This window comes from Sphingomonas sp. Leaf30 (assembly GCF_001422525.1).
GTDB classification, from domain to species: domain Bacteria; phylum Pseudomonadota; class Alphaproteobacteria; order Sphingomonadales; family Sphingomonadaceae; genus Sphingomonas; species Sphingomonas aerolata.
This window is the reverse complement of sequence record NZ_LMKZ01000001.1, coordinates 1,362,590-1,416,047: the sequence shown is the minus strand read 5'-3', so window position 1 is coordinate 1,416,047 and position 53,458 is coordinate 1,362,590. Positions and strand designations below refer to the sequence as shown.

General features: G+C 67.1%; 46 protein-coding genes and 2 tRNA genes. 21 read left to right on the top strand and 27 right to left on the bottom strand.

The features are described from left to right. Window positions 1–156: 156 nt before the first annotated feature. Window positions 157–672 carry a hypothetical protein gene (locus ASE89_RS06630; RefSeq protein WP_056674959.1) on the top strand — a complete coding sequence of 172 codons (516 nt, stop codon included), beginning with the start codon at window positions 157–159 and terminating at the stop codon, window positions 670–672. A gap of 16 nt (window positions 673–688) precedes the next feature. On the opposite strand, the gene ASE89_RS06625 is transcribed toward ASE89_RS06630, so the two are convergent. Genes ASE89_RS06625 through hemB form a run of 3 tightly spaced genes read right to left on the bottom strand, consistent with a single transcriptional unit; the run spans window position 689 to window position 4,425 of the window. Then, window positions 689–2,902 (bottom strand): hypothetical protein, encoded by a 2,214-nt coding sequence (locus ASE89_RS06625; protein WP_056674957.1) that lies wholly within the window; start codon window positions 2,900–2,902, stop codon window positions 689–691. After that, window positions 2,895–3,440, bottom strand: a complete 546-nt coding sequence (locus ASE89_RS06620; protein ID WP_056674955.1) for a GNAT family N-acetyltransferase — start codon at window positions 3,438–3,440, stop codon at window positions 2,895–2,897. Before ASE89_RS06620 ends, ASE89_RS06625 begins: the two co-directional genes overlap by 8 nt. Further along, window positions 3,433–4,425 (bottom strand): porphobilinogen synthase, encoded by a 993-nt coding sequence (hemB, locus tag ASE89_RS06615; protein ID WP_056674953.1) that lies wholly within the window; start codon window positions 4,423–4,425, stop codon window positions 3,433–3,435. The genes ASE89_RS06620 and hemB overlap by 8 nt, the downstream gene beginning before the upstream one ends. Window positions 4,426–4,543: 118 nt before the next feature. On the opposite strand from hemB, the gene ASE89_RS06610 reads away from it, so the two are divergent. Continuing rightward, window positions 4,544–5,491, top strand: a complete 948-nt coding sequence (locus ASE89_RS06610) for a diacylglycerol/lipid kinase family protein (protein WP_082451254.1) — start codon at window positions 4,544–4,546, stop codon at window positions 5,489–5,491. Between the two features lie 8 nt (window positions 5,492–5,499). Here the strand turns inward: ASE89_RS06610 and ASE89_RS06605 are convergent, their stop codons facing one another. The 7 genes from ASE89_RS06605 to ASE89_RS06575 all read right to left on the bottom strand — a co-directional run bounded on the left by ASE89_RS06605 (window position 5,500) and on the right by ASE89_RS06575 (window position 15,923). Next, complete coding sequence (locus ASE89_RS06605) at window positions 5,500–6,969, bottom strand: MATE family efflux transporter (RefSeq protein ID WP_056674951.1); 1,470 nt, start codon at window positions 6,967–6,969, stop codon at window positions 5,500–5,502. Between the two features lie 114 nt (window positions 6,970–7,083). Continuing rightward, a complete protein-coding gene (locus ASE89_RS06600; RefSeq protein ID WP_056674950.1) occupies window positions 7,084–9,894 on the bottom strand; it encodes a valine--tRNA ligase in 2,811 nt (936 codons plus the stop codon). Between the two features lie 39 nt (window positions 9,895–9,933). Beyond that, window positions 9,934–11,535: a histidine kinase famiy protein gene (locus ASE89_RS06595; protein WP_056674948.1), complete on the bottom strand. Its 1,602-nt coding sequence runs from the start codon at window positions 11,533–11,535 to the stop codon at window positions 9,934–9,936. Between the two features lie 148 nt (window positions 11,536–11,683). Continuing rightward, window positions 11,684–12,295, bottom strand: a complete 612-nt coding sequence (locus ASE89_RS06590) for a DUF2497 domain-containing protein (protein ID WP_236559263.1) — start codon at window positions 12,293–12,295, stop codon at window positions 11,684–11,686. Between the two features lie 35 nt (window positions 12,296–12,330). Further along, entirely contained in the window at window positions 12,331–13,860 is a 1,530-nt protein-coding gene (locus ASE89_RS06585) for a TolC family outer membrane protein (RefSeq protein WP_056674946.1), read from the bottom strand. Window positions 13,861–13,868: 8 nt separating this feature from the next. Further along, window positions 13,869–14,498, bottom strand: coding sequence for a protein-L-isoaspartate O-methyltransferase family protein (locus tag ASE89_RS06580; protein WP_056675471.1), 630 nt, complete (start codon window positions 14,496–14,498; stop codon window positions 13,869–13,871). A 339-nt stretch (window positions 14,499–14,837) separates the two neighbouring features. Further along, a complete protein-coding gene (locus ASE89_RS06575; protein ID WP_056674944.1) occupies window positions 14,838–15,923 on the bottom strand; it encodes a helix-turn-helix domain-containing protein in 1,086 nt (361 codons plus the stop codon). Window positions 15,924–16,091: 168 nt separating this feature from the next. Between ASE89_RS06575 and ASE89_RS06570 the strand changes: the two genes are divergently transcribed. Both ASE89_RS06570 and ASE89_RS06565 read left to right on the top strand, forming a co-directional pair. Next, window positions 16,092–16,165 (top strand) — tRNA-Cys (locus ASE89_RS06570). A 439-nt stretch (window positions 16,166–16,604) separates the two neighbouring features. Then, window positions 16,605–17,501 (top strand): cellulase family glycosylhydrolase, encoded by an 897-nt coding sequence (locus tag ASE89_RS06565; RefSeq protein ID WP_056674943.1) that lies wholly within the window; start codon window positions 16,605–16,607, stop codon window positions 17,499–17,501. A 77-nt stretch (window positions 17,502–17,578) separates the two neighbouring features. Here the strand turns inward: ASE89_RS06565 and ASE89_RS06560 are convergent, their stop codons facing one another. Continuing rightward, window positions 17,579–17,899: a hypothetical protein gene (locus tag ASE89_RS06560; protein WP_056674941.1), complete on the bottom strand. Its 321-nt coding sequence runs from the start codon at window positions 17,897–17,899 to the stop codon at window positions 17,579–17,581. 203 nt (window positions 17,900–18,102) lie between these two features. Further along, window positions 18,103–18,192 (bottom strand) — tRNA-Ser (locus tag ASE89_RS06555). Window positions 18,193–18,337: 145 nt separating this feature from the next. Here ASE89_RS06555 and hspQ point away from each other — a divergent pair. The 4 genes from hspQ to ASE89_RS06535 all read left to right on the top strand — a co-directional run bounded on the left by hspQ (window position 18,338) and on the right by ASE89_RS06535 (window position 20,321). Next, complete coding sequence (gene hspQ, locus ASE89_RS06550) at window positions 18,338–18,772, top strand: heat shock protein HspQ (RefSeq protein ID WP_082451252.1); 435 nt, start codon at window positions 18,338–18,340, stop codon at window positions 18,770–18,772. A 173-nt stretch (window positions 18,773–18,945) separates the two neighbouring features. Then, window positions 18,946–19,290 (top strand): 50S ribosomal protein L21, encoded by a 345-nt coding sequence (rplU, locus tag ASE89_RS06545; RefSeq protein WP_031393729.1) that lies wholly within the window; start codon window positions 18,946–18,948, stop codon window positions 19,288–19,290. A 13-nt stretch (window positions 19,291–19,303) separates the two neighbouring features. Beyond that, a complete protein-coding gene (gene rpmA, locus ASE89_RS06540; protein WP_031393730.1) occupies window positions 19,304–19,594 on the top strand; it encodes a 50S ribosomal protein L27 in 291 nt (96 codons plus the stop codon). Window positions 19,595–19,769: 175 nt separating this feature from the next. Then, complete coding sequence (locus tag ASE89_RS06535) at window positions 19,770–20,321, top strand: GNAT family N-acetyltransferase (RefSeq protein ID WP_192002973.1); 552 nt, start codon at window positions 19,770–19,772, stop codon at window positions 20,319–20,321. A gap of 268 nt (window positions 20,322–20,589) precedes the next feature. Here ASE89_RS06535 and ASE89_RS06530 read toward each other — a convergent pair whose 3' ends face one another. Beyond that, window positions 20,590–21,486 carry a metal-dependent hydrolase gene (locus ASE89_RS06530; RefSeq protein ID WP_056674939.1) on the bottom strand — a complete coding sequence of 299 codons (897 nt, stop codon included), beginning with the start codon at window positions 21,484–21,486 and terminating at the stop codon, window positions 20,590–20,592. 33 nt (window positions 21,487–21,519) lie between these two features. Between ASE89_RS06530 and ASE89_RS06525 the strand changes: the two genes are divergently transcribed. The 10 genes from ASE89_RS06525 to ASE89_RS06480 all read left to right on the top strand — a co-directional run bounded on the left by ASE89_RS06525 (window position 21,520) and on the right by ASE89_RS06480 (window position 32,773). After that, the gene (locus ASE89_RS06525; protein ID WP_031441339.1) at window positions 21,520–22,119 is read left to right on the top strand and encodes a TetR/AcrR family transcriptional regulator; all 600 of its coding nucleotides are present in this window, start codon (window positions 21,520–21,522) and stop codon (window positions 22,117–22,119) included. 66 nt (window positions 22,120–22,185) lie between these two features. Beyond that, window positions 22,186–23,232 (top strand): GTPase ObgE, encoded by a 1,047-nt coding sequence (gene obgE / locus ASE89_RS06520; RefSeq protein ID WP_037529084.1) that lies wholly within the window; start codon window positions 22,186–22,188, stop codon window positions 23,230–23,232. A gap of 187 nt (window positions 23,233–23,419) precedes the next feature. Continuing rightward, window positions 23,420–24,520, top strand: coding sequence for a glutamate 5-kinase (gene proB, locus ASE89_RS06515; protein WP_056674938.1), 1,101 nt, complete (start codon window positions 23,420–23,422; stop codon window positions 24,518–24,520). A gap of 34 nt (window positions 24,521–24,554) precedes the next feature. After that, on the top strand, window positions 24,555–25,454 hold the full coding sequence (locus ASE89_RS06510; RefSeq protein WP_056406452.1) for an NAD-dependent epimerase/dehydratase family protein: 900 nt from the start codon (window positions 24,555–24,557) through the stop codon (window positions 25,452–25,454). A gap of 58 nt (window positions 25,455–25,512) precedes the next feature. Continuing rightward, entirely contained in the window at window positions 25,513–25,758 is a 246-nt protein-coding gene (locus tag ASE89_RS06505; protein ID WP_037527622.1) for an acyl carrier protein, read from the top strand. A 112-nt stretch (window positions 25,759–25,870) separates the two neighbouring features. After that, window positions 25,871–27,133, top strand: a complete 1,263-nt coding sequence (gene spt, locus ASE89_RS06500) for a serine palmitoyltransferase (RefSeq protein ID WP_056674936.1) — start codon at window positions 25,871–25,873, stop codon at window positions 27,131–27,133. Window positions 27,134–27,257: 124 nt separating this feature from the next. After that, window positions 27,258–29,147, top strand: a complete 1,890-nt coding sequence (locus ASE89_RS06495; RefSeq protein WP_082451304.1) for an ATP-binding protein — start codon at window positions 27,258–27,260, stop codon at window positions 29,145–29,147. A gap of 115 nt (window positions 29,148–29,262) precedes the next feature. Then, window positions 29,263–30,456: an LPS export ABC transporter permease LptF gene (lptF, locus tag ASE89_RS06490; RefSeq protein ID WP_192002974.1), complete on the top strand. Its 1,194-nt coding sequence runs from the start codon at window positions 29,263–29,265 to the stop codon at window positions 30,454–30,456. After that, window positions 30,453–31,550, top strand: a complete 1,098-nt coding sequence (gene lptG / locus ASE89_RS06485; RefSeq protein WP_056674932.1) for an LPS export ABC transporter permease LptG — start codon at window positions 30,453–30,455, stop codon at window positions 31,548–31,550. The genes lptF and lptG overlap by 4 nt, the downstream gene beginning before the upstream one ends. A gap of 68 nt (window positions 31,551–31,618) precedes the next feature. After that, on the top strand, window positions 31,619–32,773 hold the full coding sequence (locus ASE89_RS06480; RefSeq protein ID WP_056674931.1) for a GNAT family N-acetyltransferase: 1,155 nt from the start codon (window positions 31,619–31,621) through the stop codon (window positions 32,771–32,773). Between the two features lie 22 nt (window positions 32,774–32,795). Here the strand turns inward: ASE89_RS06480 and ASE89_RS06475 are convergent, their stop codons facing one another. The 9 genes from ASE89_RS06475 to ASE89_RS06435 all read right to left on the bottom strand — a co-directional run bounded on the left by ASE89_RS06475 (window position 32,796) and on the right by ASE89_RS06435 (window position 46,538). Further along, window positions 32,796–33,188 (bottom strand): response regulator, encoded by a 393-nt coding sequence (locus tag ASE89_RS06475; RefSeq protein WP_031394137.1) that lies wholly within the window; start codon window positions 33,186–33,188, stop codon window positions 32,796–32,798. A gap of 64 nt (window positions 33,189–33,252) precedes the next feature. After that, window positions 33,253–35,493, bottom strand: a complete 2,241-nt coding sequence (locus ASE89_RS06470) for an ATP-binding response regulator (protein ID WP_236701631.1) — start codon at window positions 35,491–35,493, stop codon at window positions 33,253–33,255. 234 nt (window positions 35,494–35,727) lie between these two features. Next, window positions 35,728–37,017, bottom strand: coding sequence for an EAL domain-containing protein (locus ASE89_RS06465; RefSeq protein ID WP_236701630.1), 1,290 nt, complete (start codon window positions 37,015–37,017; stop codon window positions 35,728–35,730). A gap of 726 nt (window positions 37,018–37,743) precedes the next feature. Next, complete coding sequence (locus ASE89_RS06460) at window positions 37,744–42,000, bottom strand: translocation/assembly module TamB domain-containing protein (RefSeq protein WP_056674929.1); 4,257 nt, start codon at window positions 41,998–42,000, stop codon at window positions 37,744–37,746. Then, window positions 42,000–44,117 carry a BamA/TamA family outer membrane protein gene (locus ASE89_RS06455; RefSeq protein WP_236701629.1) on the bottom strand — a complete coding sequence of 706 codons (2,118 nt, stop codon included), beginning with the start codon at window positions 44,115–44,117 and terminating at the stop codon, window positions 42,000–42,002. The genes ASE89_RS06460 and ASE89_RS06455 overlap by 1 nt, the downstream gene beginning before the upstream one ends. A gap of 154 nt (window positions 44,118–44,271) precedes the next feature. After that, window positions 44,272–44,715: a hypothetical protein gene (locus ASE89_RS06450; RefSeq protein ID WP_052380969.1), complete on the bottom strand. Its 444-nt coding sequence runs from the start codon at window positions 44,713–44,715 to the stop codon at window positions 44,272–44,274. Beyond that, the gene (locus ASE89_RS06445; RefSeq protein ID WP_236701628.1) at window positions 44,712–45,485 is read right to left on the bottom strand and encodes a prepilin peptidase; all 774 of its coding nucleotides are present in this window, start codon (window positions 45,483–45,485) and stop codon (window positions 44,712–44,714) included. Before ASE89_RS06445 ends, ASE89_RS06450 begins: the two co-directional genes overlap by 4 nt. Window positions 45,486–45,546: 61 nt before the next feature. Then, on the bottom strand, window positions 45,547–46,014 hold the full coding sequence (locus ASE89_RS06440) for a GNAT family N-acetyltransferase (protein WP_056674926.1): 468 nt from the start codon (window positions 46,012–46,014) through the stop codon (window positions 45,547–45,549). A gap of 32 nt (window positions 46,015–46,046) precedes the next feature. Next, window positions 46,047–46,538 carry an SH3 domain-containing protein gene (locus tag ASE89_RS06435; protein ID WP_056674924.1) on the bottom strand — a complete coding sequence of 164 codons (492 nt, stop codon included), beginning with the start codon at window positions 46,536–46,538 and terminating at the stop codon, window positions 46,047–46,049. A gap of 162 nt (window positions 46,539–46,700) precedes the next feature. On the opposite strand from ASE89_RS06435, the gene ASE89_RS06430 reads away from it, so the two are divergent. Then, window positions 46,701–47,723, top strand: coding sequence for a 2-hydroxyacid dehydrogenase (locus tag ASE89_RS06430; RefSeq protein ID WP_056674922.1), 1,023 nt, complete (start codon window positions 46,701–46,703; stop codon window positions 47,721–47,723). Window positions 47,724–47,814: 91 nt separating this feature from the next. Continuing rightward, window positions 47,815–48,006: a hypothetical protein gene (locus ASE89_RS06425; RefSeq protein WP_056674920.1), complete on the top strand. Its 192-nt coding sequence runs from the start codon at window positions 47,815–47,817 to the stop codon at window positions 48,004–48,006. Between the two features lie 47 nt (window positions 48,007–48,053). On the opposite strand, the gene ASE89_RS06420 is transcribed toward ASE89_RS06425, so the two are convergent. The 4 genes from ASE89_RS06420 to ASE89_RS06405 form a co-directional block, all read right to left on the bottom strand. Continuing rightward, window positions 48,054–48,302, bottom strand: coding sequence for a hypothetical protein (locus tag ASE89_RS06420; RefSeq protein ID WP_197979323.1), 249 nt, complete (start codon window positions 48,300–48,302; stop codon window positions 48,054–48,056). A gap of 122 nt (window positions 48,303–48,424) precedes the next feature. After that, window positions 48,425–49,051, bottom strand: a complete 627-nt coding sequence (locus ASE89_RS06415) for a LysE family translocator (protein WP_031441353.1) — start codon at window positions 49,049–49,051, stop codon at window positions 48,425–48,427. A 26-nt stretch (window positions 49,052–49,077) separates the two neighbouring features. Then, a complete protein-coding gene (locus ASE89_RS06410) occupies window positions 49,078–50,481 on the bottom strand; it encodes an NAD(P)H-dependent flavin oxidoreductase (protein WP_056674919.1) in 1,404 nt (467 codons plus the stop codon). Window positions 50,482–50,549: 68 nt separating this feature from the next. After that, a complete protein-coding gene (locus tag ASE89_RS06405) occupies window positions 50,550–51,686 on the bottom strand; it encodes a glycosyltransferase family 4 protein (protein WP_056674915.1) in 1,137 nt (378 codons plus the stop codon). Between ASE89_RS06405 and ASE89_RS06400 the strand changes: the two genes are divergently transcribed. Beyond that, the gene (locus ASE89_RS06400; RefSeq protein WP_082451301.1) at window positions 51,667–52,233 is read left to right on the top strand and encodes a lysozyme inhibitor LprI family protein; all 567 of its coding nucleotides are present in this window, start codon (window positions 51,667–51,669) and stop codon (window positions 52,231–52,233) included. The two genes, ASE89_RS06405 and ASE89_RS06400, sit on opposite strands and share 20 nt — an antisense overlap. 79 nt (window positions 52,234–52,312) lie before the next feature. Here the strand turns inward: ASE89_RS06400 and ASE89_RS06395 are convergent, their stop codons facing one another. Continuing rightward, window positions 52,313–53,428 carry a glycosidase gene (locus ASE89_RS06395; protein ID WP_056674911.1) on the bottom strand — a complete coding sequence of 372 codons (1,116 nt, stop codon included), beginning with the start codon at window positions 53,426–53,428 and terminating at the stop codon, window positions 52,313–52,315. Window positions 53,429–53,458: the final 30 nt, after the last annotated feature.

The following is a 53,458-nucleotide window of genomic DNA, read 5'->3' as shown; positions in this document are numbered from 1 at the left end:
GATTCGAACGCCCGACCCTCAGATTCGTAGTCTGATGCTCTATCCAGCTGAGCTATGGGTGCACTGGAGGGGCGCTGATAGCAGGCATTTTTCGCGGCGCAAGGGTGTTGCGCGATAAAGTTGTGTACGCCGCGCCGGCGGCATAGAGCGGCGGGCATGAAACAGCCTTCCCGCCCCGCGCTGATCGCCCTTCTTCTCGCACCCGCCCTGACGGTCGGCGCCTGCAGCAAGGATACCGCCAGCTATCCCTCGCTCGGGATCCGCCCGACCGAATCGATCGGCTTTGGCGAACCCGCGGGCAAGCCGGTGGTGGTCCAGCCCGACCCGACGCTCGACACCGACATTGCGGCGTTCCGGACGCAGCTCGACCGGATCAGGGCGGGCTTTGCGAAGGATGCGGCGAGCACCCAGACCGCCGCCCGCGCCGCACGCGGCGGTGCGGTCGGCAGCGAGCCGTGGCTGACGGCCCAGACCGCGCTGGCGGGTCTCGACGACTGGCGGGCGCAGACGTCGCTGCTGGTCACCGATATCGAGCGTCGCGCGACCGATCGCGCGGCGACGCTCGCGCCGGCCTATCCCCCGCTCGATGCGGTGCGCGACGCGGCGCAGGCCGAAGCCGAGAAGCAGGGAACAACCATCACGCAGATCCAGGCGAGCCTCCCGGCCGCCTGACGCCGCCCCCCGCAGCCTACCAGAGCCCCTTGAGCAGCGGCAGGATCGTCGAATAATCGTCCGTCCATGCGGCCATGCCGTCGCGTGCGACGATCGGCTCCCAGCCCGAATTGCGTTGCCGGAGCAGCGCGATCGCCCGCGGGTCCCGCGACAGCGCGATCCAGTCCGATGGCGAGGGATGATCGGCGTCGAGCGGCGAAGGACGGTAGAGCAGGTGGACGGCGTGCCACCCTGCCTCGCGCGCGGCGGCCGCGACCACGGGTTCGAGGTCGATATAGCGGTTCGAGATATGGACGAGCAGCAGCCCGTTGCGTGACACCACGCGGCCATAGGTCGCGAACGCCTCACGCGTCATCAGGTGCATCGGCACCGTATCCGACGAGAAAGCATCGAGCGCGAGCAGGTCGAGGCTTGCGGTCCGCTCGCCCGCCAGCGCGATCCGCGCGTCGCCGATCCGGATGACGGGATCGGGCAGGCAGCGCGACAGATAGCTGAACTGGCCGGTATCGCGTGCGATCCGGACGACCGCCGGGTCGATCTCGTAGAAACGCCACTGCTCGCCCGGGCGGGCGTAGCAAGACAAAGTACCCGTCCCCAGCCCGACGACACCGACGCGCGCTGCCGGGCCATAAAGCGGGCCGAGCGCCAGCATCGCCTGGCCCACGCCCGATCCGGCGACATAATAGGTGGTCGGCGTCCGCTCGCGCGCGGGCGAACCGCGCAGCTGGATGCCGTGGACGGTGGTGCCGTGATCGAGCTCGCGGACCCCCTCGCCGTCGCGGACGGTATAGACGCCGAAATAGCTGCGCTCGCGCGCACCCCGCTCCGCGCTGAGTTCCAGCGCGCGATAGCCCCCGAACATCACCAGCGTGCTGGCGAGCACGACGACATAGGGCAGCCGTGCGCCAAGCGTGGCGAGGCCGATCGCGGCGACGATCAGGAAGGCCGCGCCCTGATGCTGGTCGCCCAATATGCCGTCGGGATTGCTGATCCTGAGCCCGGCCGCCACCGCCATGACGAAAATGATGACCGCAAGCCCGAGATGGCGTCGTACCGCCGGTCCCGACCAGACCGCGCGAAACGTCGCCAGCAGGTACATCTGCGGCACGAGCACGCCCGCGGCCAGGATCAGCAGCGGATATTCATAGGTCCAGTCGAAGATCACGGGCGCGAGCAACGCCGCGAACACCCCGCCCAGCACGCCGCCGACCGACATTGCGAGATAGAAGCCCGTCAACCGGTCGGGGGCCGGACGGCGGCGATACATGGCGGTGTGTAGCGCGACCGAGACCATGAACAGCAAGGTCAGCGCGATCGTCGCGCTGAACACCGGCTTGTCGTTGAACCCGCCCATGATCACCCCGCCGAACAGCAGGATCGTCACCGGCGCGATCCGGGTCAGCAGGTCGGCGAGCGTGCGATCCTGCGCGAAGGCGATGGTGAAGCTGAGCAGATAGAGCCCGAGCGGCAGCACCCAGAGCAGCGGCATCGCGACGATATCGGTGGTGATATAGGTCGAGGTGGCGAGCATTAGCCCCGACGGCACCAGCGCGAGCGCGATCCAGTGGAGGATCCGCGCCGCGCCCGGCGCCGGGCTGGTCGCGGCGATATGCTCGGCCGACGCGGTGCGCGGCAGCCGCGTCGCGCAGAGCGCCACAAGCAGGACGAGCACCGCGTACCCTGCGGTCCACAACAGGCTCTGGCCGTGGATCGCCAGCAACGGCTCGACGACCAGCGGATAGGCGATCAGCCCCGCGAAGCTGCCGAGATTGGACGCGGCATAGAGCGCATAGGGATCCGCGCCGCCGCTCGACGCGCTGAACCAGCGCTGGATCAGCGGCGCCTGTGCCGAGACCGCGAAGAACAGCGGCCCGATCGACAGGCCGAGCAGCCAGGGCACCCACACCGCAGGCTGCGCATCGGCGGGCAGATCGAGCGCGAACAGCCCGATCGGCAGCCACAAAGCCGCGACCGCGAGCACGCCGAGATGGATGACCGCCTGCGCGCGCGGCTTCACCCGTCCGAGCCAGTGCGCATAGGCATAGCCGCCGAGCAGCAGCGCCTGATAGACGAGCATCGCCGAGTTCCACACGGCAGGCGCGCCGCCGAGCCGCGGCAACGCCATGCGCGCGACCATCGGCTGGACGAGGAACAGCAGGAACGACCCTGCCAGGATCGTCGCGACGAACAGGACGCGGCACCACCGTGCCATCGGGGAAGGATCAGACATTGGTGGGGCGATGGATCCGATAGAGGACGTGCCGGCGCAGCGGGTCGGTGGCGGTGAGATCGGGGTGGTCGAAATCGCCGTCCTCGACATGGGTCATGCCCAGCCGGTCCATCAGCGCGCGGCTGCGCATGTTGGCGGAGACCGTGATGGCCACGATATGCGCGACGGGCAGATGGGCCCAGCCCCAGGCGAGACTCGCCGCCGCGGCCTCGGACGCATAGCCCTGCCCCCAGGCATGACGCGCGAGACGCCAGCCGATCTCGATCGCGCCGTCGATCGGCGGCTTGCCCGGTACCAGACCGCAAAAGCCGAGAAACGCGGCATCCGCCTTGCGTTCGATCGCCCAGAAGCAATGCCCCGACGTGCGCTGCCGCTCGACCATCCGGCCGACCGCCGCCTGCGTCTCGGCGAGCGTCGCCGTCGGCCCGAGAAAGCGCATCACATCGGGGTCACGCCCCATCGCCGCAAAGGGCTCGATGTCCGCGTCCCGCCACGCGCGCAGGATGAGACGCTCGGTCTCGAGCCTGAACTCATCCATTCAGGAGCCGGGCCGCGTGTGCCGCATGATAGGTCAGCACGCCCGAACAGCCGGCGCGCTTGAACGCCATCAGCGTCTCGAGCACCAGCGCGTCACGGTCGCCCGCGCCCGCTGCGGCCGACGCCTCGATCATCGCATATTCGCCCGACACCTGATAGGCGAAGACCGGCACCTCGAACGCCTGGCGGACGCGGACGATGATGTCGAGATAGGGCAGGCCCGGCTTGACCATCACCGTATCGGCGCCCTCGGCGAGATCCATCGCGACCTCGCGCAGCGCCTCCTCGGCATTGGCGTTGTCCATCTGGTACGTCTTCTTGTCGCCCTTCAGCAGCCCGCGGCTGCCGACCGCATCGCGGAACGGGCCGTAAAAGGCGCTCGCATATTTGGCGGCATAGGACATGATCTGGACGTTGTGATGCGACTCCACCTCGAGCGCAGTGCGGATCATGCCGATCCGGCCGTCCATCATGTCGCTGGGCGCGATGATGTCCGCGCCCGCCGCCGCCTGGTTCAGCGCCTGCGCGACGAGCATCTCCGCGGTGGTGTCGTTGACGACATAGCCCGCCGCGTCGACCAGCCCGTCATGGCCGTGGCTGGTATAGGGGTCGAGCGCGACGTCGGTCAGCACGCCGACCTCGGGCACCGCATCCTTGAGCGCACGGATCGCCTGGCACATAAGATTGTCGGGGTTGAGCGCCTCGCGACCATCCTCGGTGCGACGCTCGGGCTGGGTGTAGGGAAACAGCGCGATGCACGGGATGCCGAGGTCACGCGCCTCGCGACCGCGCGCGACGATCTGGTCGACCGACCAGCGCGATACGCCGGGCAGGCTGGCGATCGGTTGCTCGACGCCCTCCCCCTCGACGACGAACAGCGGCCAGATCAGATCGGCCGGCGTGAGGACGGTCTCGGCATGGAGCCGGCGGCTCCAGTCGGACGAGCGGGTGCGGCGCAGGCGCAGCGCGGGATAGCTTGCGGACATGGCGCGGCTTTTGCGGGATGGACGCCGCGCAGGCAAGCGTTACGGTCGGCGCGAACGAAACCGATCGCTGCCGATTCGGCCTCGGGGACGCATTTCCCTTTCGCGCGTTGGGCCTCGCATGACCGCCACCACCACAGACACGACCCAGGCCCCTGATACCGGACTGGCGCGCGACCGGCCGATCCGCTCCGCCGCGCTCGTGGTGAACGCGAAATCGCGCAAAGGACAGGCGCTGTTCAAGCGCGCCTGTGCGGCGATGTCGGGGCTTCCCTATGAGGTCGACGCGCATGCGGTCGAGAACCCCGAGGATCTCGAGCCCACCGTCCGGCGCGCGCTTGCCGCCAAGCCCGATCTGCTGATCCTGGGCGGCGGCGACGGCACGATCAGCGGGCTCGTCGACCTGATGGTCGGGCACGACGTCATCCTCGGCGTGCTCCCGCTCGGCACCGCGAACAGCTTCGCGCGGACGCTGGGCATTCCGCTGACGATCGAGGGCGCGGTCGAGGTCATCCGGACCGGGGCGCCGCGGCGGATCGATCTCGGCATGATCGACGGCGATTATTTCGCCAATTGCGCGGCGATGGGGATCAGTCCGAAGATCGCCGAGACGGTGCCGCACGGCCTCAAGAAGGTACTCGGCCGGGTCGGTTATCTCGGCTGGGCGGCGTATCAGTTCATGCGCTTCCGTCCGTTCACGCTGATCGTCGGCGAGGGCCCGGACGCGGTGCGGATGCGCGTCGTCGAGGTGCGGATCTCGAACGGTCCCTATCATGGCGGGACCGAGCTGGTCGACGCGGCGGCGGTCGATTCGGGCGAGATCGTCGTGCAGGCGGTGATGGGCAAGATGAAGCGGCGACTGGTGCAAAACTGGGTCGCCAGCGTGTTTCGCCACGAATCGCGCCACGAGGAGGTCCGCGACTTCCGCGGCAAGAGCATGCGCGTCGACACGATCCCCAAGCTGCCGATCTCGATCGATGGCGAGGTGCTCGCCAAGACGCCGGTGACGGCCAGGATCGCCGCCGGGATCATTCAGGTGATGGCCCCGGTGACGCCGCCCCAGGCCTAGGACGGCGCTCAGCCGACCGGCATGGACCGGCTGGCGGGCTCGCAATCCGCCTTGGCTGCCTCGCCTGCGTCGTGTGCGGCGGGCTCGGTAACGATCCGGCCCTTACGCCAGCCGCCATGCAGGTAATAGCCGATCGTCAGCAGCATCGAGGCGAGCGAGCCCGCGGGAAAGCTCCACCAGATCGCATCAGCGCCGATCATCGGCTCTAGCACATAGGCGAGCCCGAACCGTACCGGCCCCATCGCGACCGCGAGGATCAGCAACGGGCCGACCACCGCGCCGTTCGCGCGTACCGTCGCCGACAGCACCATCGACACGCCGAACAGGATGAAGCTCCACCCCGCGATCAGGTTGATCCGCGTGGCGATGCCGATCGCGCCCTCATCCTGCCCGAGGAACAGCCACAGCACGTGCCGGTCGAGCAGCGTCAGCAGCGCGACGAGCCCGCCGGTCAGCGCGAGATTCATCATCAGCCCCGCGCGCGTGATCCGGTCGACCCGGTCCCAGCGCCCCGCACCGATATTCTGCGCCGCCATCGCGCTGACCGCCGCACCGACCGCCATCGCGGGCATCTGCACATAGGTCCAGAGCTGGTTGGCGGCGCCATAGGCGGCGGTCGTGGTGGTGCCGTGCCGGTTGACCAGCCCGATCATCGCCAGCGCCGAGGTCGAGACGACGAGCATCTGCAACCCCATCGGGACACCCTTCACGACGATCGTCTTCAACAGCGCACGATCGGGCAGGATGTAGCGCAGCTCCGCACCGCGCAGCCGGATCGGCAGGTCCTTCGCGTAGATGTAGGCGAGCAGTGCAACGAACGAGACGGTGTTGGCGATCAGTGTCGCGAGTGCGGATCCCTCGATCCCCAGCGCGGGGATCGGCCCCCAGCCGCGGATCAGCAGCGGGTTGAGCGCGACGTCGACGACCGAGCCGAGCGCCATGAACTTGAGCGGGGTCAGCGAATCGCCGGTGCCGCGCAGCGCCATCGTCAGCAGCACCGACAGGAACCCCGCGGGCATCGCGACGAAGATCACGCGCAGATAGGCGAGCGCAAGCGGATAGACCTCGGCAGGCGTCGCCAGCACGCGCAGGATCGCCGGCGCGGCCAGCCAGCCGATCGCCACCGTCAGCACCGAGATGATCGTGAACAGCCCGAACGACGTGCCGAGAACGCGGCGCACCGCATCGATGTCGCGCCGCCCCATGTTCTGCCCGATCAGGATCGTCGACGCCATGCCGAAGCCGAACACCGCGGCGACCAGCAGGAACATGATGATGTTCGCGTTGGTCGTCGCCGCCAGCGCGCGCTCGCCGAGAAACTGGCCGATCCACACCGCGTTGATCGAACCGTTGAGCGATTGCAGGACCGACGATCCGAGCGTCGGCAGCGCGAACGCCAGCAACGTCTTGCCGATCGGCCCCGTGGTCAGGTCGCGCTGGCCGGTCCTTGGTGCAGCCGTGTCCGTCGCATCAGGCATCGCAGTCGGGTCCCCTCCCCTTTGCAGGCGAGGTCAGGACCATCCCCGACCCCGCATGCTCGCAGCACGCGTACGCACACCCCGGCCCCGTCCCGCACATCGGACGGGGTCAGGTCAGCCCAGCCGTCCCAGTGCCGCCTGCAGCCGCGCGGCTTCGGCGGCCTTGTCGGCATGGTCCGCCTTGGCCTTCTCGACCGCTTCGGGCTTGGCGCGCTCGACGAAGCTTGCATTGCCGAGCCTCCCTGCGAGCGCGTCGCGCTCCTTCTCCGCCGCCGCGATCGCCTTGGTCAGGCGGGTACGTTCGGCGTCGAGATCAATCACGCCCTCGAGCGGCAGGACGAAGGTCGCCTCGTCGACCACGACCTGCGCCGCGCCGCCGGTGGCTTCGCCCTCGGCATGCGTGACGCGCGCGAGGCGTGCGAGCGCGGGGGCCTGGCGTTCGAGCCGTGCGAGCGTCGCCGCATTCGCATCGCGAACGTGCAGCGGCAGCCGCGCACCCGGCGGCACGTTCAGCTCGTTGCGCGCGGTGCGGATCTCGCCGACGAGTCGGATCAGCCAGTCGACCTCCCTGCTCGCCTCGGGATCGAGCGAGCGCGCATCCGCCATCGGCCACTGCGCGACGATCAGGTCGTGATCGCGCGGGCCCATCGCGTGCCACAGTTCCTCGGTGATGAACGGCATGAACGGATGCAGCAGCACCAGAATCTGGTCGAGCACCCAGCCCGCGACCGCCTTCGATTCGTCGTCGATCTGACCGCGGACGTCATCGACCATCTGCGGCTTGATGAGTTCGAGATACCAGTCGCAGAACCGGCTCCACGCGAACTGGTAGATCGCGTTGGCGGCGCCGTCGAAGCGGTAGTCGGCGAGCGCGAGGTCGACCTGCTGCACGGTCGCGATCGTCTCGGCGATGATCCACTTGTTGACCGCGAGCTCCGCGCGCGGGGCCTCCAGCGTGGTGCTCGCGACGATGCCGTTGGCCTGCGCGAACCGGGCGGCGTTCCACAGCTTGGTCGCGAAGTTGCGATAGCCCTCGACCCGCTTCTCATCCATCTTGATGTCGCGGCCCTGGCTTTCCATCGCCGCCATGAAGAAGCGCAGCGCGTCGGCGCCATACTGGTCGATCAGCCCGAGCGGGTTGACGACGTTGCCCTTGGACTTCGACATCTTCGCGCCGTCCGCCGCGCGGACGAGACCGTGCAGGTAGAGCGTGCGGAACGGCACATCCTTCATGAAGTGCAGCCCCTGCATCATCATCCGCGCGTTCCAGAAGAACAGGATGTCGAAGCCGGAGATGAGCACGTCGTTGGGATAGCGGCCGCCGAGTTGCGATCCGGGACGCCCCCGGGTTTGGGATTGAGAATGCCCCCCATTTCCGTTCGTGCTGAGCGAAGTCGAAGCACCGGTCGCAGAGGTGTCGCCCGTGGCCTGCCCTTCGACTTCGCTCAGGGCGAACGGGGGTTGGGACCCGTCCCAGCCTAGCGTTGCGAACGGCCAGAGTGCGGAGGAGAACCACGTGTCGAGGACGTCGGGATCACGCGTCAACGCGACGCCCGCGCCAGCGAGCGCCTGCGCTTCGGCCTCGGTTTCAGCCACGTACGGCGTACCGTCGGGCCCGAACCATGCCGGGATCTGATGCCCCCACCAGAGCTGGCGCGACACGCACCAAGGCTGGATGTTCTCCATCCAGTTGAAGAACGTCTTCTCCCAGGTCTTGGGCACGATATCGATCGCGCCGACGCGCACCGCCTCAATCGCGGGCTGTGCGAGCGTCTTGGCGTCGACATACCATTGGTCGGTCAGCCACGGCTCGATCACCACGCCCGAGCGATCGCCGTACGGCGTCTGGATCGTGCGCGGCTCGGCGTCGTGCTCGGCGCCGTCCTTGTCGACATGCGCGATCAGGAAGCCCTCGGCCTTCAGCTGCGCGACGACGGCTTTCCGCGCCTCCGCGGTCGTCAGCCCGAGCAGCTCGGCGGGAATCAGCCCGTCGGACACCTGCACGACGCGCGCCTTGGCATCGAGCATGTTGAGCATCGCGCCCGCAGCCATGCCGGCGCGCTTGCCGACCTCGAAATCGTTAAAGTCATGCCCCGGCGTGATCTTCACCGCGCCCGATCCAAGCTCGGGATCCGCATGGTCGTCGGCGATGATCGGGATCAGCCGCCCGGTGATCGGCAGCTTCACCTGCTTGCCGATCAGCGCGGTGTAGCGCGCGTCCGCGCCGTTCACCGCGACCGCCATGTCGGCGAGCATCGTCTCGGGCCGCGTCGTCGCGACCTCGATGTACCCCGATCCGTCGGCGAGCGGATAGCGCAGGTGCCAGAAGCTGCCCTTGATCTCGCGCGTTTCGACCTCAAGGTCGCTGATCGCGGTGCCGAGGCCTGGATCCCAGTTCACGAGGCGCTTGTCGCGGTAGAGCAGCCCCTGCTTGTGCAGGTCGACGAACACTTTCAGGACGGCCTTCGAAAAGCCCTCGTCCATCGTGAAGCGTTCGTTCGCCCAGTCCATCGAGCAGCCCAAGCGGCGGAGCTGCTGCGTGATCTCGCCGCCGCTCTCTTCCTTCCACGCCCAGACCTTGGCGATGAAGTCCTCACGCGAGAGGTCGGTGCGCTTCTGCGGCGGGGTCATCGCGCCCATCTGGCGCTCGACCACCATCTGCGTCGCGATACCCGCGTGATCGGTGCCGACCACCCAGAGCGCGTCCTTGCCCTTGAGGCGGGCGTGCCGCGTCAGGATGTCCTGCAGCGTGTTGTCGAGCGCATGGCCGATATGCAGGCTGCCAGTGACGTTGGGCGGCGGGTTGACGATCGTCCAGGGTTCCGCGTTTGGGCGGTCGGGGCGGAACTGGCCGCTGGCCTCCCAATGCGCATACCAGCGCGATTCGATGGAGGCGGGGTCGAAGGTTTTGGGAAGCTCGCTCATACCCCGTGCCTTAGCGAGCGTGTCCGGGCTAGACCAGCCTCACGTCCGCGCCCCCGGCTTGTCGAGCACCGCCCGGATGCGGTCGTTCAACTCATTCCGCCGATAGGGTTTGCGGATCAGTTCGAACGACCGGCTGCCCTCGTCGATCGCCTCATCGGCAAAGCCCGTCGTCAGCAACACCGCGGTATGCGGATAGTCGCGCCGCACCGACTGGGCCAGGGTGACGCCGTTCATGCCGCCGGGCATCAGGATATCGGTGAACAGCAGGGGGAATTCGGAATCCTGACGGAGCGTGTCCAGCGCGGCGCGCGCGCTGTTGACCAGGACGACGTCATAGCCGAGATCCTCGAGGATCGTCCGCCCCAGCTCGCCCACTTCGCGCTGATCCTCGACCATCAGCACGCGCTCGGCGCCGCCCGCATGCGGTGCGATCGGCCCCGCGGTCTTGCGCTCGACCGCGCCGCTCGCGCGCGGGAAATAGAGCGAGAATTCGGCACCGCCCCCGCTGAGGTTGCGCACCGTGGCGAGGCCGCCCGACTGGCGCACGAAGCCGTAGACCATTGCGAGGCCGAGCCCGGCGCCCTTGCCCATCTCCTTCGTCGTGAAGAAGGGTTCGAAGATCTTGTCGACGGTCCCGGGATCAATCCCCGGCCCGTTGTCGCGAATGCTCAGCACGACATATTCCCCGGGCTCCAGCCTCGCGACACCGCCATCTTCGGGAAGGACGGCGTTGCGCGTCGTGATCGTGATCTCCCCCGTGCCGTCGAGCGCGTCGCGGGCATTGGCGATGATGTTGAGCAGCGCCATCTCGGCCTGCACCGGATCGACGCGGCAATTCCACAGATCGGTCGCCAGGTCGCGCTTCAGCGTGATCCCACTGCCGATGCTGCGGTCGAGAATTGGCCGGAAATCGCCCAGCAGCTGGTTGAGGTTCATCAACCGGTCGCGCAATTCCTGTTTGCGCGCAAAGGCGAGCAGTTGCTGGGTGAGCGTCGCCGCGCGCGAGGCCGAGGTCGAAATCGCATCGACCGCACGCCGGGCGGATCGATCGCTCGCATCGATCCGCGCGTCGAGGATGTCGGCATAGCCCTGGATGACCTGCAGCAGATTGTTGAAGTCGTGCGCGATTCCCCCGGTCAGCTTGCCGACCGCCTCCATCCGCTGCGCCTCGTGAAGCGCCTCTTCTGCCTCGCGGCGCCGCGAGATGTCCAGCTGGCTCGCGAAGAAATAGCGCAGTTCGCCGTCATCGCCGAAGACGGGCGAGACGTAGAGCGCATTCCAGAAGGTCGAGCCGTTCTTGCGATAGTTGAGCATCTCGACCGAGACTTCTTCACGCTTGGCGATCGCGGCGCGCAATTCGCCGACGACCGTGCGGTCGGTCTCGGGGCCCTGCAGGAAGCGGCAATTATAGCCCAGGATCTCGTCCTGCGAATAGCCGGTCATGAACGAGAAGGCGTCGTTGCAGAAGATGATCGGGTTGTCGGGACGATGCGGGTCGGTCACCACCATTGGCATCCGCGTGGTCCGCACCGCCGCGAAGAAGATGTCGCTGCTGGCATCGGCCGGCGCGATATCGCCCCGGACGCCTTGAGCGGCGAGACGGGCGGGGATTTCAGGCGCGGACACACTGTGATCGGACATTCGCCAACAACCATAGCGGAACCGTCACGGTTCCGCTCGTCGTGACATTACAGTAGTTTGAACCGGGACCCGGTGAGCATCGTCCGATCGTCGCCGGCCGACCAGGTCCCGATACAGGCCGCAGCGCGAAACGCTGCGGCCGGCCCGGTCAGGGCTGCTGGTTCATGATCTTGGCGATCTCGCGCGCAACCATGTCCTCGACCATGTCGGGCAGGTTCGCGTCGATCCATTCGCGCAGCATCGGGCGCAGCATCTCGCGGACCAGACCCTCGAGCGTGCCGTCGCTGCTTCCTTCGGGCTTGACCATCATCCGCGTAAGCGCCTCGAGCGGCGCACGCGTCGCCGCCGCGGTTTCGCGCGACATGATCGGCTGGGCCGGCTCCTCTGCAGGCTGCGGGGCATGCTGCTGGGGCGCATGAGAGGCTGTGGGCGCGACATGGGGTGCGACATGAGGCTGGGGCTGGCTCCGCGGCGGCGCCTGGCGTGGTTCCGGCGCAGCGTCGACCGAGGTCAGCACCGGCGATTTCGGCGGGCGGGGGGTGCGGTCAACCATCGGCATCGGGTCGCTCAGTTCGAGGATTTCATCGTCGTCGATCGCGTCGTCGTCGTAATCGGCCGCGTAATCGGTGGCCGCCGATGCGGGCATCGCCCGCTGGTGGCGCCGCTGGCGGCTCGGCATGCCGTCGCCTTCTTCGGCAATGATGCGTTTGATCGACGAGAGGATTTCCTCCATCGACGGCTCCGCGCTGATATCCCCCATACGGACCATTCCAAACCCCGTCGCCCCACGCGCCCCTATTGGCGGCTCGGCGCATCCTTACCTGTCGTCAATGCCGGGTTCCTGTCAACCGGGCTGTCGAGCAACGGGTCAAGTTCACGACGTACGGCCGCGTCCTGCGTGGGCGACTGGACGGTACGCGTCGCGACCGGCACCGGCTCGCCATCACCGCCCCAGTCCCAGATCTTCTTGTGGACACGGTCGTAATTGGCGACCGGATCGTACAGCACGCCGCCGTCGAGCCCGAGGTCGCGCGCTTCCGCCTGCCCCATTGCCGCCAGCAGCGCGAAGCCCGCGACATAGGCGTCGCGACGCGCCGTCACGAGCGTGACCTGGCTGTTGAGCAGCTCCTGCTCGGCGTTGAGGATGTCGAGGATCGTGCGTGTCCCGACGCTGTTCTCCGCCCGGACACCCTCGAGGCTCAGCTTGTTCGCGTTGACCGCGGTCTCGGACGACTGGATCACCTGTTCCGACGAACGCCAGACGGCATAGGCCGAGCGCGCCTGCGCAATCACATTGCGCTCGGCTGCGGTCACATTCTCGATCGCGCGGCTTTGAAACGCTTCGGCCTGGCGGACCTGCGCGGCGGGACGACCGCCCTGGAACAGCGGCATCGTCAGCGACAGGCCCGCCTGCACCGCCTTGTTCGCATTGGGAAAGGTGTTGATGCTGCCGTCGGTCGTCGATGCCGATCCGAGATAGTTGGTGTAGCTGGCGCCGCCGGTCGCACTGATCTGCGGCAGGCGGCTCGCCCGCGCGACACCGACATCGTACCGTGTCGCGTCGCGTTCCTTCGCCGCCGCGATCAGCACGGGATTATTGTCGATCGCCACCGTCACCGCCAGGGCGGGGCTGTCGGGCAGATGCGGCAGCGTCGGCGGCGTTTCGAGCGTGCCGGCGGGCGTGCCGACAAAGCGGATATAGTTTTCCCGGCTGGTGATAAGCTGTGCCTCGGCCGACTGGAGCTGCGCCCGCGCGAGCGCGAGCCGCGCCTCGGACTGGGCGACGTCGGTGCGGGTCAGGTCGCCGACCTGGAACCGGTCGCGGCTGGCCTGGAGATTGATGTCGAGCACGCGAACATTCTGCGTGTTCAGGCCGACGATCGCCTCGTCGCGGATCACGTCCATATAGGCGCCGACGACGTTGGTGAACAGATCGGCCTCGGTACCGCGCAGCGTCGCGCGGCCCGCCTCGACCCGCGTCTTGGCCGCGGCGACCGAGTTGCGCACCTGCCCGCCCTGATAGAGCGGCACGGAGACGTTCGCGCGTGCCACGACCTGACGCGGCAAGGCGATGAAGCTGTTCGCCGCGGTCACGACGAATTCGGTGTAATCGCCGGTGGCATTCGCCGAGGGCAACCCTGAGGCACGCGCGATCGGGACATTCTCGTCGGTCGCACGCAGCGTCGCGCGCTGCGCCGTGATCGTCGGGTTGGTCGTATAGGCCTTGACCAGCGCCTCGCGGAGCGTCTCCGCATGGACCGGTGCAGCGCTGTATAGCAGCGCAACACCTGAGAGCAGACGGCGGACTTGAGCGGCGCGCGGCATGATGTGCCTCAGAACTTGAAGGGTTTGGGTGTTTCGAAACCCGGCAGCGTCACGCACTCGACATCGACGAACGCCGCCAGTGCAAAGCCGCCATCGGTCTTTCGTCCCGATGCGAGCCGGGTCACGCCGCGATCCGCGATCCCGGCGACGATGCGGCCGCCCGACCGGATCTGCGCCACCAGCGTGTCGGGGATCACCTCGACCGCGCCGTCGATGACGAGCACGTCATAGGGCGCGCCCGCGGCATGGCCCTGTGCCATCGGCCCCTCGACCAGTTCGACCGTCGGCGTGGCGCCCAGCGCATCGCGCGCGGTGCCAAGCAAGGACGCATCGCTATCGACCGCGACCACCGTACCGACGATCTCGGCGAGAACCGCGGCAGTGTAGCCCGTCGCAGCGCCGATCAGCAGGACCCGGTCGGTGGCGGTCAGATAGGCCTCGGTGAGCAACCGGCCGGTCGCCATCGGCAGGTTGGCATAGCGACCGCCGCCGAGCGGGATCGGTGCGTCGCGATAGGCGATCGACCGGACATCGTCAGGCACGAACGCCTCGCGCGGCACCCGCGCCATCGCCGCGACGACGCGCTGGTCACTGACCGCGTTGGTGCGCAGCTGGCTGGCCACCATGGCGTGACGCATGACCGCGAAATCGGGACCGCCGTCGGACGTGCCGACAGCCGCACGCGTGCGGGTAGTGGAGTTCGTATCGAGGCTGATCGTCGTCATGGTCCATCCTGTCGCACAGCTGTTTTAGTTGCGCAATACACTTGTTCGCTTGCGTCAATCTCTACCGTGCCGCCAGCGTCGCGCCAAGCGACCTGTCGCGAATCGCGCGAGACAGCCCGGCTCGGAACGGCACAGAGGTCGGAATGGCACAGGGGCCGGATGCCGGGACTAGGGCGCCCCGCCCGCCCGTGTGACACCGAAATGCCGCGGGCGGGACGCCGAGGGCGCACGCAGAATGCGGCAACACCTCGCTCAGGCGCCTAGCACGGGCGCGCCCTGATCGGGCATGGGAATTTCCGCCGGGTCGATGACGGGCGTGGGCGTGGAATCGGGGGCGGTATCGATCTTCGGCGCCCGGCGGGCGGGCACCACGCTGATGATCCGCTCGCTGGTTTCGGCGGGAACCTGCAGCGCCTGGGTCGGCGCGCCGAGCACCGCGGCGCGCGCGCGGACGCTCGCGTCGAGAAACGGCGTGCTCATCGCCATGAACCGCCGCGGCGTCATCCCGAGAAACGTGCCGGCGTCGCGCAGGAAATGCGACACGTCGAAATAGCTCGGGTCGATCGCCGAATAATCGGTGCCGCCGGGCGTCCGGAACACGCGCAGGAACGAGCGCAGGAACCGTGCGCGCCGCAGCAGCATCTTGGGGGTGAAGCCGAAATGCCGCACCGCCAGTCGCCGCAGCGTGTCGGGGCTGATCGCCAGCTTGGCCGCGACCGCAGCGACGTCATCGCCGCCGTCCTGCCCGATCAGCCGGGTAAGCTGACGGATCGTCGCGGATTCGCGATGCGGCGGCCCGAGCAGATCACACAGGATGGCATCGAGGATCGGCGCGACCTGGTCGTCGCGTTCGGCCGCCCGCAGTGCCGTCGTCAGACGCTGGGTCGCGACCGGCCCGAGCGCGTCGGCAAGCGGCACGATCCGGTCACGATACTCCGCCGCCGACCGGTTGAACAGCCGGCTCCAGGCCAGCGCGCTGACCCCGAACCCGATCATGATGCCGCCATTGGTCGTCGCCTTCAGCGCGGTCCCCGTCGGGCCGTACAGCGTCGCCGCCGGAAGGGGCCCGAACGTCCGCCGGCCGATCGCCACGCTGATCGGTCCCGCCTCGAACGCGAACCGGACATTGGCCGTCCCCGGCAGGAAGCGGTTGACCTGGCCGATGCTGGCCGGACCGGTCGCGCGATAGACATGGTAGCCGGTGATGAGGTCGGTGAGCGCGTCGCAGGGCTGATCATATCGGATCGCCATCCCCGCGGGCATCGCGAAGACATCGGGCGCCAGCCCTGCGCGGTTCGTTCCCCCGGACACCTGCATCACGTCCAAAAGAAACTCCATATGAAGCCAGAATTGGACCGTATCGTGCCCAATCCATCGCCGGCGTGCAAGCCGTCCCCCACCCGGCGGCGCACCGCCGTGGCACACCCCACGACTATTTTAGCCCACAAACGCGATCGCCCGGTTGACCCGCCGCACAAAAGCCCGCATTTGCGCGCTCCGCATCGAGGCCCGATGGCGGAGTGGTGACGTAGAGGACTGCAAATCCTCGCACCCGGGTTCGATTCCCGGTCGGGCCTCCAGTTTCAAATCCTATCGTTGCTACATGACGCGACGCACTGCGGCGATCGCGCTCGGTGGCATGATGCGCGCGGATCTCGACGGCGCTTTGCCAGGCATGAGAGCAGTCCAGGGACAGGTCCCCGCGATGACGCGGCCCTCGCGGCGTCAGACCGCGGCCCCTGATCGACGCCAGGCATCCCGACATTCGATGATAGGGAGGCGGATCCGAAGCGCGACCGATTCGCTTTCACCCTTATTCGCCAGGTACATGTCATGACCTGACCATCGATCGCCGCCGGCCTTGTCGGCCTTGCCATCGCCGCCGCCGGGCTGGGCTGTCCGGCCTCGGCCGTGCCCTCCCCGCAGCGCATGCAGCCGCCCCCCGCACCTCAAAAGGCAAACGCGCCCGTCAGGTCCAGCGCGAGCGCCAAAGTCCGTATCAGGGGCCCCGTCTTCGGCGTGAACATTGCCGGGTGCAGCTTTGTCGCCGACGGTACGCTCTGCCCGACGCCGGCGTCGGTCCGCGCCTATCTCGACAAGGGGTTCACGATGGTCCGCCTGCCGTTCAAGGGACCGCAGATGGCGGACCCGGCGATCCGCAGGAAATTGGTGGCAGCGACGCGCGCCGCGCTCGACCGCGGCGCCTATGTCGTGCTCGATCGTAACGACTATAGCTGGCCATCGGTATCCGAACAGGTGGCGTTCTGGACGTCGCTGATGGCGAGCATGCCGCGGTCCGACCGGATCATCATCGACCCGATGAACGAGCCGAAGCATTTCGACGACCCGGTGCTGACCAACGACTGGGATCAATGGGCGCGCGATACCAACCAGATCATCGCGGGCCTGCGCGCCGCGGGGATCCGCAATGTCATCGCGCCGGAATATCCCGGGTCCTCCGCCACGTTCCGGCTGCGCAAGCGCGAGGACGCCGCCAAGCCGTCCGAAAGCGCGCTGGTAGCGCTCGACCGCGTGGGTGGGCTGAAGGACCGGCTCGGCCTCACCATCGTCAACGGGCACCGCTACTTCGACAAGGGTTCAAGCGGGACGCAGCCGAACTGCACGGCAGCACCGGGCTATGACAATTTCGCGTCCGAGCTGCGAGCGCGCGGGTTGAAGGGGATCATCACCGAATCGGCGTTCGGACGCGCCGGGGCGATACCGCCGAGCTGCGAGGCGGCAGGCGCAGCGGCGATCGCCTATCTCAAGACCAATGCCGATACGGTCGTCGGCTTGACCTGGTGGGGCGGTGGCGCGGCCTGGAACGAGCGGTATCTGTTCAAGATCGAGCCGAAAAAGGGCAGTTTCGGCCCCAAGCACAAGGACGCCTATCTCGACCGCCTGCTAGGCCGCTAAACAGATCCGCTATTCGCCGACGTCGACGCGCAGGACGCGGACCCTAGCGGCGGCGGACGCCCCCTGCCGATGCGCGTCTACATACGCTGGATCAGGTGCAGGACGACACGCCAGAACGGATAGGACGCGCATTGCGGCCAGGTGTGCGGGCACAGGCCTTCGACGTACCAGCGCACGGCGAGGATCGCCAGCGTCGTCGCGATCGCGGTGGCGAGCGCGGTCAGCCAACGTGCCTTCAGACCGATCCGCGGTTTGACACCCCATTCGAGCAGCGCCGCCAACAGCCAGAACGCCGCGATCTGCCAGCGGGAATAGGTGTCGAGCAGCATGAACCGCGAAAGGACGGCCAGGGCCACCAGTCCGGCCGCCAGCAGGATGTTCAGAAGGAACGTACGCATCGCGGTCTCGATCTGGAGGGGGCCTTGGCCGGGACGGGCATGGGAGACAACGCACCGCCTCCCTGACCGTCGCCCGTGACTACTGCTCTGAGCACATGAATGCGCTGTCCACAGCAGCGGATCATCGGACGATAGCTATAGAGAAGTGCGCGGCCCCGGCGCGGGGGCCAGGGGTCTCTGTGACCCACATGGCGCAAGGTAAATGGCGGAGAGGGTGGGATTCGAACCCACGGTACCCTCGCGGGTACGCCGCATTTCGAGTGCGGTACGTTCGACCACTCTGCCACCTCTCCGCAAGGTCATCCGAAGTGCTGCGAGCAGCGCCTCCGATCGGTCGAGGGCGGGCCTCTAAATCAGACCTTGCCGCAGTGCAAGAGGGTTTTTGCAATCACGAGCGGCCCGGCTTGTGCGTCGCGAAACAGCGCTTAAATTGTCGCCATGCCCCGCCACGACATCCCCATCGACCCCGCCACCCCTGACATCGCCGCGTCCGATGCCCTCTCGTCCGAGCCGGCACCGGCGGCGTCGGTCGAGGTCGTTGCCCCGCCGATCGTCCATGCAAATTTCTCGATCGGCGACATCGTCCGGCACCGCCTGTTCGATTTCCGCGGGGTCGTGTTCGACGTAGATCCGGTCTTTGCCAATACCGATGAATGGTATGAGGCGATTCCCGAACAGATGCGGCCGAAGAAGGACCAGCCCTTCTACCATCTGCTCGCCGAGAATCGCGAGTCGAGCTACGTCGCCTATGTCAGCCAGCAGAATCTGGTATCCGACGCGGGCGACGAGCCGGTCGATCATCCGGGCATCGCCGGATTGTTCACCGATTTTGCCAATGGTCGCTACACGCTGCGCGCCGTCCACCGGCACTGATCGCCGGGTCGGGCACAGCGTCCTTACGCGGTGTCTGCCAGGGCCTGCGATGTTTTAGCCCCCCGCATCGGCCCTTCTTGGTTGACATCGTCACGCCCCTCGCTTAGCTCCCCGGCTTCTCCCGGCGGACCCTGCGTTCGTGGGGCACATGTATTTGGAAAGTGACAAGGGCCATGTTCGCAGTCGTGCGCACGGGCGGCAAGCAGTATCGCGTCGCCGCCGGAGATAAGATCGTCGTCGAAAAGATCGAGGGCGATGCAGGTGCGTCGGTGACGCTGGGTGATGTGCTGTTGGCGGGCGAAGGCTCGGAACTGCGCTCGGTCGAGGGTTTCACCGTCGCTGCAGAGATCATCGCTCAGGCGAAGGCGGACAAGGTCATCGTCTTCAAGAAGCGTCGTCGTCACAACTATCGTCGCAAGAACGGCCATCGCCAGCAGCACACGATCCTGAAGATCGTGTCCGTCGGCGGCCAGACGGCCAAGCAGACCGAGGCTGACGCCCCGGCCGCTCAGGCATAAGGAGTAGCTTCAGATGGCACATAAGAAAGCAGGCGGCTCTTCGCGCAACGGTCGCGATTCAGCCGGTCGTCGTCTCGGCGTGAAGAAGTTCGGTGGCCAGGCATGCGTTGCCGGCAACATTCTCGTGCGCCAGCGCGGGACGAAGTTCTATCCGGGCACCAATGTCGGCATTGGCACGGACCATACGCTGTTCGCGCTGGTCGATGGCCGCGTCGTGTTCAGCCAGGGCAAACTTGGTCGCAAGTTCTGCTCGGTCGAGCTGGCAGCGAATGATGCCGCCGACATGGCAGTTGCAGCCGAATAATATCGGGTAACCATCCGGGTTGCCCACCAGGGTGACCCGGGTCGCGAAAGCGAACCTGAACAAGGGAGACGGGTCACCCCGGCTCCCTTTTTTATTGCTCCCTCCCCTTGGCTGTCGCCGTCCCGTCATCCTGACGTGGCATGCGCGCAGCCGACGACGCGAGAGGAAGAGAGCAATGTTCGCGCGCACGAAGAGACTGACCTTGCGGCCCGGCTGGCCCGAGGATGCGCCTGCGCTGACGCAGGCGATCGGGCACGAAGCCGTGATCGCCAAGCTGACGCGGGCACCCTGGCCCTATTCACTCGGCGACGCGGCGGCCTTTCTGGCGCAGCCCCGCGGCGAGCATCAGCCGCGCTTCCTGATCGAGGCGCTCGACCCTGGTGCGCCGCGGCTGGTTGGCGGCATCGATATCCATGCATCGCCGGACGGGTATGGCCATGAGCTCGGCTATTGGGTGACGCCCGATGCCTGGGGACGCGGCTATGCGACCGAGGCTGGCGAGGCGGTGATCGCGATCGCCCGCCATGCGCTCGGGCTCCGGCGGCTCGAGGCGTTCCATTTCGTCGACAATCCCGCGTCCGGCCGCGTGCTCGCCAAGCTCGGCTTCCGGCCGACCGGGCGGGTCGAACCTCGGGCGTCGCGCGGGCGTGGCGGCGAGGCTCAGGCCGTGCTGTTCGAGCTGGTGCTCGATGAGGACCGATGTGCGCCGATGCCGATGGCGGCGTGATTCGCGCATCCCGACCTTGAAATTGCACCACCCCGGCGAAGGTCGGGGCCCAGTTGGGGGACGTCGCTGACTGCGGTCATCGCGTCGTTACTACGACCTTTCCAACTGGGCCCCGGCCTCCGCCGGGGTGAAATGTTGGGCGACGATTCGCCCTACTCCCCGTTTCCCCGCAAAGGCGGGGGTCAAGGAGTCGCGGGCGGTGCCGTTTGGGACTCTGGGCTCCCGCCTTCGCGGGAGAACGCGGCAGAAGAGTGGCCGCAACCGTAGCTCAGGCCACCGCCGCCCGCCTCTCGACCGGCAGCACCGCCGCCTCATAATCGCTTTCGGCCAGCGCGATGAGCGCGCGGTCGTCGTGTTTCCAGGGATGGAAGCCGGGCAGGAAATAGGCCGCCCAGACGCCCGCGATCTTGCGCGCCATCCCCGGATTGCCGAACGCATACCATGCCATCCGCGCCCAGATCCGCGGGCCCGTCAGCCCGTCCTGCCGCAGCAGTTCTGTCATGCCGCGCGCCCGCCCCGTGAAGAAGCGCCAGGTGGTGATCAGCATCACCAGCGACTTGACCCGCCAGCGCGTGAACCGCGGCCAGTCGCGCGTCGCGTGCAGCCAGGTGTCATAGGCGACGCCCTTGTGCTCGATCTCCTCGGCGGCGTGCCATTGCCACAGCGCCGCCGCCTGCTGGTCGCCGCCGGCGAGGTGCCGGGGGTTCGCGATCAATTCATGCGCGAGCATCGCGGTGAAATGCTCGAGCGCGGTCGTCGCGGCGAGGCTCGCGATCGGCGGGCGCCCCTTGGTCAGCGCGAGCGCGGCGTCGACATCGGCGATCAGCGGCGCGACGTCATACCCCTGGTCGGTGACGTGGCGGTTGAACGCGACATGCTCGCGGGTGTGGATCACCTCCTGCTTGATGAACGCGTTGATCTCGGCCGTCAGCTTGGGCGGCGTACCGTCGCGAAACCGGCGAACGCTGTCGACGAAATAGCCCTCGCCCTTGGGGAAGGTGACCGACAAGGCGTTGTAAAAGGCCGTCGCGATCGGATCGTCGTTCAGCCACCACCGGCGAATCGGCGAGCCCCGGCCAAAACGACGATCGCGCGGTGTGATCGTCAGATCGACGGGTGTGGTTGCTTTCGCCACGGAAACCTCCAAACAGAGACAAATTGTCATTACTGACACAGTTGTAAGTAGGTTTTTCATTTCGTGACGTCAACACCCCGCAAGCGCCTCTCCCCGACCGAATCGCGTGATGCCGCCGTCGAGGCCGCGCGCGCGCTGCTCGTCGAAAGCGGTCCCGGCGCGGTCACGTTGAAGGCGGTTGCAGGCCGGATCGGGCGGACGCACGCCAATCTGCTCCACCATTTCGGCTCGGCCGAGGCGCTGCAGACGGCGCTGATCACGCGGATGGCGGCGGACATCGTCGGCACGATCGGCGCCGCAGTGCTGCGCGTGCGCGCGGGCGAGCTGGATCCGCGCGAAGTGGTCGAGATGACGTTCGACGCATTCGGCAAGGGCGGCGCGGGCGCGCTGGCGAGCTGGATGATCCTGTCGGGCAACACCGACGCGCTCGACCCGATTCTCACCGCGATCCACGATCTGGTCGACGAACTTGCCGAGGGCGACATGCCCGGCGACCAACCGATCCAGGACCAGACGCTGACGCTGGTCCTGATGGCGCTGGGCGACGCGTTGATGGGCGCGCCGATGGCCCGCGCGCTCGGCCTGCCCGCGACCAGGGCGCGCGAACTCGCACTCGACGCGCTGCTCGCGAGCAAGGACGCCGCCGCCTGCCCGTCGGCCTGAGCAACGCCGACCAGGGCCCGAGTCGCAGAGGCTGGCGATTTTCGCCAATTTCGCTATGGGGCGGCGATGCATTTTCTAGACCAAGCCAAGATCTACGTACGTTCGGGTGAGGGCGGCCCCGGTGCCGTCAGCTTCCGCCGCGAGAAATTCATTGAATATGGCGGCCCCGATGGCGGCAATGGCGGCAAGGGCGGCGACATCGTGTTCGAATGCATCGCCGGCCTGAACACGCTGATCGACTTTCGCTACACGCAACATTTCCGTGCCCCGCGCGGCTCGGGCGGCTCGGGCTCGAACCGCACCGGCGCGGGCGGCGAGGACCTCGTGATCCGCGTTCCGCTCGGCACGCAGGTGCTGTCGGAGGACAAGGAAGAGGTGCTGATCGACTTCACGCAGGTCGGCCAGCGCGAAGTGCTGTTCCGCGGCGGCGATGGCGGCCGTGGCAACGCCAGCTACAAGACGTCGACCAACCGCGCCCCGCGCCAGCACGGCACCGGCTGGCCGTTCGGCGAGGCCTGGGTCTGGCTGCGACTGAAGCTGCTCGCCGATGCGGGTCTCGTCGGCCTGCCGAATGCGGGCAAGTCGACCTTCATCAACCAGGTCACCAACGCGCAGGCCAAGGTCGGCGAATATGCCTTCACCACCACCCGGCCGCAGCTGGGCGTGGTCCGCCACAAGCAGCGCGAATTCGTCGTCGCGGATATTCCCGGGCTGATCCAGGGTGCGGCCGAGGGCGCAGGCATCGGCGACCGGTTCCTCGGGCATATCGAACGGTGCCGCGTGCTGCTGCATCTGGTCGACGCGAACGATGCGGATGTCGGCGAATCCTACCGGATCGTCCGCGACGAACTGGCCAATTACGGCGAGGGGCTGACCGACAAGAAGGTGATCGTCGCGCTGAACAAGACCGACATGCTCGACGCCGAGCTGATCGCGGCGCTGTCGGCCGAACTGGCCGAGGCCAGCGGTGCCGAGGTGATGGCGATGTCCGGCGCGAGTGGTGCCGGCGTGGAGGCGGTGCTCGACAAGCTGATCGGCGAGATCGGCCCGGCACCGGGCGCGCCGAAGGACCTGGCGGAGGGCGAAGAGCCGGTCGCATGGTCGCCGCTGTAGCGTTCAAAACCGCTCCGTAGCCCGATCATGTACGCCATCGTCATCCCCGCGCAGGCGGGGATCCATAGCCTCAGGGATATGCGATTCGGTGGTGAGGCCAGCCAATATGGGTTCCCGCCTCCGCGGGAATGACGATAGGGTGTTGCAGGCTATGACGACCTACGGGGAGGACCTACGGGGTCGACCAATGATGTTTCCGCCGTCCTCCTGCCCCCGCCTGATCGTGAAGATCGGTTCGGCACTGCTCGTCGATCCCGACGGCAGTGTCCGGCGCGACTGGCTCGCCGGGCTCGTCGCCGACGTCGCAACGCGGACGCGTGCCGGGCAACAGGTCGCGATCGTGTCGTCCGGAGCGATCGCGCTCGGTGCGCGGCGACTTGGCCTGGCCAAGGGCGGCCGCGCGAGTCTCGAGGACGCGCAGGCGGCCGCCGCCACCGGGCAGATCGCGCTCAGCCAGGTCTGGGCCGAACTGCTCGCCGCGCAGGGGCTGAACGCGGCGCAGATGCTGGTGACGCTCGACGATCTCGAGGACCGCCGCCGCTATCTCAACGCCGCCGCGACGCTCAACCGGCTCCTGTCGCTCGGCGTCGTGCCGGTGATCAACGAGAATGACAGCGTCGCGACCGCCGAAATCCGCTTCGGCGACAATGACCGGCTCGCGGCGCGGGTCGCGCAGGCCGCGGGCGCGCAGGGTGTGATCCTGCTCTCCGACGTAGACGGACTCTATACCGCCAATCCGCATGTCGACCCTTCGGCCACCCACATCGCCGATGTCCCGCGGATCGACACGGTCGCCGCGATGGCGGACGACGGGTCGGGGTCCGGAATGGGATCGGGCGGCATGGCATCGAAGATCGCCGCCGCGCGAATCGCCACGGCGGCGGGCATTCCACTCGTGATCGCCTCGGGCCGAATCGACCATCCGCTCTCCACCCCTGCCCGCCACACGATCTTCAGCGCCGAACGCACCGCATCCGCGCGGAAAGCCTGGCTGGCGGGCGGGCTGACCGCGAAGGGCACGATCCATGTCGACGCCGGCGCCGCCGCCGCGCTCGGCCAGGGACGCAGCCTGCTGGCCGCGGGTGCGACGGGGCTCGACGGGGGCTTCGTGCGCGGCGATCTGGTGACGATCGAGGGGCCGGCCGGCATCGTTGCGCGCGGCCTCGCCGAATATGACGCGGCGGACACCGCGCGTCTGCTCGGCCGCCATAGCGACGATCACGCCGCGATCCTCGGCTATGCGCCGCGCTCGGCGCTCGTCCATCGCAATCATCTGGCGCTCGTATGACTGCCGCGCAACCGTCGATCTGGAGCGAGCCGTCATGATCCTGGCCATCACCGGCGGTACCGGGTTCGTCGGCAGCCACCTGATCGACCATGCGCTGGAGACGGGACACACGATCCGCGCGCTCGCCCGCAAGCCACAGGCCAAGCGCATCGGCGTGACCTGGATCGAAGGCGCGCTCGATCGCCCGAAGAGCCTGGCGACGCTGGTCAAGGGCGCGGACGTGGTCATCCACGTCGCCGGCGTGGTCAACGCCGCGGATCGCGCGGGCTTTGCCGAGGGCAATATCGCCGGCACTCAGGCGATCGTCGATGCGACGCGGTCGGCGGGTATTCGCCGCTTCGTCCAGGTCTCGTCGCTGGCGGCGCGAGCGCCGGCACTGTCCAACTATGGCTGGTCGAAGGCCGAGGCGGAGACGTGCGTTGCCGCGTCGGGGCTCGACTGGACGATCGTCCGCCCGCCCGCGATCTTCGGCCCGCGCGATCACGACCTGCTCGACGTGTTCAAGGCGGCGCGGTCGGGATATGTGCCGATGCCCCCTGCCGGCACGCGCGTCTCGCTGCTCTATGTCGAGGATCTGACCGCGCTGCTGCTCGCGCTGGCCGAGATCCCGGTCGCGCCGGCGATCATGGAACCCGACGATGGCACGCCAAAGGGCTGGGACAATCGCGACTTCGCGCGCGCGATCGGCGTCGCGGTCGGGAAACCGGTGAGGCCGCTATCGATGCCGCGCGTCGTCCTGTCGCTGGCGTCCGCCGCCGACCGTTTCGTCCGGCGCGGCAAGGCCAAGCTGACGCGCGACCGGGTCCGCTATTTCTGCCATCCCGACTGGGTCTCGCACACGCCGCCGCCGGCTACGCTCTGGACGCCCGCGGTCCCGACCCCGCAGGCCCTGGCGCAAACCGCGGCGTGGTATCGCGCGGCGGGGCTGCTATAGCGCCGAAAAGCCGCCGCAATTCGCTGTCAGGATTGCGTCGACACCCGGAAGGAAGAGCATGAGCGACCGTCAGCAGATCTACGACACCGTCACCGCGCAGATCGAGCCGTTCAACAAGAAGGGCGTCGCGCTGAGCGATGCGACCACCTTCCAGGGCGATCTCGAATGGGACAGCCTGACCGTCATGGATTTCGTCGCCGCGATCGAGGATGAATTCGACATCATCATCACGATGAACATGCAGGCCGAGATCGAAACCGTCGGCCAGCTGGTCGATGCCGTCGCGAAGTTGAAGCAGGACTAACCAAAAATATCCCGTTCGTGCTGAGCGTAGTCGAAGCACATGAGACACAGGCCCTTCGACTTCGCTCAGGGCGAATGGCAAGGGGCGATACCGTCCTGATCTGGAACCGAACATGACCGAAGCCGCCACTACCGCCCACGCCCTCCCCGTCGATCCCCCCGAGGTCGCGCCCGAACGCGATCTGATGAGCAAGTTCGATGGCCTGATCGCCGAACGCGAGGCGCTGGTGCAGTCCGGCGTGCGCAATCCGTTCACGATCGTGATGGACGAGGTCAAGTCGCCGACCGAGGCGGTGATCCGCGGCAAGGACACGATCCTGCTCGGCACCTACAACTATATGGGCATGACGTTCGACCCCGACGTCATCCAGGCGGGCAAGGACGCGCTCGAGAAATTCGGGTCGGGCACCAATGGCAGCCGGATGCTCAACGGCACGTTCCACGATCATATCGACGTCGAGCAGGCACTGCGCGAGTTCTACGACATGAGCGGCGCGATCGTGTTCTCGACCGGCTACATGGCCAATCTCGGGATCATCTCGACGCTCGCCGGCAAGGGCGAGTACGTCATCCTCGACGCGGACAGCCATGCGTCGATCTATGACGGCTGCAAGCAGGGCAATGCCGAGATCGTCCGCTTCCGCCACAACGACGTCGCCGATCTCGACAAGCGGCTCGGCCGCCTGCCCAAGGAAGCCGGCAAGCTGGTGGTGCTCGAAGGCGTCTATTCGATGCTCGGCGACATCGCCCCGCTCAAGGAGATGGTTGCGGTCGCCAAGAAGCATGGTTGCATGGTGCTGGTCGACGAGGCGCATTCGATGGGCTTTTTCGGCCCCAATGGCCGCGGCGTGTACGAGGAGATGGGGCTGACCGACCAGGTCGATTTCGTCGTCGGCACCTTCTCGAAATCGGTCGGGACGGTCGGCGGGTTCGTCGTGTCGAACCACCCGAAGTTCGAGATGGTCCGCTTCGCCTGCCGCCCGTACATCTTCACCGCGTCGCTTCCCCCCTCGGTCGTCGCCACCGCCGCGACGTCGATCCGCAAGCTCATGACCGCGCATGACAAGCGCGCGCAGCTCTGGAAGAATGCACGCGCGATGCATGCGGGCCTCAAGGCGATGGGCTTCAAGCTCGGCACCGAGACGTCGGATTCGGCGATCATCGCGATCATCCTGACCGACCAGGAACAGGCGATCGCGATCTGGCAGTCGCTGCTCGAGGGCGGGCTGTACGTGAACATGGCGCGCCCGCCGGCGACGCCTGCGGGCACGTTCCTGCTGCGCTGTTCGCTGTGCGCCGAACATACCGACGCGCAGGTCGAGACGATCCTCTCCATGTTCCGCGACGCGGGTCGCGCCGTCGGCGTGATCGGTTAGCAGCCGGCCGCTGTCATTGCGTCGGGAGCAATACGCACGCTATCGTCGCGGGGTGACGCAGGACGAGGCCGACGCGGCAGCCCTTGGGGGCGGTGCGACCTGGCGGACCATCACGCTCATCGTGATGGCGCTGCTGGGCGCCGCCGTTCTGGTCGGGCTCATCGCCACGCTAAGCAGCGCGAACCGTCAGCGCGACAGCGCGTTGCGGCTGCAGGCGCACAGCTATGACGTGATGATCCTCGCGCGCACGCTGTCGAGCACGATCGCCCGGTCCGAAGCGTCGCTCGGCCGCTATGTGATCAGCGGCGACCGGCAACTGGGCCGGCTCTATTTCGAGGAATGGGTCCTGGCCGGGACGCAGCTCAACCGGCTCGAGCGGCTGACCTACGACAATGGCGAACAGCGCGGGCACATCGCCGAACTGCGCCAGGCCTATGAAGACCGCGGCCGCGAGCTGTCGATGACCGCGCTCAGCACCAATTACGGCAAGAATTCGCAGGCGTTCGCGCGCTATTACCAGGGACGCAACGCCCCGACGCTCATCGCGATCAACCGGACGCTCGACCGGCTCATCGCGCGCGAGCGGGCGCTGCTCGACAACCGGACGTCGCGGGCGATGGCATCGGTCGAACGCTCGAGCTCGATCGCGGGCGTGCTCGCGGTGTTCGGGATGCTGATCGTTCTGGGCGCGATCGGGCTGGGCTGGTTCACGATCCGCGCGGTCAGCGACCGTGCGGTCGCGCAGGCGGACGCGGACATGGAGCGCAGCCGTGCCGAGGAACTGTCCGCCGCGGTCGAACAGGCCACCGCCGAGCTGCGCGTGCAGGACGCCAAGTTGCGGCAGGTCCAGAAGATGGACGCGGTCGGCCGGCTGACCGGCGGCATTGCACATGATTTCAACAACATGCTGGCCGTCATTCTGGGCGGGCTGGAACTGGCGCTGCGCAACATCGCGCGAGATCCGGCGACCGCGCGGCGGCACATCGAGAGTGCGACCGATGGCGCTACCCGCGCCGCCGCGCTGACCCGCCGGCTGCTCGCCTTCAGCCGCGAGGATTCGCTGAAACCCGAGACGATGGGGGTCGCAGGGCTGGTCGAGGGCATGTCCGACCTGCTCGACCGGACGCTCGGCGATGCGATCACGCTGCACGTCGTCGACGCGTCCGAGGGCTGGCGGGTCCGCGCGGATCGCGTCCAGCTCGAAAATGCGGTGCTCAACCTTGCGGTCAACGCGCGCGACGCGATGAACGGCCGCGGCACGATGATCGTGACCACTGGCGCTGCGGTGCTGACCGCGGGCGCGATCGGCGACTGCCCAGCCGGCGACTTTGCCACCATCACGGTCGCCGACGATGGCAGCGGCATGTCGCCGGACGTCGCCGAGCGCGTGTTCGAGCCGTTCTTCACCACCAAGGAAACCGGCAAGGGCACCGGGCTTGGCCTCAGCCAGATCTTCGGCCTGGTCCGGCAGCTGGGCGGCGAGATCGCGATCGCCAGCGTGGTCGGCGAGGGAACGACGGTGACGCTCTCTCTGCCGCGCGACACCAGCGATCCCGCGATCGAGCCGCAACCCGTCCTGCCGTTTGCGGACCTGCCAGAGCCGGTGCAGCCCGTCGCGCCGACCGGGCTGAACGTGCTGGTGGTCGAGGATGATCCCCGCGTGCTCGCCGCGACGATCGGTGCGCTCGAGGAGCTGGGCCATCATCCGGTCGCCTGTGACGACCCGACCCATGCGGCGGCGATGCTCGCGCGTCACGGCGCGATCGACCTTATCATTTCCGACGTCCTGATGCCGCGCCAGACGGGGCCCGAGATGATCGCGGCATTGCGGCCGCTGTTCCCCGACATCGCGATCCTGTTCGTCACCGGCTTTGCGGGCGAGGCCGCGACGAGCGAATTCGGTGAGCATGAGGTGTTGCGCAAACCCTTCACGCTGAGCGGCCTGGAACGCGCGGTCGCGGCGGCGATGGGCACCGATCGCCCCACCCCGCCCCGCCAGATGGCGGCCGAATAGACCGTGACAGGCCCGCCCCGTCCGAACTATAGCCGCCGCCCTATATCCCGCGCGAAAAGCTGATATAGACCCGCCCCACGCCTCGCGTTCGAGGCGCTCGCAGAGCCCCCGCTTCATGAAATCCATCGATCGCTACATGGCCCGGCTGATCGCGGTCCCGCTCTTTTCGACGCTGATCATCGCGGCGATGCTGCTCGTGCTCGACCGGATGCGCCGGCTGTTCGATTTCGTCGCGACCGAGGGCGGGCCGATCAGCGTCGTCTGGCGGATGCTCGCCAATCTGCTGCCCGAATATCTCGGCCTCGGGATTCCGATCGGGCTGCTGCTCGGTATCCTGCTCGCGTTCCGCAAGCTCGCGACGACGTCGGAACTCGACGTCCTGCGCAGCGTCGGGATGAGCTATACCCGGCTGCTGCGGGTGCCCTATATGTTCGCCATCGTGCTGGCGATCGCGAACCTGCTGATCGTCGGCTATCTCCAGCCGATCGCCCGCTATTATTACGAGGGGCTCCGCTTCGAGCTGCGCACCGGCGCGCTCGGCGCGTCGATCAAGGTCGGTGAATTCACGCATCTGGGCGACCGGATGACGCTGCGGATCGAGCAGAGCCGCGACAAGGGGCGCGAGCTGTCGGGCATCTTCGTCCATGCGCAGACGCCGAAGAACGACTGGATCGGCGTCACCGCGGAGAAGGGACGCTTCCTCGCGACCGACGATCCCAACGTCATCATCTTCCGTCTCGCCAACGGGACGCTGATCCACGAACGGCCCGAATTCAAGACGCCGCGCGTGCTGACCTTCAGCAGCCATGACCTGCCGATCAACCTGCCCAAGTTCGAGAGCTTCCGCGTCCGCGGCGGGCGCAACCTGGAATTCACGCTGCCCGAACTTGCGCGTGCGGGGCATGAGGCGGCGACGCCCGAGCTGCGCGATGCAAGCCGGTCCGAATTCCACTTCCGTCTGGCGGAGGTGGCGATGATGTTCCTGCTGCCGATGCTGGCGGTGGCGCTCGGCGTGCCGGCGAAACGGTCGACGTCCGGTCTCGGCGTCTTCCTGTCGATCGTGATGATCGTCACCTATCACAAGGTGAACCAATATGCGGCGGACGTCGGCGAGCTTGGCCGGATCGACCCGCTGATCGCGCTCTGGGTGCCGTTCACGGTGTTCGCAGGGCTGATCCTGTGGATGTACTACACCATCGCCTATGTGCCCGGCGGCGAGCCGATCGGTGCGCTGGAGCGCGGCGTCGGCCGGATCGTCAAGGCGATCACCAGCCGGCTGCCCGGGCGCCGCAAAGAGAAGACGGCATGAGCAGGATCACGATCTTTCCGTCGCGCACGGTCGCGGTCTATATGGGCCGGCTGTTCATGACGCGGACGTTCAGCATCCTCGCGGCGCTGGTCCTCGTGCTCCAGGCGCTCGATCTGCTGAGCGAATCGGGCAACATCCTGGCGCAGGCGGGCAATGGCGACGCCCAGGTCTGGCAATATGTCAGCCTTCGCGCACCGCAGATCATCGCCTTCGCGCTGCCCTTCTCGGTCCTGCTCGGCACCATCCTGACGCTGATCACGATGAACCAGAACAGCGAGATCATCGCGCTCAAGGCGTCGGGCCTCTCCGCGCATCAGGTGCTCGCCCCGCTGCTGATTGCCAGCCTGGTCGTCGCGATCGTCAGCTTCAGCTTCAACGACCGCGTCGTATCGCGCGCCACCGCCACCCTGTCGCAGTGGCAGAAGGTCAATTACGGCGCGATGCCGATCGACCGTGGCGACCGTGCCAATGTCTGGGTGCGCGACGGCGACGATTTGATCCAGGTGAACCAGACGCGCGGCAAGGGCGCCGGAACGCGGCTCGGCGGGGTGACGCTATACGATCGCGCCGGCGGCAGCCTCGTCTCGATCATCCGCGCCCCCAATGGCAAGCGCGTCGCCGGGGGCTGGGAGATCGGCCCCGCGACGCGGTTCGACGTCGCCAGCGGCACGCTGACCACGCTCGGCTCGGTGGTCGTCGGGCGCGATGTCCGGCCCGACCAGTTCACGCTCGCGAGCGTCGACGCCGACAGCCTGTCCTTCGGCGCGCTGAAGGCGGCGATCGGCGATCTGGCCGATGCGGGGCGCCCGACCAAGGCACTCGAGGGATCGCTCTGGCACAAGCTGTCGGGACCGCTGTCGTCGGTGCTGATGCCGCTGCTGGGCGCGGTCGCGGCGTTCGGCATCGCTCGCTCGGGCAAGCTGTTCATCCGCGCGGTGATCGGCATGGGGCTGGGCTTCGCCTATTTCGTCGCGGACAATTTCGCGCTCGCGATGGGCAATCTCGGCGCCTATCCGCCGTTTCTCGCCGCCTGGGCGCCCTTCCTCCTGTTCTTCCTGATCGGCGAGGCGGTGCTGTTCCGGACCGAGGAATAGCCGCTGTACGAACCGCGTAATCGTCGATATCCGCAGCGGCTGACGACGATGCGCTGAGGGGCGAGCCAATGGCCGGTACGATAACGATCCGCAAGGTCGAGACGAAGCGTGATCGCAAGGTCTTTGTCGACGTGCCCTTCGGCCTCTATCGCGACGATCCGCACTGGGTCCCGCCGCTCAAGACCGAAGCGCTCGGGCTGATCACGCCCGAAAAGAATGGCTGGTTCAGCCATGCCAAGGCGCAGCTGTTCCTCGCCGAGGAGAATGGCCGTGTCGTCGGTCGCATCTCGGCGCATATCGACACGCTCGCGCTCACCATGCCCGCCGAACAGGGCTTTGGCCCCGGCGTCGGCCAATGGGGGCTGATGGAGGCGGAGAGCGAGCCGGTGTTCCAGGCTTTGCTCGCCGCGGCCGAGGATTGGCTGCGCGCGCAGGGCATAGCGCGGATGCTCGGCCCGATCAGCATGTCGATCTGGGAGGAGCCCGGGCTCCTCGTCGAAGGCTATGATCACGCACCGACGATCATGATGGGGCATGCGCGTCCCGAATATCGCGACTGGGTCGAGCGGTCGGGCCAGGTCCCCGTCAAGCGGCTGATGACCTATGAGGTCGACGTCACGCGGCAGTTCCCGCCGATCGTCCAGCGGATCATCAAGTCGGGCGAGAAGAACCCGCGGATCGTCATCCGCGAGGTCGACAAGTCGCGGTTCGAGGACGAGGCCGCGATCATCCTCGCCATCCTCAACGATGCCTGGTCGAGCAACTGGGGGTTCGTGCCCCTGACGCCCCCCGAGATCAAGGATGTCGGGGTCAAGCTCAAGCCGATCGTCTTCAACGACCTGATCCGGATCGCCGAGGTCGACGGCAAGCCCGTCGCGTTCATGATCACGCTGCCCGACCTGAACGAGGCGATCAAGCCGCTGCGCGGGTCGCTCCTGCCGTTCGGCTGGGCCAAGCTGTTGCTGTGGCTGCGCAAACCAAAGGTAAAAACAGTCCGCGTCCCGCTGATGGGCGTCGTCCGGGAGCTGCAGTCGTCGCGCATGGCAAGCCAGCTCGCCTTCATGATGATCGAATATATCCGGCGTTCCGCTTCGCAGGATTACGGCGCGACCCGCGCCGAGATCGGCTGGATCCTCGACGACAATCAGGGGATGCGCTCGATCGCCGAGACGATCGAGAGCCGCATGAACAAGGTCTATCAGGTCTACGAAAAGACGCTCTAGCGGCCGTATGACCGGCCTGTGATCAGCCGATCAGCCCGTCGCCCTGTGCCTCACGCGCGAGGATCCGGCCGATCGCGTCGAACAGCGAATCCATCGCGACCGGCTTGAAAATCACGTCGTCGGCGCCCGCGGAAAGGCAGCGCTGGCGAAGGTCGGGGGCGACGTCCGCGGTCACAACGATGATCGGGACCATGCCCTTGGCGTCGGACCGCGCGCGAATGTGGCGGATCGCGGTGATCCCGTCCATGCCCGGCATGCGCAGGTCGACCAGCACCATCTCGAAATCCTGCTCGTCGAGGATTTCGAGGCCACGCTCGGCGCTTTCCGCCTCGACCATCGTCGCGCCGGCCACGTCGAGCATGTCGCCCACCACGCGGCGGTTCATCCGATCGTCCTCGATGAACAATATGTTCAACATATCCTCCGTGACGGGTCGACCGGGAGAGGCGCACTGTCCGTCATTGCTAGGCGTTTACGCATCAAGCCGCCCGCGAGACAAGATCGGGAATTGCGTTGTTTTTAACTACTGGCGACGCGAAGATCGCTTCGACCAGAGCGGCACCCGATACCGGCTTCGCAACGATGCGTGTAATGGCAGGCGTGAGCAGTGTCGGATCGTCGAGCCGATCGGCGGGCCACAACAGCGTCGTCGCGGCATCACCCGCCGCCCGTGTCAGCTGCTCCAGCGCCAGCCCCGGATCGCCACCGGCGCGCAACATCGCATCGTCGATCACGATGTTCGCGACGACCGTCTGCGCCAGCAGTGTGACAGCCTCGTCGATCGAGGCGGCGGTCAGGACGATGTCGCAATGCGGTGTCACCAGCGTCCGGAACATGCTGCGCATGATGGGATTGCGGTCGATGATCAGCGTCGCCGCGCCGGTTCCCTGATCGGCCCCCAGGTCGCCGAGCGCGATCGCCTCCGCATGGACCAGCGGCAGGCTGAGCGTGAACGTGGCGCCCTGCCCTTCGCGGCTGGTGACCGTGACGTCGCCATTCATCGCGCGCGCGAGGTTGCGACAGATCGACAGGCCGAGCCCGGTTCCGCCGAACTGCCGCGTCGTTCCGGCATCCGCCTGGCGGAAGGATTCGAAGATCTCGTCGAGCTTGTTTGCCGGAATGCCGATGCCCGAATCGGATACGTCGAGCCACAGCCGGTCTTCACCGGTCCGCAACGCCACCGTCACCGCGCCCACGCGGGTGAATTTCAGCGCATTCGACAACAGGTTGAACACGATCTGCCGCACCCGCGCGGCGTCGCCCATGATCCGGGCGGGGCAGTCGGTCATGTCGAGCGTGAATGACAGCCCCTTCGACCGGGCCTGCTCCTCCCACATCTGCGCAGCATCGGTCACCGTGGCGCACAGATCGAACGGCGCGAACTCGATCGTCAGGTTGCCGGTTTCCATCTTGGCGATGTCGAGAATGTCGTCGACCAGCGCGCGCATCGTCGCCCCCGCGCCGCGCACGATGCCGAGGCGATCGCGCAGGTCCGGCGTCAGGCGCGAATCGGCGAGCATGACCTCGGTCATGCCCAATATCCCGTTCAGCGGCGTGCGGATCTCGTGGCTGGTCGTGGCCAGGAACTCGGTCTTCGCCGCAAGCGCCTTGCCGAGCGCCGCGTTGGTGATCGCGAGGTCGTCATTCGCGGCGCGCACCTTGTCGCGACTGCGGCGAATCGTCACCAGCCCCAGCGCGAGCAGGCCGATGATGATCGAAACCGCCGCGATCGCGCCGATGAACATCAGCCGCTCGGTCTTCGCCTGGTCTTGTTCGTACCGCACGCTGCGCTCGAGTTCGTCCGCGCGCAGCTTCGATATCTTCAGTTCCTGGTTCGCGAAATCGAACCGGGCTGCCAGCAAGGCAGTGCTCACATTGGTGGCAATCGCGGTCGCCTGGTCATCCAAACGCTTCTGTGCCTCGAGATGGGCGAGCGCATCGACGGGTCGGTCAAGGGCCTTGTAGATCGCGTAGGCAACCTGATGCCCTTCGCGAGACGACAGGCCTGTCGTCGTCAGATCGACGCCCGCAAAACGTTGCGAGATCAGCGCCAGCGCACGCGGCAAATTCCCCTGTTGCAAGGCGACTCCGGCAGCTATCGGTAGCAGCTGAACCTGCCAGACTGCGGTCTCTGATGCCTTTGCTAGGCGCTGGCTGGCCGCGAGAGCCTGTGCTGCGGCGGCGATCTTATGCGCCTTCAGCAAAACACGCGCGATATTACCCTGAATGCGGGCCTGCAGCAACGGGCTCTTTATCTGCTCCGCAAGCGCCAGAGCCTTGCGATACTGCGCCTCAGCCTCGGCGTGCCGGCCCAGCTCCTGAAAGTTAGATGCCCGGTTGTTGTAGATCGCCACGAGCATGCCCGGGTCGCCGCGATAGACCTCCAGAGCCTGGCTTAGATATTTGAGGGAGGACTCGCTGTCGTTACCGTCGCTGTACAGCATTGCGATCAGCATGAGCGACTTGGCGCGATTGCGCAAATCCCCGAGCTTGCGGAAAATATTATGCGCGGCCTGATAGTCCGCCAAGGCCGCCCCCAGCTCCGCACGGGTCCCGTGCACGCCGCCACGAGACAAGAGGATCTCCCCGTGGAGCGCCGAGCCGGGGTTTAGCCTGACGACCGTCGCAAGCGCGCTATCGATCAATCCGGCTGCGCGATCGTTGCGATCCAGACGTAACGCCGCCTCCCCCTGCAGCCACTGCGCCGTTGCGATGGCCAACTCCCGCCTCTCCGGGTCCGCTATGGCGGCGGCCGCCTTTTCCGCTTTCGATGCCCTCAGAATGGCGTCGCCAGGGTCGATCTGCATCGCGGATTTGGCGTCCCCGATCGCGATATCGAACCGGACCTGAGGCAGTGATTCGGCACGAACAGACATGGGCATTGCAGTGAGGGCCAGAAGAACCGCCGGCAGTCCACGCCAGACCGTCATCGGTCCCCTCCCCAGCCGCAGCACTCAGCCGGTCTTCCGGACAGCCGCGATCCGCGTGAGCGGTGACCGGACATCGCGGGCGATCGCGAGATGACGCTCTTCCGCGAGGAACGGCAGCAGAGCGTCGATACCGATCGGGCGACTCACCAGAAATCCCTGAATCATGTCGCACCCCATGACCGACAACAGCGCCATTGCCGCGGGCGTTTCAACCCCTTCTGCGACGACCTCCATCTCGAGCGCATGCGCCAGGTCGATCGTCGACCGGACGATCAGCGGATCGCGGTTCGAACTGGTGAGTTGCGTGACGAAGAGCTTGTCGATCTTGAGCTCGCTGGCGGGAAGCTGTTTGAGATAGGCGAGTGATGACAGGCCGGCGCCATAATCGTCGATGGCAATCACGATGCCGATATCCGCGAAAACCTGTAAATTCCTGATCGCGCTTTCTGGATCGCGGATAACCGACGTCTCGGTAATCTCGAAACCCAGACGCGCACCACTCGCCGTGATCATCTCACACGCCTGCCGCACGAATCGCGCATCGGCGAGCAGGACGCCGGCGATGTTGATGAAGATCGGCAGTTCATGGCCATGCGCCGCCAGGATCCGCTGGTCGCCGATGACCTGCTCGATCGTCCACAGCGTGAGCGCAACGATGTCGCGGCTCTCCTCCGCGATCGGGATGAAGTCGCTCGGCAACACGAGGCCGCGCTGCGGATGGCGCCAGCGGACCAGTGCCTCGACACTGACGATCTCCTGCCGGCGCAGATGGACCTTGGGTTGATATTGGAGGAACAGCTGGTCGCCGCCGATCGCCTTGTGCAGCTCACGCGCCAGCATCAGCCGGTCGAGCGACGCGCTGGCCGCCGATACGTCGCGCGCGATCGGTCCGCGCTCGACCCGGGCATCGGCAAGCGCGAGCTCGGCTTCCTCGATCAGGCGGACCTCGTCGTGCTGCGGTGCGCGGACCGACGCGCCGCCCAGCGTCAGGTCGACGTGATAAAGCTCGCCGTCGATGTCGAACGGCGTGGTGAAGGCATGTGCGATCAGCTCGAGCGCGAGGTCGAGCTCGTCCTGCTGATCCGCCAGAAGCGCGATGTCGATCAGATCACGCGCGGCGATCTCGGTACGCGATTGCGGCAGAACCGCCGCGATCCTCAGCGCGATATCGCCGACCAGCGTGTCCGCGCGCGCGCGTCCGACATGGCGGCGAAGCATTGCGAAATTCGCGACCTCGGCGAGGATGACGAATTGCCAGCCATGAAAGGCCACGGGCAGGCACGACATAGTCGCGGGATCCGACGCGTCAGTCATGCGCCAGCCTCGCAGACGCATAACCGCCGCGATGCGAGTCGCACGTGCAGCCGAAAGGAATATGCGAGCGGTCGATCATCCCTAAACGCTAGCTGCCGATACTGAAGATAGCGTTAAGCCTCCCATGCTGGCACGTAAACGTGGTTAACGATCAATAAACCATGTTGAGTTCAAGTTAACGCCCGGTTAACTTCCGGTTGCGCCCTAACGGGCGTGAACAAGGGAGAAAAAAAGTGCTGAAGCTCATTCTTTCGCTCATCTACGGCGACCAAATCCGCCCCTGGTGAACAGGTGCCGGCCCGGCGCTTTTGGAAAAACCCGCGCATTGCGGGCAGTCTTCCATTGGTGCCGGGCCACTTTGAATGCCATTCAACTATAGTGTTTTAAGACCCGTTCTGGCCTGAAGCCGACGGGTAGCCGCCGACGGGCCATCCCCATGGCCGTCCGGATATGCGACCGGTCGCTACCGCTGCAGCGCGCGCATGACGCCGCCCGGCTGCGCCGTACAGACAAGATGGGTAGCGCATCAGCGCCAGGGCGCAGGCCGAAGCAGCCTGCCTGCAAAACCAGCAACACGGTATATGGGTCGGCGGAGCGCGCCCACGTCCGCAATCGGGCAGACCTGTGTCTGGCTGCGAGGATCGCGCGGCGAGCTTTACGCGCCGCGTCTCGCGTCTGGGAAGATCCCGTGGCGGGCGTGATTCGCGCCGCCACGGGATGAGGCGATCAATAGTCCTTGGAGTATTTCACGCTGGCATTGGTCCCGCCCTGCGCGCCGGCCGACGAGAGCAGGCTGAGCGCCTTGGTCAGGGCAATCTCGAGCTGGGTCGAGGTGAAGCCCTTCGCGTCGGTCACGATCTCCACATAGATGTTGTCGGTCAGGTACTTGCCTGCCGCAAGGCTAGTGCCACGCCCGCTGGCCTCGTCGGCGCCAAGGACGCGCAGACGATCGAAGCCGGTCGCCGAGCGCAGCTTGCCGAGCGGGTTCAGCCCGCCACCCGATCCGCGCAGCGAATTGAGCGCGGACGCCAGCTGGATCGCCTCGGTCGCCGAGAGATTCTCGGGGTTGGTGCCGAACAACAGCCGGCTCAGCACCTCGTCCTGCGGCAGCGCCGGGGTCGAGGTGAAGGCGATCTGCGGGCGCTGGCCGGTGCCCGTGACGTTGATGACGACGGTGATGTTGTTCGTGGTCGTCGTCGCCTGGATGTTGATGTCCGGATCGGTCAGCGCCCCGCCACGGAAGCGGATCGTGCCGCGATTGACCTCGAACCGCTTGCCCGCGAACGAATAGGTCCCGCGAACGATGTCGAGCCCACCCGTGACGACCGGCGCGGTCGACGTGCCGGTGATCCGCATGTCCATCTCCCATTCCGATTCGAGACCCATGCCGGACAGGAACAGCTGGTTCGGCGCCCGCACCCGGAGGTCGAGCTTGATCAGGCTCGGCGGCGCGGGCCGCGCGGGACGATCGGTCGGCAGGGCCGGCCGGATCTCGCTCTTGCGGCGGATACCGGTCAGCTCGGCGACTTCCGCCTGACCCTGGCGGATGATCTCGTAGCGCGCCTCCGGGATCTGCAGGTCACCCTTGAGCAGTCCGCCATCGCGGCCATAGGTGAACCGTACCGACCCGGTCGTCGTCGCACTCAGCGCGTCGCTCTTCGCCAGCTGTGCATTGTCGAGCGTCGCGCGCAGATCGATCGGGAAGCCGCTGTCCGCGGCAAGCCCGACGCTGCCCTGGGCCTGGACGCTGCCATTGCCGGCACGAGCCCGCAACTGCGTCAGTTCGAGCCGGTCGTTATTGAACCGCGCGTTGATCGCCATCTGCGACAGCCGCGTGCCGTAGACCTCATTGTCATAGGTCAGCGAATCGGCCCGCACGATGCCGTTCAGGCGCGGGGCCTGAACACGCCCGGAGAAGTCCGCCGCGATCGCGATCGGCCCGGACAGCTGCTGATTGGGCAGCGCGGCCAGGCTGAACAGCACTGCCGATGGCCCGTTGTACCGGATGCCACCCGACAGCGGTGCCGCCATCAGTCGTTCGGACCAGGACGCGCCAGCGCCCAGCGGCCGGAGATTGGCGACCATGCGCCCCACCACCGTCGTCCCGCGCCGGACCAGCGCGCGGCCGGTCCCGCCATCGGCATTGAGCGTGCCGGCGAACACGATGTCGACCGCATCGGACACCGCCGCGATTCCCGTGCGGGTGAAGTTGCTCACCGTCGCACGGACGTTCGCCGTGGGCACCGCAGTGCTGTTGGCCTGGGCAAAGTCGAGGCTGCCTGTCGCGGTGCCGCCGATCCCAAGGTTCGGCATCAGCGCGCTCAGTACCGACAGGTCGAGCTTGTCGAGCCGCGCCTGTGCGTTCAACCCACGACCATAGCTGCCGGCAAGACGCGCTGCGCCGGCTGCGGTCCCCTGACCGAAATCGATCCGGGTCGGCGCAAGACGATAGACGCCCTGAGCCGCCTGGATCCGCGCAGGATTGGCGGTGCGGAAGTCGATGCCGTTCGCCTGCCCCTTGAGCGCAACGAGATAATTCTCGGGGCTCAGTTTCGCATTCATCGCGAGGCGGAACGGCACGCCGCTCGACCCCGTCGCCAGCGCCTGGGCGGTGCCCTTGCCGCCGACGTAATTCACCTTCGCGCGGGCCGCCGACAACACGACCTCGCCGTAGCGCATGTCGGCGATCTGGACGTCGGCGATCACTTCGGGCGCCTTGGGATACAGCACGGCGCTGGCATCGACGATCGCGCGGCCGATCGTGAAATCGACCATCCCCGGAATCTTCGCACCATAGGCCCGCGCAGCGACATCGGCGCGCTGATACCCGCCCTGGTTGGCGAGACGGACATTGCCCGTCAGCCCCTGCCCTGCGAACTGCAGCGCACCGGCGAACGGCCCCGCCGCACTCTGCACGATCCGGCCGCGTGCAACGATGCCCGCGAAGACCGCACGGCGCACGTCGACCGCAAGCTGCGTGCCCGGCGTGACCAGCACATCGGCGGTGAACGGCCCGTAATCGGTGCCGCCGCTCGCGACGACGGCATAGGCCCCGTTTCGCCCAACGACCCGCGCTTGGAGATTGACCAGCCCGACGCCGACGCCCGGCCGCGGTGCGCGCAGGACGACGACCGGTGCGGTCGCGCTGCCCGTGACCCGCGCCGAGAGCGGCCCGTAGACGGTCGAATAGGCATCGGCGTTGACGAGCACGGCGCCGGTGGCCGGATCGAACCGCCCCTCGCCGCGCGTCACGCGGAATCGCGGCGCGTTCATGCGGAGGTTGCGGAAGGTCACGATCCCCTCGGGGCTGTACCCGATATCGGAGCGGACGATCGCGTTGCCGCCGAGGAAGCTGCGCGCGCCCTCATTGAAGATCTGTGCGGTCTGCGCGACGACGCGGCCGGTGATGCCGAACCCGCCATTGGGGCCCGGCACCAGCTTCGCATCGGTCGTCAGGTTGACGATGCCGATCCCGTCGACGCGGTAGTTGTTGACCCGCCCCTTGAGCGCGCCGGTGTAGCGTCCGGTCGACATGTTCGCGACGACGACCGCGGTCGCGTCGATCTTGTCCGAACGGATCTTGAGATTGTCGGACAGGACGTTGACGCCGGAGATCGCGAAGTCCCCGTCGATCGCGACGTTGGTCGCAAGACCGCCAACCGCCGCATTCAGCCCGGTCACGCGACGTGCGCGCGCCTTGATCGGCAGGAGGATGCGGTCGGCATTCACGCGCGCAAGACCCTCGGCGTAGAGGTTCTCGACACCCATGTCGCCAAAGGCGATCGTCGCGGCCCGGACCTTGTAGTCGACCGTCGGGGTCGCGAACGCCCCGTCGAGGACGACGCGCGCGGTGACATCGCGACCGCGCAGATTGGGCAGGATCGCCCCTGGGGTCAGAAGCTTAGCGTCGACCGCGAAGTTGGCGAACCGGCTGTTGGCGAGATCGATCAGGCCGCCGGCATCGACCGCCAGTGCGTCCGACTTCAGCGTCATGCGCGTGTCGGCCTTGCGGTCGTTCAGCGTCGTGTCGATCGACACGTCGAGCTGTGGCGCGGTCAGGCGCTCGACCGGGCCTTCGAGATAGAGGCCGGGGCGGGTCGCGCCGCGCACCTCGATATGGCCGTTCTTCGCGGTCAGGCCGAGATTGGCGAGCTCGCCGCCGCCCAGCGTCGCGACCGCACGGCCGCGCCAGGCGGCCCAGCTTCCACGGCCGTCCACCGTCGCGGTCAGCGGCGCCTTGAGCGACCCCATCGTCGCGACCACGCCGCCGACGGGCGCGGTCAGCTTGACGTTGACGTCGAGCTTGTTCTGTTCGGGCACCGCGTCGAGCTTGAGGATCAGTCGGTCACCGCCGGCAATGCCTGGGCCGGTCAGCGCGGCGGCGTTGGTCGTCAGCTGTGCACGCTTGTCCGCGATATGGACGGCGCCGTCTATCTTGAGGATATGCGTCTGGCCCGTCACCGGCTTGCCGATCACGAACCGGTCGATCACCAGCCGGTTCACGTCGATATCGAGATCGGGCAGCAGCGGCGCGTTGGGATCGGTCGGGGTTGCCTTGAGCACCGGACGCCGTTGCAGCGTGACCAGCGGCGTGGTCAGCGACCGGACATCGACATGGTTGCTGGCAAAGGCGAATGGGCGCCAGTCGACGCGCAGCTTCGGGCTGGTGAGGAACACGCCGGTCGGGTCCGACACGCGAACGTCGCTGAGCGTCATCGCGCCGTAGATGGATCCGTCGATCCGGCCGACCTTGATGTTGAGACCGGACGCGGTCGTATAGCCACCGATCTGATCCGCGACGAGGCGGCGACCGGGATCGGTGTTGATCCCGAACAGCACGATCAGCACAAGTGCGATCAGCGCCACGATCAGGATCACGATCCCCTTGAGGATCCGCTGCCACAGCGGCCGTCGGGCGACGACGTTGTCGTCAGCCTGATCGATAGGTCCCTGGTCGGCAGGGGGTGCGCCGTTTTCGGCCATCAGAATGCCTGCCCGATCGAGATGTAGAGCGCGACCTTGCCGTCGCCCTCGCGTGGGTTCAGCGGCGTCGCGACGTCGATGCGCATCGGACCGAAGCTGGTGTAGAAGCGACCGCCGATACCCGCGCCGTAGCGCAGGCTCGACAGGTTCGGCGTGCTGCTCTCATAGCTGTTGCCCGCGTCGATGAACGGCACGATGCCGAAATCACCGAACCGGTAGCGCGCCTCGAGCGCGAACTCGTTGAGCGAGCGGCCACCAACCGGATCGCCATTGGGATCAAACGGTCCGAGGCGTTGATAGCCATAGCCGCGGACCGATCCGCCGCCGCCGCCATAATAGCGCCGCGAGGGTGCCAGATCGTCGCGCGCGACGCCCTGGATCGTTCCCGCCTTGGCGCGGCCGGCGATCACGATGCTGCTCGACACGGGATAGTAGAAGGTCCCCTCGACCATCGCGCGGACATAGGGTTTGACCGAGCCCTGCACCGATGTTTCGGGGCTGGCGTTCAAACGCAGGCGGAAGCCCTTGGTCGGGTTCAGCAGGCTGTCGGAGCGGTCGAACAACAGCTGCCCGGGCAGCGCGACGATGCCGTAGGTGCGCCGGACGTTTCGCCCCTGCGCGAAGTCATAGACGCTCTCGTTCGTGCCGACGAGCTCGCCGCCGTAGTAATAGGTGATCGGCTTCTGCCAGATCGGCGTCGAATCATAGCTCCAGCGGATGCCGACGCTCGTCGTGAACGCCTCATAGGCGTCGTAGTTCGAATGATTGGCCCCCGCCGTCAGGCTGAAGGTGCGGTCGCGACGCCCGGCATTGGCGCGACGGAACGTGCCCGCAAGGCCCTGTTCCTGCGTCCCCGCGATCACCGACGCGAGCAGGCCACCCTCATAGGGGAACAGGTTGCGATGCTGCCAAGTCCCCTCGGCGCGGAAGCCCTGCCCGGTCGAGAAGCCGACATTGCCGCCCAGCGTGCGCGCCGGGCCCTTTTCCTGCCGGACCAGCAGGTCGACCTGCTCGGTGCCGTCGGGGTTGGTGCGGCCGGTCCGCTGCGGCACCACCGAGACGCTCTGGAACAGGCTCGTCGCGACCAGCGCGTCGCGCAGGTCGTCTGTCATCCGGTTGTCGTAAAGCTGCCCCGCCTCGAACCGCGGAAAGACGTTCAGATGCTCGATGTCGAACACCGCGTCGCCCTCGGTGCGCAACTGCCCGAACGAGGCGCGCGGCCCCGTATCGACGGGCAGCGTATAGGCACCGGTCGGGACCTGCGCCTCGTCGTCGAGCAGGATGTCGCGCTCGCCGACCTTGACGAACGGATAGCCCATCTGCGGCAGCATCAGCGAGACATTGGCTTCCGCCCCCTGGATCCGGTCCGCCTGGATCGGATCGCCGACCTTCAGCGGCAACTGGCTGCGCACCAGATCCGGCGGAATGGTCTGCGCGGTCTTCACGTCGATCGAGCCGAGCGTGTAGAGCCGACCCGGCTGCGCGCTGACGATTGCCTTCAGCCGGCCGGGCTTGTCGGGCACGGTTTCGATCGTCGAGACTGCGGTCGCGTCATAATAGCCGAGCGACTTCAGCAGCCGGACGACCAGCGCCTCGTCTTCCTTCGCGCGCGCCGAAACCTGCGTTGTGTTCGCCGCCTTGCCGCCGCCCTTCAACGCCGACAGCGCCTTGTAGCGCGCCTCGAGCCCGTCGCCCGCATCGGCCAGACCCTTGATCTCCGCGTCGTAGCGAATCTCGGGCGCATCCTTGTCCTTGATGTCCGCAGCAGTCGCCAGCGGTGCCGTGTCGTAGCTCGCGAGTGCGGGAAGCGGCACGACCAGCTGCGGATCTTCGGGACCGGTGGGGGGCAAGACGGCGCCCGACGCGGTCGTCGCGGGGGTCACATCCGTCGCGGGGGTCACGGGCGCCGTCTCGCTCGCCATCGGCTCGAGCGGTGCGTTGATGTCGTTCGAAAGCGGCGGCAGCGCCTGGTTGAATTCCGCATCGGGAACGATCGGGGCGTTACCCTTGGGATCGGCGACACCTGTGTCGGATCGCTGCTCGGCCGTTGGTGCGTCGGGTCCCTTCGCGGGCGCGGTACCGGGCTTTGCCAGCTGGGCTTCGCCGGGAGCAGCCACAGTCGCCGCCAGAGCGATCGCCAGCCAATAGTGCCGTCTTGTCGAACTCGTCACAGGAAACACGATCCCCTTTCGAAGGGCGACCGCGTTCGATTCATCCCCGTTAACCCCTCGCAACGCACGAAACTTGGGTTGGTTTCCGTCATCCGACGATTCACACGCAGCCGATCATGCCGGCCACCGGAAGGACGATGGTGTCGCGTCCCGGCCGCTCGAGCCGTAGCGTCGCATTGGGCACCATCGCGCCTGACGCCAGATCCTCGCGCGTGACGATCGTCATGTCGAGCGCGACGGTCAGGTCGCCACCGCGATAGGTCGTGACCCCGGCAAAGCCGTAGCCACCCGGCCCGGCCTCGTCGACTCGCGCATAATCGACCGGCTTGCCGTCGACCGCGAGACGCAACCGCGCCGAGTCGGCGGTCGCCATCGCTACCAGCGCGCGGTCGCCCGTCGACCAGAGATACGCTGCGCATCCCCGTGCGGGCATCGCCTGCTTGCCGATCGGACCGAGCGTCGCGGGAGCCTTGGTGGTGTCGCCGGGCACCGTCTTGGCGGGCGTGGCGGCCTGCACGGCCGCGGCGATAAGCAATAGCATCATCCGCCCGACGCTATCATGAAGAGCCAGGCCGGATAAGCCGCGATCGCCAGCAATGCGCCGAACGGCATCGCGGTCTGCCCGGTGACGGGTTTGCCGCCGACGCGCATCGTCAGCACCGCGCCCAGCCCGACCATGCTGGCGATCAGCAACACGGCGGGCAGCATCTGCCAGCCGAGCCACAGCCCGATCGCACCGAACAGCTTGGGATCGCCGCCGCCCATCCCGTCATGCCCACGGATCCGACGATAGCCGGCCGCGATCACCCAGAGCAGGGCGAACCCCGCGACCCCGCCGATCATCCGGTCGAGTCCCCCGGGCGCCAGTCCGGCGAAGCCGCCCGCTGCACCGCCGAGCGCGAGCAAAATGGTCAGACGATCGGGCAGCCAGAAGGCGACGAGATCGAGCGCGGCGAGGGCCAGCAACAGCCAGCCAAAGACCGCGCCCCACAAGGCGGCCTGCCCCGGCGCGACGAGCCCCGCAGCGATACCGATCGCCAGCCCGCACGCCTCGATCCGCCAGTGCAACGGATCGATCTGCGCACCGCAAGACCGACACCGGCCGCGCAGCAGCAGTGCACTGACGAGCGGGACGAGATCGATCACGGTCAGCGTCCGCCCGCACGCATCGCACGCCGACCGCCCGTGAACGACCGACCGGTCCTGCGGCCAGCGAATCACGAGCGCGGCGATGAAGCTGCCGACGATCGCCCCGAGCACGCCCAGCGCCGCCGCGGCGATCATCGGGCTCGGCACGGGCATGGCGTCGATCATCCGCCGCGCGTGCCGGGCACGTCCCGCGCCGTCAAGCTGATCCCGGCGAGCGCTGCCGCCGTCAGAGATCCAGCGTGTAATATTGGCTGAACCGTGAGGGCGGATAGGACCCGAACCGCTTACAGCGGACAAAGCCTGCGCGTTCGTACAGCGCGCGCGCCGCAGCATAGGCGGCGTTGCTCCCGGTCTCGAGGCTGATCCGGGTCGCGCCCATGTCTCTGGCATGGCGGATCGCATGCTCCAGCAGCGCCGCGCCGACGCCGCGGCGTACATGGTCGGGATGCGTCCGCATCGATTTCAGTTCGCAATGCCCCGCGTCGAGCGGCTTCACCGCGACGATCCCAAGCAGCGCCGAATCGCCCCCCGCCCCGTCCCAGGCCGACCACACCACCACCGACGGATCGCGCAGCCCGGCGAGGTCGAGGGCAAAGACACAGTCCGGTGGCGAGTTGGCATGCGCGGCGCGCTGGTGAAGCGCGACCAGATCGACGACCGCGTCGCGCGTCAGATCGTCGCGCTCTATCCGCATGACGCGATCCGGGTGCGATGGCCCGTCATCGTTCAGGGCAGCGCTTCGTCCGCATCGATTCCCCACAGCGCGTCGACGCGCACGAAACCCGCCTGCCCCTTGATGTCCATTTTGCACCAGCCATTGCCGCACTGGCTCAGCCGACCGACCACGCCCGGGGCCGCGCGCCATTGCAGGCGTCCGCTCTCGCTCGGGCGGTCGAGGATCGCGATCGGGGTCGTGCCGCGCACGATCGCGGTGCGCGTGCTGCTCATCAGATTGGCCTGCATCCAGCCTTCGGTGCCGTCCGGATCGGCGATCTTGCGCCATTCCTTGTGGATCGCGATCACGCGCACCGGCAGGTCGGCACGCTGATACAGCCAGCTGGCGGGATAGGCGCGGGCCGGGCCGGTCCGCAACCGCGCGCGCCCCGCTGAGATCGAGGCATAATAGGGAAGCTTGCGCACCGGATCCGCGGCGGCGGCAGGCTCGGCGCCCAGCGCCGCCGTGACGAGGGCGGCGAGCCCGAAGGCGAGAATGCGCATGCTGATGTCCTGTTGCCGACGCGGTTCGTGTCCGGCCAAGCTCTATCGCCACCGCGGCGGCGGTTTCAACTGCTAAGCTTGCCCGCCGCCGTTCCACGGATCGCAGCGCGGTTTCGCCGCTCCATCGTTGACGCCGTGGATGACGTTCGCCAAGCCACAGTCATGCCCGATCCACGCCCCGACAGCTGGCCCGACACCCGGCGCTGCCCCAACCCCAAGGTGGTCGTCACGCGCGAACTCGCCGATGCGGTCATGGACCGTATGGCGGCGCTGTTCGACACGACCAACAACCACGGCGATGCCAAGCTCAGCCGCGACCAGCTGGCCGCCGCGATGGCCGATTGCGATGTGCTGGTCCCGACCGTCACTGACGACATCGACGCCGCGCTGATCGCCGGCGCGGGCGATCGCCTTCGCCTGATCGCCAATTACGGAGCGGGCGTGAACCATATCGACCTGAAGGCGGCGCGGGCGCGCGGGATCATCGTCACCAACACGCCGGGGGTGCTGACCGAAGACACCGCGGACATGACGATGGCGCTGATCCTGTCGGTGCCGCGGCGGTTGGCGGAGGGCGAGAAGCTCGTTCGTTCGGGCGCATGGACCGGCTGGAGCCCCGGCGGGATGCTCGGCCACCGGATCGGCGGCAAGGCACTCGGCATCGTCGGGATGGGCCGGATCGGACAGGCGGTCGCGCGCCGCGCCGCCGCATTCGGCCTCTCGATCCACTATCACAATCGCCGCCGCCTGCCCGTCGCGCTCGAACAGGCGCTCGGCGCGACGTGGCACGCCTCGCTCGACGAGCTGCTCGGCGCAGTCGACATCGTCACGATCCACACCCCGCTGAACGCCGACAGCCGGGACATGATCGACGCGCGGCGGATCGCGCTGATGCGCCAGCACGTCTTCCTCATCAACGCCTCGCGCGGCGGGGTGGTCGACGAGACCGCGCTGGTCGACGCGCTCGAGGCGGGCCGGCTCGCCGGTGCTGGGCTCGACGTCTGGCGCCACGAGCCGCAGATCGATCCGCGGCTGCTCGCGCTCGATAACGTCGTGATGCTCTCGCACATGGGATCGGCGACGTTCGAGGGGCGGATCGCGACGGGTGAGAAGGTGATCCAGAACATCCGGATGTGGGCGGATGGCCACCGCCCGCCCGATCAGGTGCTCGAAGGCTGGGCCTGATGGTCGCTCCCAAGTGCCCGCACCCGTGTCCGGAACCGATTCCGCAGTGCGGCATTTGTTGGATACCCCCGGAGAGAAAGAGGAGTATCCCATGAAGAAGATTGCTGTTTCCGCGCTGCTGATCGCGTCCGCCATGTCGATGAGCGCGTGTTCGACGCTCAAGGGCGCAGGCATTGGTGCTGCGGGCGGTGCGGGTGTCGCCGCGGCGACGGGCGGTAGCGTTGAAAAGGGTGCGGCCGTCGGTGGCGCCGGCGGCGCGGTGGTCGGCACGGTCGCCGACTGAAACGTCTGGCGCGCGCGGGCCTGAAGGTCCGCGCGTCGCCCCTCAAGTCACCGTGCGCGGATCCAGCCGGTCCGCTGGACGGTGCCCGTCAGGACCTTCGACCCGAACGCCTTGGCGACGGTCGCGGCATCCGCAATGTTCATCAGGACGATCCGTGTTCCGCCCGACGGCAGCGATTCGATCGCGCTGATCTCGACCTTGTGCTTGGCGCACATCGCGACGGCCTGAGCCTCGGTGACGCGTACGTTCATCGCACGCGAAATGGGCGCAACATCGGCGCTGGGCGTGGTGGTCATCTGATAATCCCGGCAGGGAGCGGGAGCGCGATACGTCTCTCAGTCGTGGCTTGCCCGAATGAAGCGCCGCAATGCGCCCGGTATGCGCGCTATCCCGCCAATCGGCAACCTCGGCCGCCGCGTCAGACGCGTGTTCCGAGCAGTGCGAGCCCGAAGCCGACGAACACTGCCCCCGTCGCGCGGTCGAAGGCGCGCCGCAATGCCGGTCGCGTCAGATGCCGCGCGAGCGTCCGCCCGCTCATCGCATAGACCGCATACCAAAGGCTTTCGACCACCGCGAAGGTGACGACGAGGATCGCGAACTGCGGCCCCTGCGGCGCCGCGCGGTTGACGAACTGCGGCAGGAAGGCGGCGGCGAACAGCAGCAGCTTGGGATTGCTGATGCCGATCACGAACCCGCCGCGGAACAGCCGTGCGGCCGACATCGTGCGCGGCAGCGTGTCGGCACCCAGATCGACCGGCCCGCCGGCACCGCGCCACGCCTTGATCCCCAGCACGATCAGATAGGCGACACCGGCATAACGCAGCGCGTCGAACACCCGCGGCCAGGCAGTCAGCAAAGCCGCGACGCCCGCCGCCGATGCGGCGAGGACGAGGACCAGCGCGGTCAGGCACCCCGCCATCGCCGCCAGGCTGCGCCGCGCGCCGAAGGTCATGCTGCGCGTCATGACGTGCAGCATGTTCGGCCCCGGCGTCCCGCACAACAGGATCACCGCGACAAGGAACACCGTCCACGCATGCAGCGTCATGCCTTTGCCCCCCTACCCTGACCGGCTCAGTCGCCGGTCAGGATCCGATCGACCAGCTGCCCGACGCTCGGCACGAACCCGTTGGAATAGAACGGGTCCTTCTTGAAGTTATACGCCGCATGGCCGGCGAACATCAGATTCTGGTCGATGTCGCCGCCATGCGCGATATCCTGCAGCGTCTTCTGGATGCAGAAGCTGCGCGGGTCGGCGAGCCGCCCCGTCGAGTTGGTCTCTGTATCCGCCCAGCTCGAGAAGGAGCATTGCGACAGGCAGCCCATGCAATCCGCCTGATCCTTGCGGATCATGCCCTTTTCTTCCGGACCGACGAAGACCAGCGTATTGTCGGGGGTCTTGAGCGCGTCGGTATAGCCGTCGCCGAACCACTGGCGCGCGCGCAGCAGGTCGTTGCGCGTCACCCAGAAATTCTTGCCCTTAACGCCGACGTCGAGCTGGAAGATGTGGTCGCCCGCCTCCTGCGTCGAAAACGCGATCTGGCGCTCGGACCGCGCCTCGAGGCTGCGCAGGAACGGGTTGCGCACCGCCGAGGAATAGAAGCCGGTCGGCGAGAATTTGTGCAGCAGCACATCGCCTTCCTCGATCTTCGTCAGCGCGTCCTTCCACCCCTGCGGGATCGGGCTTTCGCGCGTCAGCAGCGGGCGGGTGCCGAACTGGAACGCGATCGTGCCGAGCTCGGGATTGTCGATCCAGTCGTTCCAGTCGCGCAGGTACCAGACGCCGCCCGCCATCACGATCGGCACATCGTCCGAAATACCGCCCTCACGCATCACGTCGCGCAGTTCCTTCACGCGCGGATAGGGATCCTGCGGCTTCAGCGGATCCTCGGCATTCGACAGGCCGTTATGCCCGCCCGCGAGCCAGGGATCCTCGTACACGACTGCCGCCAGCCACTGTGCCGCCTTCGAATAGGCGCGCTTCCACAGCGCACGGAACGCCCGCCCCGAACTGACGATCGGCAGATAGCTGACGCCGTAGGACGCGGTGATCTCGCTGAGCTTGTAGGGCATGCCTGCGCCACAGGTGACGCCCGCCACCTTGCCGCGCGTCCGCTCGAGCACGCCGTGCAGGATCCGCTGCGCGCCGCCCATTTCCCACAGCACGTTGATGTTGATCGCGCCCTTGCCGTCGGCGATCTCATAGGCGCGCTCGACCTGCTGGACCGCACCGTCGATCGCATATTGGACGAGCTCCTCATGCCGGTCACGCCGCGTCAGCGCGGCATAGACCTGCGGGATGATCTTGCCCTCTGGATCGTAACTATCGGCATTCACGGCAGAAACCGTGCCGATGCCACCCGCGGCGGCCCAGGCTCCGGCCGACGCATGGTTGGTCGCCGCGACTCCCTTGCCGCCTTCCACCAGCGGCCACACTTCGCGACCGTTATAGACGATAGGCTTCAGGCCCTTGAACACGACGTCACCTCTCCCGGAAAATACGGCCCCCTATATCGCAAGGACGCAGCGTGCGAGCAAATTAAGACCTAGGTTAGCGCGCCGGGTCTGCCGAGCGCCTCTTCGTACAGCGCACGGTAGCGCGCGATCATCACCGATTCGTCGAATTCGGCCCGCGCACGCCGCTGATTCGCCGCCCCGATCGACGCGCGCAGTGCCGGGTCCGCGACCAGCGCCTGCAACGCATCGCGCAGCCGTACCTCGCTCGGCGCCTCGGTGATGAACGGCAGGTTTTCAGGCGCAACCATCCGCGCGACGTCGCCGACCGGATAGCTCGCGATCGGCAGGCCGGCGGCCATCGCCTCGACCACCGAGATCGGAAACTGCTCGCTGCGCGACGACAGAGCGAGGATGTCGAAATGCCCGATAAACCGATACGGCCGGTCGAGAAATCCCGGCAGGACAAGCGTGTCAGCCATCCCCATCGCCGCCGCCGCCTGGGCGATCCGCGCGCGCTCGGGCCCTTCGCCGACGATCACCAACCGCACCCGTCCGGACACGCCGCCGACCGCACGCACCAGTGCGGTCAGGTCCTTCACCTCGCGCAGACCCGCCAGCGCGCCGATGACGACCTCCTTCGCCTTCGGGACGAACCCCGGGATCGCCTTGGGTTCGGGCTTTTGCGCGTAATAGGCGGTGCCGATTCCATTCACGATCCGGTGCACCCGCTCGCGCGGCTGCTTCCAGGTCTTCAGCGCGATCGCCTCGAGCACCTCGGACGGTACCGCCAGCGCATGTGCCGCACCCAGCGCGAGCCGACGATAGATGTTGCGCTCGATCTTCAGCCCGCCCGCCTCGTCGGCGTTGAAACCGTCCTCGTGATGGACCAGCGGCGGCGCGCCCTTGCCGAACGCGCGGCGCGCCATCGCCCCGTCGATCGCCCCCCAGTTATAGCTCAGTACCAGGTCGAACCGCCGCATATATTGCGCGATCGCCTCGTAGCGCGCGACCGACGGCTTGCCCGTCAGCGGCGGCGGGTTCTGCGCGATCTCGTAGCGAATCCCCTTGGCGATCGACGCCTGCGCGCCCAGCGCATCGGGCACGCCCGACACGATGGTGTGCTTGGCGCGATCGCCGAACGCATTCATCAACCGCACCGCCCGCGCCTCCTTCCCGCCAAGGTCGAACGAGGAATGGAGATGCAGGATGTTGACGGGTGCGGCCATGCCCGACGCGATGCCGATTTCTCGCCGGGGTTTCAAGGGAGCAGGCGCGCCGGATCGCTGTTCACGCGTGTACCAAACAGCCTGTTTGCCGGCGTTCGAAATTGTGACAACTTCTCCCGATGAAGAGCTTCAAGCCAAAGCCGCCGCGCGGCACACCAGCCGATCCGGTGACGCGGTGATCGCCTTCCTTCTGCTTGCACAAGGCGTGATGGTGTTCACCTGCGCCGATCCGAAGGGACAATCTGAGCTCAATCGCTGTGCGTTTGAAGATTACCATCGGGCGGATGCTGCATTGAACGCGCAGTGGAAGCGGACCATCGCGTACCAGCGGAAGCTGGATGTCGCGAACTTCACCGATCAGGACGGCATGCCGACCTGGGTCGATGCGTTGACGCGGTCCCAGCGCGCCTGGGTGAGCTTCCGCGACGCGCAGTGCAACTGGGAGGGTTTGGACATGCGAGGGTCTGCCCGCACGGAACTGGAAGGCGAATGTCTAGCACGCAAGACGCTTGAGCGAACCGCCTACCTGAAGACCTTGGGCGATTAGTCCAAGAAGGGATTGCTAGGTTCGGAGGGGCTCGCGAAGCGGTCCTGCCGCAGCCCCCCGTGGCACACGCAGAACCGCATCAAGCGGGCGGGGTGAACGCATCCTTCGCGATATGCGTGATCCGGCACGCCAGATCCGCCTCGCCGCTCGCGACGACGTAGAAATCGCCCGCGTCCGCGATGCCCGTCGTGAAGACGACATTGTCGACGTACATCTGGTCCTTCAGCGGCTCGGTCAGCGCGGGGTTCGCCTCGAGCAGCGGCGCGTGCTGGGTCGCGATCGTGATCGACGGGTCATCCTTGTCGAGGATCGACCAATAGGTGCGGTAGATGCCGACCACCCCCGACGGCTCGACGCCGTGCCACAGGCTCAGCCAGCCGCGATCGGTCAGGATCGGTGGCGTCCCCCCGCCCATCCGCGCGGTCGAGACCGTGGCGGCGTGCGGGCGGATGCCGGGCTTGTCATGCGGCTTCCAGTGGAGCGCATCGGGCGAGCGCGACAGGTTGATCGACGGCCCGGCGCGCCATTCGCTGCCCGGGGGATAGGCGAAATACAGGTCGCCGAGCGGCCGCGTCTGCGCCCAATATTGCCCGCCGATCAGCCCTTCGAAGATCAGCATGTCCTTGTTCTGGTGATCGAGCACGATCCCCTCGAGCTGCCAGTCGAGCGCGTCGGCGGAGGAATAAAGCGTGGTCGAATGCCGTTCCGGGCTGACCGAACAGGTCGTCATCAGATAACGGTCGCCGACCTTCGAGATGCGCGCATCCTCGACGCCGTAGCATTGGTAGGGTGTGCGCGGCGCGATCGCCTTGTCGTAATGGACCGCGACGACCGAACGGCCCTCGGCATCGAGCTCGACCGGCAGGAGCCAGGACAGCGAGGTGAGCGCCATCACCTTCCACCCGCCGCCGGGGATCAGGAATTTGCGCGGATCCTTGGTGTCGACCATCTGCAACGGCCACGCATCACGCAGATAGGCGCCATCCTGCCAGCGGATCGCATGGACGTTGCCGCCCTTGACCGGCTCGCGCAACGCCTCGGCCACGCGTACCATCAGCAGCAGATTGCCGTTCGCCAGCCGCGTCATCCCCGGATTGAAGGCGCCGAGCACATAGGTTTCGGCCCCGACCTTGCCCGCCAGCGGCGAGCGCGACAGGTCGATGTCGGCGGGAGTGAAGACGAGCTGATCGAACATGCTATTCTCCTAAAATTCTGGTTGTTTGGC

Excerpts from the sequence above, each read along its gene's own strand:
- ASE89_RS06630 (WP_056674959.1), top strand. The coding sequence starts at position 157 with ATGAAACAGCCTTCCCGCCCCGCGCTGATCGCCCTTCTTCTCGCACCC.
- ASE89_RS06625 (WP_056674957.1), bottom strand. The coding sequence starts at position 2,902 with ATGTCTGATCCTTCCCCGATGGCACGGTGGTGCCGCGTCCTGTTCGTC.
- ASE89_RS06620 (WP_056674955.1), bottom strand. The coding sequence starts at position 3,440 with ATGGATGAGTTCAGGCTCGAGACCGAGCGTCTCATCCTGCGCGCGTGG.
- hemB (WP_056674953.1), bottom strand. The coding sequence starts at position 4,425 with ATGTCCGCAAGCTATCCCGCGCTGCGCCTGCGCCGCACCCGCTCGTCC.
- ASE89_RS06610 (WP_082451254.1), top strand. The coding sequence starts at position 4,544 with ATGACCGCCACCACCACAGACACGACCCAGGCCCCTGATACCGGACTG.
- ASE89_RS06605 (WP_056674951.1), bottom strand. The coding sequence starts at position 6,969 with ATGCCTGATGCGACGGACACGGCTGCACCAAGGACCGGCCAGCGCGAC.
- ASE89_RS06600 (WP_056674950.1), bottom strand. The coding sequence starts at position 9,894 with ATGAGCGAGCTTCCCAAAACCTTCGACCCCGCCTCCATCGAATCGCGC.
- ASE89_RS06595 (WP_056674948.1), bottom strand. The coding sequence starts at position 11,535 with ATGTCCGATCACAGTGTGTCCGCGCCTGAAATCCCCGCCCGTCTCGCC.
- ASE89_RS06590 (WP_236559263.1), bottom strand. The coding sequence starts at position 12,295 with ATGGGGGATATCAGCGCGGAGCCGTCGATGGAGGAAATCCTCTCGTCG.
- ASE89_RS06585 (WP_056674946.1), bottom strand. The coding sequence starts at position 13,860 with ATGCCGCGCGCCGCTCAAGTCCGCCGTCTGCTCTCAGGTGTTGCGCTG.
- ASE89_RS06580 (WP_056675471.1), bottom strand. The coding sequence starts at position 14,498 with ATGCGTCACGCCATGGTGGCCAGCCAGCTGCGCACCAACGCGGTCAGT.
- ASE89_RS06575 (WP_056674944.1), bottom strand. The coding sequence starts at position 15,923 with ATGGAGTTTCTTTTGGACGTGATGCAGGTGTCCGGGGGAACGAACCGC.
- ASE89_RS06560 (WP_056674941.1), bottom strand. The coding sequence starts at position 17,899 with ATGCGTACGTTCCTTCTGAACATCCTGCTGGCGGCCGGACTGGTGGCC.
- hspQ (WP_082451252.1), top strand. The coding sequence starts at position 18,338 with ATGCCCCGCCACGACATCCCCATCGACCCCGCCACCCCTGACATCGCC.
- rplU (WP_031393729.1), top strand. The coding sequence starts at position 18,946 with ATGTTCGCAGTCGTGCGCACGGGCGGCAAGCAGTATCGCGTCGCCGCC.
- rpmA (WP_031393730.1), top strand. The coding sequence starts at position 19,304 with ATGGCACATAAGAAAGCAGGCGGCTCTTCGCGCAACGGTCGCGATTCA.
- ASE89_RS06535 (WP_192002973.1), top strand. The coding sequence starts at position 19,770 with ATGTTCGCGCGCACGAAGAGACTGACCTTGCGGCCCGGCTGGCCCGAG.
- ASE89_RS06530 (WP_056674939.1), bottom strand. The coding sequence starts at position 21,486 with ATGACAATTTGTCTCTGTTTGGAGGTTTCCGTGGCGAAAGCAACCACA.
- obgE (WP_037529084.1), top strand. The coding sequence starts at position 22,186 with ATGCATTTTCTAGACCAAGCCAAGATCTACGTACGTTCGGGTGAGGGC.
- proB (WP_056674938.1), top strand. The coding sequence starts at position 23,420 with ATGATGTTTCCGCCGTCCTCCTGCCCCCGCCTGATCGTGAAGATCGGT.
- ASE89_RS06510 (WP_056406452.1), top strand. The coding sequence starts at position 24,555 with ATGATCCTGGCCATCACCGGCGGTACCGGGTTCGTCGGCAGCCACCTG.
- ASE89_RS06505 (WP_037527622.1), top strand. The coding sequence starts at position 25,513 with ATGAGCGACCGTCAGCAGATCTACGACACCGTCACCGCGCAGATCGAG.
- spt (WP_056674936.1), top strand. The coding sequence starts at position 25,871 with ATGACCGAAGCCGCCACTACCGCCCACGCCCTCCCCGTCGATCCCCCC.
- ASE89_RS06495 (WP_082451304.1), top strand. The coding sequence starts at position 27,258 with ATGGCGCTGCTGGGCGCCGCCGTTCTGGTCGGGCTCATCGCCACGCTA.
- lptF (WP_192002974.1), top strand. The coding sequence starts at position 29,263 with ATGAAATCCATCGATCGCTACATGGCCCGGCTGATCGCGGTCCCGCTC.
- lptG (WP_056674932.1), top strand. The coding sequence starts at position 30,453 with ATGAGCAGGATCACGATCTTTCCGTCGCGCACGGTCGCGGTCTATATG.
- ASE89_RS06480 (WP_056674931.1), top strand. The coding sequence starts at position 31,619 with ATGGCCGGTACGATAACGATCCGCAAGGTCGAGACGAAGCGTGATCGC.
- ASE89_RS06465 (WP_236701630.1), bottom strand. The coding sequence starts at position 37,017 with ATGACTGACGCGTCGGATCCCGCGACTATGTCGTGCCTGCCCGTGGCC.
- ASE89_RS06460 (WP_056674929.1), bottom strand. The coding sequence starts at position 42,000 with ATGGCCGAAAACGGCGCACCCCCTGCCGACCAGGGACCTATCGATCAG.
- ASE89_RS06450 (WP_052380969.1), bottom strand. The coding sequence starts at position 44,715 with ATGATGCTATTGCTTATCGCCGCGGCCGTGCAGGCCGCCACGCCCGCC.
- ASE89_RS06445 (WP_236701628.1), bottom strand. The coding sequence starts at position 45,485 with ATGATCGACGCCATGCCCGTGCCGAGCCCGATGATCGCCGCGGCGGCG.
- ASE89_RS06440 (WP_056674926.1), bottom strand. The coding sequence starts at position 46,014 with ATGCGGATAGAGCGCGACGATCTGACGCGCGACGCGGTCGTCGATCTG.
- ASE89_RS06435 (WP_056674924.1), bottom strand. The coding sequence starts at position 46,538 with ATGCGCATTCTCGCCTTCGGGCTCGCCGCCCTCGTCACGGCGGCGCTG.
- ASE89_RS06430 (WP_056674922.1), top strand. The coding sequence starts at position 46,701 with ATGCCCGATCCACGCCCCGACAGCTGGCCCGACACCCGGCGCTGCCCC.
- ASE89_RS06425 (WP_056674920.1), top strand. The coding sequence starts at position 47,815 with ATGAAGAAGATTGCTGTTTCCGCGCTGCTGATCGCGTCCGCCATGTCG.
- ASE89_RS06420 (WP_197979323.1), bottom strand. The coding sequence starts at position 48,302 with ATGACCACCACGCCCAGCGCCGATGTTGCGCCCATTTCGCGTGCGATG.
- ASE89_RS06415 (WP_031441353.1), bottom strand. The coding sequence starts at position 49,051 with ATGACGCTGCATGCGTGGACGGTGTTCCTTGTCGCGGTGATCCTGTTG.
- ASE89_RS06400 (WP_082451301.1), top strand. The coding sequence starts at position 51,667 with ATGTTGACGGGTGCGGCCATGCCCGACGCGATGCCGATTTCTCGCCGG.
- ASE89_RS06405 (WP_056674915.1), bottom strand. The coding sequence starts at position 51,686 with ATGGCCGCACCCGTCAACATCCTGCATCTCCATTCCTCGTTCGACCTT.
- ASE89_RS06395 (WP_056674911.1), bottom strand. The coding sequence starts at position 53,428 with ATGTTCGATCAGCTCGTCTTCACTCCCGCCGACATCGACCTGTCGCGC.